Genomic DNA, 56,361 nt, shown 5'->3' on the forward strand with positions numbered 1-56,361 from the left:
CTTGATCAACTCCTTAACGGCGGGCGACGTGCCACAAGTGATCATCTATCGCCCCATCAGGGACGCTGGGTGACACGAGCGCGTACGACGCCCTCGGAGGAAGGAGCTCGCCGTGAGCGACGAAGACATCGTGACCGTGGTACGCGAGCGCTGCGCGAAGATCCTGAAGGTCGATCCTGGCCGGGTCACCGAGGACGCGCTGCTGCGCGAGGACCTGGAGGCCGACAGCCTGGACCTGGCCGAGCTCCACGTCGCCCTGGAGGACACGTGGGGCCCGCTGCCCCGCGAGACCCTCGCCGACGTGCGGACGGTCGGCGACGTGCTCACCAAGGCCCGCCTGCTGCTCAGCGAGCGCGCATGAAGGCATCCCGGGTCCGGGTCGCGGTGACCGGGCTGGGGGTCCGCACCCCGGCGGGCGCCCACCCCAAGGAGTTGTGGAACGCGCTGCTGGCCGGACGGTCCACCGCCCGCCCGATCACCTCGTTCGACACCGAGGGGCTGGGCGTCGGCTTCGCCTGCCAGATCACCGACCTGGACACCTCGGCGTACCTGACGCCCAAGCAGGCCTCCCGGCTCGACCGGATGGCCCAGCTCGCGCTGTGCGCCGCCACCGACGCCCTCGCCGACGCCGGCGCGCCGCGAACGCCGCCGCACCGGCGGGCGGTGGTGACCGGCTCCGGCTTCGGCGGCAGGACGACCGACGAGTTCGCCATGCTCACCGGCCGGCATCCCGGGCGCGGCAATCCCGGCCCGCTGCACGTGCCGATGATCATGCACAACTCCGCGGCCGCCGCCATCAGCATCCACCACCGCGTCCAGGGCCCCAGCCTGGGGGTGGAGACGGCCTGCGCGTCCGGCTCCCACGCGATCGGCGAGGCGGCCCGCCTCCTGCGCGACGGCTCCGCCGACCTGGTGATCGCCGGTGGGGCCGAAGCCGGCATCACCCCGAGCGTGCTGCTCGCCTTCCACCGCTGCCAGGCACTGTCGGAGTGCAACGACGCGCCCGAGCGGGCCAGCAGGCCCTTCGACCGGGATCGTGACGGGTTCGTGCTGGCCGAGGGCGCCGCCTTCCTCGTCCTGGAGAACCTCGACCACGCCCTGCGCCGCGACGCCCGCATCCACGCCGAGCTCATCGGCTACGCCTCCACCTCCGACGCCCACCACCTGACCGCGCCGCCGCCGCACGGCGAGGGAGCCGCGCGCTGCATGCGGGCCGCGCTCGCCGACGCGGGCCTGGCCCCGGAAGAGATCACGCACGTCAACGCGCACGGCACCGGTACGCCGCTCAACGACGTGGCCGAGGCCCAGGCGATCAAGGAGGCGTTCGGCGCCACCAGGGTCCCCGTCACCTCGATCAAGGGGGTCACCGGGCACGCCATCGCCGCCGCCGGCGCCATCGAGGCCGTGGCCGCCGTCCTGTCGCTCAACGAACGGGCCATCCCGCCCACCGCCAACCTCGACCACCTGGACCCTCGATGCGACGTCGACGTGGTCGGCCGGGTCCGGCCCATGCCGCCGGGGCCGGTGATGTCCAACTCGTTCGGCTTCGGCGGCCACAACGCCACGCTGATCTTCTCGCCATACTGACCAAGGATTCGTCATGCGTATCTCCGCTTCCGCCAGCCTGCTCGCCGCCGCCCTGATCGCCTGCGCACCGGCCGGTCCGGCCGCCGCCGACGTGCCGGGCACCGCTCCATCGGCCGCCGACCCGGACAGGGTGTGCGTCACCGTGCCCGTCCAGGCTCTCGCGCAGGCCTTCACGAACTTCTTCACGTCGGGCTCCACCGCCGGGGCGGCGCTCGCGAGCGCCGCCGCGTCACTCGTCTCACCGGTCCCGCCCGTCTCACCGGCGGCGACGGCGGGCGCCGTGACGCCGGGCAGCACGGCGTCCACGCCGGCTCAGGCCGCGGCGGCGGCGCCCCCATCGCAGCTCTTCGGCCTGGAGCTGCCCCGGCAGGTGCGCGTCCTGGAAGCGGCGTCCTGCTGAAACCCCGCCGCCGAGGCACTCCCGCAGCTGTGAGAGGTGATGCGGTGTGACCACCCCGCTCTTCGACGTCGTGGCCATGACCGAGCACTGGACGCGTGCCCACCCCGACACGGTCGCCTGCCGCGTCGACCGGCGCCGCCACGCCGAGACGCTGACCTACGGCCGGCTCGACGAGCTCATCACCCGGGCCGCGACCAGGCTGGCGCGCGCCGGCGTGACGGCGGGGACGCGGGCCGCCGTGATGGTCCCGCCGGGCCGGGAACTGGTCGCCGTGGTCCTGGCCCTGCTGCGGTTGCGGGCCGTGCCCGTGCTGATCGATCCGGGGCTCGGCGCGCGTGCCATCGGCGCCTGCCTCGCGCAGGCCGCTCCCGACGCGTTCATCGCGGTCCCGCGCGCGCACCTGGCGCGCCTCGTGCTGGGCTGGGCGCGCGACAGCGTGCACACCACCGTCACGCTCGCCACGAGCACCCTGTGGCTCGCCCGCACCCGCCACAGCGGCGAGGCCGGCACCCAGCACGTCCCGGCGCCGCACGTCCCGGCGGCAGGTCCGACGCCGCTGGGGACGCCGCGGGTCGCGGCATCGAGCCAGGTGGCTCCGGACGCCGGAGACCTGGCGCTGATCGCCTTCACCTCGGGCTCCACCGGCCCGCCCAAGGGCGTCCCCTACCGCCACCGGCACCTGGCCGGGCAGACCGGGTTGCTGGCGCACGTCGGCGCGCTCCAGCCGGGCAGCACCGTGTACTCGACCTTCCTGCCGTTCGCGGTGGCGGCGCCGTCGATGGGGTGCGCCGCCGTCATCCCGCGGCTCGACCTGCGCCATCCCGAACGCACCGACCCGGCCGCCATGGCCCGCTCCATCGCCGCCCACGGCGTGCGGGGCCTGTTCGCCGCGCCCGCCCTGCTGGACCGGCTCGCCCGTTACTGCCTGCGACGCGGCCAGGTGCTGGACAGCGTCGAGATCGTGCTCACGGCCGGCGCGCCCCTGCCGTTCGCGGTGCTGCGGCGCGCCCAGCGATGCCTGCCCGCGCACGCCGACGTGCGCTCGGTGTACGGGGCGACCGAATGCCTGCTGGTCAGCATGGCGGACGCGGCCGAGCTCGCCGCCACGGCCGGGGCCACCGCACGCGGCGCCGGCACCTGCCTGGGCGGCGTCCTGCCGGGCAACCGGGTCCGCGTCATCCGCATCACCGACGAGGCGATCCCGCGCTGGTCGGACGACCTGCTCGCGCCGCCCGGCACCGTGGGGGAGATCACCGTGGCGGGCCCGGCGGTCGGCGACCCCTACCTCGCCCGCCCGGACGAGAGCGCCCTGGCCCGCATCGACGACCACGGCGAGCCGGTGCACCGCATGGGCGACCTCGGCCGGCAGGACGAGCAGGGGCGGCTGTGGTTCGCGGGACGCAAGAGCGAGCGCGTGCGTACCGCCGACGGCGAGCTGTACACCGACCAGGTCGAGCCGATCGTCAACGCGGTACCGGGCGTGCGGCGCAGCGCGCTGGTGGGGGTGGGAGCGCCGGGAGGCCAGCACCCCGTCCTGTGCGTGGAGTGCGAGCCGGGCACCTCACGGCGCGAGCGCCGCGAGGTCGTCGAACGGGTGCGGGCGCACGCCGGCGCGCTCGGGGACGTCGCGCCGGTGCTGCTCCACCCGGGCTTCCCGATGGACGTCCGGCACGCCAGCAAGATCCGCCGCCCGCTGCTGGCCCGCTGGGCCGCCAGGAAGCTCGGCCGGGAGGAGCGGTGAAGGTCCTGGTCACCGGCGGCGGCGGGTTCCTCGGCCAGGCCGTGTGCCGGCTGCTGGCCGCGCGGGGCGAGCACGTCTCGGCGCTGAACCGCCGCCGCTACCCGGCGCTGGCCCGGCTCGGCGTCGTCCAGCACACCGCCGACGTCCGCGACCCGGACGGCGTGCGGGCCGCCGTGGCCGGCTGCGACGCCGTCGTGCACTGCGCCGCCCTGGCCGGCCTGTGGGGACCGGCCGCCGCCTACCGCTCGGTCAACGTGCGGGGCACGGCGAACGTGATCGACGCCTGCCTGCGCGCCGGCGTCCCGCGCCTGGTGCACACCTCCTCGCCGAGCGTCGTGCACGATGGGCGCGACCTGGAGGGCGTGGACGAGTCGGCCCCGCACGCCCGCCGCTTCCTGGCCTCCTACCCGGCGAGCAAGGCGATCGCCGAACGGCTCGTCCTGGCCGCCGACGGCGACCGGCTCGCCACGGTCGCGCTGCGCCCCCACCTCATCTGGGGGCCCGGCGACCCGCACTTCCTGCCGCGCTTCGCCGCGCGGGCGCGCCGCGGGCGGCTCGTCCTGCCCCACACCCCCGGCAAGCGCATCGACACGGTGTACGTCGACAACGCCGCCCGGGCCCACCTGCTGGCCCTGGACGCGCTCGCGCCGGGCTCGCCGGCCGCGGGCCGGGCCTACTTCATCACCCAGGACGAGCCCGTCACGCTCACCCGCTGGGTCAACGCCCTCCTGGACGCCGCGGGCCTGCCACCCGTGACCCGGCACGTGCCGGCCCGGCTGGCCCGCCTGGGCGCCGCGGCCGTCGAGCACGGCTACCGGCTCGCCCGCGTCCGGGCGCAACCGCCCCTCACCCGCCTGGCCGCCGTCCAGGCCACGACCTCCCACTGGTTCGACATCTCCGCCGCCCGCCGCGACCTCGGATACGAGCCGCGCATCAGCATGGCGGACGGCCTCGCCAGGCTCGCCGCCCACCTCTCGGAGAACCCCGTGACCGCGTGCCCCGAGGCGCCCTGATGTCCCAGCACACCCGCCCCGGCCGGCCGTACCTGCCCGGCTACCCGTTCCGCTCCCGCTGGTTCACCCACGACGGGCTGCGCCGGCACTACCTGGACGAGGGCGGCGCGGACGCGGCCCCCGTGCTGATGCTGCACGGCAACCCCTCGTGGAGCTACCTGTGGCGGCGGCTGATCCTGGCGCTGCGCGGCGAGCACCGCTGCATCGCGCCCGACCACATCGGCATGGGCCTGTCGGACAAGCCCGGCGACGACCGCTACCCCTACACCCTGGCCTCCCGCGTGGACGACCTTGACGCGCTCACCGGCCACCTCATCGCCGAACGCGCGGCCCCGGACCGAGGCTGGACGCTCGTGATGCACGACTGGGGCGGCCCCATCGGCATGGCCTGGGCCGCCCGCCACCCCGGCCGGGTGGCCCGCCTGGTCGTGCTCAACACCGCCGCCTTCCCCAACCCGCACGGCCCACGCGTGCGCCCGGCGCTGCGGCTGCCGCTGTGGCTGCTGCGCGAGACCCGCCTGGGGGAGCGCCTGTTCCTGCGCCACCACGCGTTCGCCCGGCTGGCCACGCTGCCGCCGTTCGGGGTCCGCAGCAGGCTGCCCCGGGACGTGCGGGCCGCCTTCCTGGCCCCGGACGACCGCGAGGGGCACCGGCTGGCCGTCCAGCGGTTCGTGCGCGACATCCCGCTCGGGCCCGGCGACCCGTCCTGGCCGCTGCTGCTGCGGGCGGGGGAGAGCCTGGCCGCCTTCGCCGACCGGCCCGCCCTGATCGGCTGGGGGCTGCGCGACCCGGTCTTCGACCCGCTCATGCTGCGCGAATGGCGGCGCCGCCTGCCGGGCGCCCAGGTGCGCGTCTTCCCCCGCGCCGGGCACTACGTGCTCGAGGACGCCCACGACACGCTCGTGCCGGCCATCGCCGCCTTCCTACGGCGCTGAGCCCCGCCTGCTCCGGAACCCGGGCAACCACCAGTTCCGGTGCCCCAGCAGCCGCATCAGGCACGGCACGAGCACCATCCGGATGATCGTCGCGTCCAGGATGATCGCCGCCGCCACCGCGAACCCGCCCTGCTGGAAGTCCAGCCGCCGGGTGAGCATCAGGCCGCCGAACGTGACGGCCATGATGGCGGCGGCCAGCGTGATGGGACGCGCCGTGTGCCGCAGCCCGTGGAGCACGGCGGCGGTGTTGTCGCCGGTCCGGCGGTAGTGCTCGGCGATGCGGTGGACGAGGAAGACCTCGTAGTCCAGGGACAGGCCGAAGACGATGGTGAAGACGACCAGCGGCAGCAACGCGTTGACGTCGGCGCCCTCGCGGCCCAGGTCCTGGAAGGCGACGGTGAGCAGCCCGAAGGCGGCGCAGACGCACAGCAGGTTCATGGCGACCGCCTTCACCGGGATGAGCAGGCTGCGGAAGGTCAGCAACAGCAGCACGAACGACGCCAGCAGCACCACCCCCAGCACCCGCCACAGCCCGCCGACCGCACCCGCCGCCAGGTCACCGAGCCGTGCCGCCGGCCCGACGGCCAGCATCGGCTGACCCGCGGGCAGCAGGCGCGCACCCAGCGCGTGCAGGTCCCGCTGGAAACCGGCCGCGGCGTCCCCGTCAGGCGCGCACCGGTCGGCGATCAGCATCACGGTCAGATCCCTGCCGTTGTCCATCACGGTGGCCATGGACACCCTCGGATCGGCCCGCAACGCCTGCTGGAAGGCGAACGTGTCCACGGGGGCGGCCCGGCCCGGGTGCGGCAACGCCACGGTGGTCACCCCGGCCACCCCGTCCCGCTCCAGCTCCGCCAGCCCGGCCCCGATGTCGGTCCCGGCGAGCGCCGGACGGTCGTAGTGCAGCCCCATCCGCAGGTGCAGCACCGGAACGGCGGCCAGGACCAGCACGGCAGCGGCCGCCACGGCATACCGGCCGGGCCGCCTCATCATGTGCTCGGCCCCCCGCACCCACGCGGGCCGCCCCGCACCCCCGCAGGATCGCCGCAGCCAGGCCGAACGCGCCGAGCCCCGGCCGGGCCGCCGCCACGGCAGCGTGCCCCACTCCAGCCGGCGATCCAGCCGGGACAGCAGCGCGGGGCCCAGCGTCAGCGCGGCCGCCAGGGTGACGAGGGCCGCCAGCATGCCCGCCAGCGCCAGGGAGTGCGCCCACGGCACGCCGACGACCAGCAGCGCGCAGGAGGTGACGACGATGGCGGCCCCGCACCAGGTCACCGTGCTGCCCGCGGTGGCCGTGGCGCGTCCGGCGGCCACCGGGGGCGGCAGACCCGCACGCCGGGCCTGGCGGTAGCGCAGCAGGATCAGCAGCGTGTAGTCCAGCCCCAGCCCCAGCGACATGGTGACGGTGTAGGTCAGCATGGTCGAATCGACGGGCGCGAGCGCGGACGCCGCCGCGAGCGCGCCCACGCCGGTCAGGATCGCCGCGCCCCCCACCACCAGCGGCACCGCCGCCGCGCCCACCGCGCCCAGCCCGAGCACCAGCAGTACCGCCGCCACCGGAACGGTCATGGCCTCCATCGACCGCAGGTCCGCCAGGTCGGCGTGGGCGAGCTGCGCGAAGGCGCGGCTCACGCCCAGGATCGTCACGGTGACCGCCCCGGCCGACGCCTCCCGGGCCGCCTGCCGGGCGCTCGCGAGCTGGGCGGGCAGGTTGCGCTGCCGGGCGAGCTCGTCGCCGTGCACCCCCACCAGCACGTAGGCGTGCCGGGGATGCCTGCCGGCGGTCTCCGGCAGCGGCAGCATCGCGCCCACGTCGGGCCGGGCGGCCAGCGCGCCCACCGTGGCGGCGATCGCCTGCTCGTAGCGCGGCTCGTCCGCGTCCAGTGCCGCCGAGCTGAAGGCCAGCATCATCTGCTCGCCGCCCAGCTCGGGGAACCCGCGCGCGATCAGCGCCGCGGCCGCCGCGGACGGGGAGCCCGGCACTTCCAGCGAGGGCGGGGCCAGCCGCTGCGTGAGCCCGGGCAGCGCCATCACCGCCCCGGCGGCCAGGAGCAGCCACACCGCGACGACGAGCCGCCCGGCCGGCCCAGCCGCCGCCCGGCCCAGCCGGTCGAGGACACCGGAGCCACCGGCGAGCACGTCCTGCCGCGCTCCGGGGCCGGCGGGCTGCAGGACGGCGTCGGGCAAGGCGGACGTCCCGGCGCCGCGGCGGAGCCGGCGGCCACGCAGATCGACCGGCATGGTCAAGCCTCCTTCCCACCCGATGGCGGGACGTCGTCGGCGCGGCGGCTGCGCGCCCCTTCACCAGCGCAGCAGCACCGTGCCCGAGCTGAGCCCGCTGGCCACGCCCACCAGGGCGACGAGGTCACCCCGCCTGAGCCGCCCCGCCCGCTCGGCCTGGTGCAGCTGCATCGGCAACGTGGCGGCGGCGAGGTTGCCGTGCTCGACGATCGTCACCTCGGCCTTGTCCCGGGGCAGCTCGATCAGCTCGCACAGCCAGTGCAGCGCCGCCAGCGACGGCTGGTGCGCGCACACCACGGCCATGTCCGCCCAGCCGAGCCCGCGCTCGGCCAGCGGCTGCCGCAGCAGGCCCAGATCCAGCTTCTGCACCCCGATGGCCAGCGCGACGGGATCGATGGTGAAGTCGCCGGCGCGGAAACCACTGGAGCCGTCCCGGACGAACGGCATGAGCGAGACCTCCCAGTACGCGGAGTTCGCCCCGAACCGGTGCCCCAGCACCCCGGGGGTGCCGCTGGACTCCAGCAGCAGCGCCGAGCCCGAGTCGGACACCGTGTAGGACGGGATCGCCGGCTCGAAGTCCTCCTGCGACTCCACCCGCCACCGGATGCTGGAGGTGGCGACCTCGCCGCAGACGACGAGAACCGTACGGTGGTGGCCGCCGGTGATGAGCGCGTCGGCCAGGTGGATCGCCCGCAGGACGCTGTTGCAGGCGTCCCGCACGTCGAAGACCGGGCAGCCGGCCCCCAGCTTGGCCGCGACCATGTGCCCCGTCGCGGGTTCGACGGCGTCGCCGGACACGCCCGCGTAGATGATCAGGTCGATGGACGGCGGCGTGTGCCCGGTCTTCCGCAGCAGCCGGCGGGCCGCCGCCACCGCCAGATCCGACGCCATCCACTCCGGCGGGGCGACGTGGCGCCGCCGCACGCCGCTGTGCCGCTCGATCAGGCCGCGCGGCACGCTGATGCCGGGGTTCCGCTCGGCCAGCAGGTCTTCCAGCTGCGGCGTCGTCAGGCCGCCGTCCGGCACGTGAACCGCCACCCCGGCCACCCGGGAGTACCGTGACCGGCTCATGCCGGCTCGCCCCCTGCCCGCACGGGCCGCGCAACTTGCCGATGGAGCATCCCGAGTCCGCCTTTCCTGGGCAACAGGCGCTCACGATAGGCAAGACCCGGCGGTCAGCCCAGCCGCACCGCCGGAGGCGCGACCTTGCTTGCCACGCCCTTGACCGGCCACCCAGCAGGCCGCCCGGGCAGCCCGGCAGGCAGTACGGCGGAACCGTGTCCGGCTTCCACGGCTCCTGGATCCTCGACACTCATCGTCGCCGGCAGGCCCGGCCATGCCTGGTGGCACTGTCGGAAAGGCCGCGGCCGGTGAACCGGCGCGCTGATCCCCCGTGCGGGGGAGGCGCATCCCTGCCCAGGCACGCGACCCTGGGGACATGGAGGGGCGCGTGACTGCTTCGCTACGGGTCAGGGTGACGGTGTATCTGCTGCTGGGCGGGCTGGTGCCGTGGGCGGGGGTGAAGACGGTGTGGACGCTCGGCGGTGACGCCCTCGGCGTGGACGGGGAGGCCTGGCGCCGGGGGATCGAGAGCGACGGCGACGCCGTCTACCGGGCGCTGGCGGCTGTGGGTGTCGATCTGACGGTGCTGGCGGCGCTGCTCGGCGTGTTCCTCGCGCTCGGGCTGGTGCAGCGGTGGGGGATGGTCTTCCCGCGGTGGACCCCGCTGCTCGCGGGGTGGCGGGTGCCTGCCCCGCTGCCGCTGATCCCGGCGTGGGCCGTGGGGCTCTGCCTCGGGACGTACGGGGTGGTGCTGCTGGTCATGGTGCCGCTCGGCCTGGCCGGGGTGATCGCCCGGTTCCCGCCGGTGCCGCCCTTCACCAGCAGCGGGGACGTGACCTGGATGATCCTGTTCGGCGGGCTGGCCTTCGGCGGCCTGGGAGCCGCGCTTGTCGTGGGGGCGTGTTCCTACGGGCGGCGCGGCGCCCGGCTCAGGACCAGAAGATCTCCCCGTGCCGGTCGACGAGACGTCCTGAGCCGGCGCCGGGATGCTCCGTGGCGAGGCCGACGATCGCGTCCGTCCCCTCGGTGACCGTCTGGGGGCCGGTGTGGCCGTTGAGGTCGGTCGCCGTGTAGCCGGGGTCGGCGGCGTTGACCCGGATGCCCGGCAGCGCCTTGGCGTACTGGGTGGTCAGCATCGTCAGCGCCGCCTTCGAGGCGGTGTAGAGCGGCGCGATGACCCTGGACTCGGGCCTGGACGGGTCGTGGGTGTGGGCGAGGGAGCCCATGCCGCTGCTGACGTTGATGATGACCGGGTCCGGCGATCGGCGCAGCAGCGGCAGGAACGCGGTGGTCGCCCGCACCACGCCGGCGAGGTTGACGTCGAGGACGGCCAGGGCGTCGGCGCCGGTGAGGGCGCTGGGATCGCCGGAAGGGCCGTGGACGCCGGCGTTGTTGATCAGCACGTCGATCGAGCCCTCGTGCCGGGCCACGTCCGCCGCCGCGGCGGCGACGGACGCGTCGTCGGTCACGTCGATCGGGACGAACCGCGCGCCGAGCGCGGCGGCGGCCTCCGCGCCCCGCTCGGGGTCGCGGGCTCCGAGCAGCACGGTGTGGCCGAGTCCGACGAGGCGGCGGGCGGTCTCCCGGCCGAGGCCCTTGTTCGCTCCGGTGATGAAAGTGATCGTCATGTGATGCATGCTCGTCCGGCCGCGGCGGCCCCGCCAGGGACGGCTCGACGGTAGGAGCAGCAGTACCACCGTCCACGTCGCCGCTGATGACCGGGCGTGCGCGAGGATGGAAGCCATGACGACGACACCACCCGGGGCCGGGCTGGGCGCGACGATCCGCGCGTGGCGCGACCGGCTGCCCCCGTCCGCCGCGGCGCTGCCCGTCCGCCCGGCGCGCCGCGCGAGCGGGCTGCGCCGCGAGGAGCTCGCCGAGCTCGCCGGCGTGTCGGTCGACTACGTCGTACGCCTGGAGCAGGGGCGCGCCACGACCCCCTCGGCGCAGGTGGTGGCGTCCCTGGCCCGCGCCCTGCAACTGTCCGCCGCCGAACGCGACCACCTCTACCGGCTGGCCCGCCTCGTCCCGCCGGCGGACGGCGCCGTCCGCGACCACATCCCGCCCGGCGTGCACCGCGTGCTCACCCGGCTCGGGGACGTCGCGGTCGCCGTGTTCGCGGCGGACTGGCAGCTCGTCTGGTGGAACCACGGCTGGGCCGCGCTGCTGGGCGACCCCTCCTCCGCGCCGCCGCACCTGCGCAACTTCGCGCGCGACAGGTTCCCGATCGACGGCGGTCCCGCCCGCCTCGCGCTCTGGCCCGTCGTCGAGGCCGACCGCGACGGCACGGACGCCGCCGTCGTGTCCGACCTGCGCCGCGCGACCGGCCGCTTCCCCCGCGACGCGCGCCTGGCCGAGCTGATCCGCGTGCTGAACGCGGGCAACCGGCGCTTCGCCGAGCTGTGGGCGACCGGCGCGGTGGCCGCCCACCGCGAGGACCACAAGACGGTCCGGCATCCCTCGGTGGGCCCGGTCACCGTGGACTGCGACGTGCTGACCGACGGCGACTCCGAACTCAAGATCGTGATCATGACGGCCGTGCCCGGCAGCGAGGACGAGACGAAGCTGCGGCTCGCCTCGGTCGCCGGCCTGCCCGCAGGTCGCTGACCTGCCCGCCGGCGGTCAGGAGCGCCTGGCGGAAATGGTGCTCAGCGGCCGGCGGTCACGCGGCGGCGGCCCAGCAGCAGGCCGAGGGCGATCATGCCGATGCCCAGCACCAGGTGCAGCCAGTTGTCGGCGGCATTGACCGGGACGAAGTTGGCCGGGCTGTCGTGGCCGACCAGCATGCCGTAGATCCAGAGCAGCAGGTAGATCGCCCCGCCGCCGACGAGGAAGTTGCGTGCGCCGCTCCAGGTGCGGGCGAGCAGCACGCCGGCGATGCCGAACAGCAGATGGACGATGTTGTGCAGGATCGAGACCTGGAAGACGCCGAGCAGGTGCGCGTCGGACTCGTGGCCCGCGAACCGCAGGTCGTCGTAGCCGGTGGTGATACCCGGGATGAAGCCGAGCACCCCGACGAGCAGGAAGACCACGCCGACGACGAGCGCGGCGAGCTGCACCGGGGAGCGGGTGGCGAGAGTACGCGGGGTGTCCATCGGGACCTCCCTAAATAGGCTAACCCTCCCCCTACCCCCAGACACGGGCTCAGTCGCCGCACCTGGGCGCGGGTTTGGGCGGAAGAAATCTACACTGTAAAGGCGGTGGGCCGGGTGGCTGATGTCGCCGCTCACCACGACATCACCGGCGTCCAGGACTGCCGGCGCCGTCGGGCAAGATGGCGGTCCATGGACGAGCGCCGACAGCCACCACAGCGGCGGTAGGCGAGGACGAGGAACCGCTCGGCCTCTGCCGGACGGCGCTCGCCGCCGTGGACGGCCACGCCGGAGACCGGCGGTGAGGCAGGAGCGCTTCCCGCCAGGGTCCGGCAGGACTCGACGGCCCTGGCCGGGAAGCGCCCACGGGTGCTCACCGGACGCGGCGCCCGTGACCGCGCGGGAGCCCGGCCGTGATGCGGCCGCCGGGTGGGCTCCCGCGCGGTGGCCGCATCACGGCCGTGCCTGCGCGGCCTGGCCGGTGTGCGCCGCCACGAACGCGAAGGAGCCGGAGGCGACCCGGTAGACGGCATGATCGCCGTCCATCCGCAGGAACGTGGCCCGGTGCGGTGCCGCCACCAGGCGCCGGTCCTCGGCCGGCACCCACACCTCGGCGGTGGTGTTCGGCGGGACCTCGATCGTCAGTTCGAAGCGGCGGCCGGTCCTGGTCCATTCCGATCGGGCGGTGCCTTGGGGGGTGTCGTAGCTGCCCTTGACGGAGGTGAGGTCGCCGACCGGGTCGGGCTGGATGACGAGCTCGCGGTAGGCGATCGAGTCGTCGGCGGCGCGGATGCCGGCCAGGCCGGTGTGGAACCACTCCTCGATCTGGGCGAGGATCATGTGGTTCTTGGAGTCGCCGCGGTTCCAGCGTTCGCCGATGGTGGTCATGCCGCCCGGGTTGGCGGGGGTGGACTGCATGAAGTAGCCGTAGCTCGGCTGGTCGTCCTCCTGGAGCAGCTCCCACAGGACGTCGTCGCGGCCGCCGTCGGCCAGGGCCCGGACGGTCGGGGCCATGCCGATGGTGCCGCCGCTGAAGTGCGGGCCGTCGCCGTTGGGGTGGAAGGCGTACACGAGCTCGACGAGGGCGTCGAGGACGGCCTGGCGTTCCCCGTCGGGGACGAGGCCGGCGTCCAGGGCGAGCGCCTGGGCCGTCTGGGTGGCGCCGGTCGTGCCGGCGTTGCCGTCGGTGGTGTAGCGGCGGAGCTGCTGGTTGTAGAAGCGGGCGTTGAAGGCGGTCTTGATGTCGGCGGCGAGTGCCTGGTAGCGGGTGGCGTCGGCGGTGTGGCCGGTCAGCTCGGCCATCCTGGCCAGTTCGGTGATCATGACGTGGTAGCCCCAGGTGCCGGTGATCCGGCCGGAGGTCTGGTCGGCGGCCACCCAGTCGGCGAGGGCGGCGTCCACGATGTGCGCGTCCGCGCCGGTCCCGGCCTTCTGGCGCTGGATGTATCCGGCGAAGGCGACCATCCGGTCGTAGTGCCGCGCCATCGTCTCGGTGTCGCCGTACAGCTCGTACAGCATCGCCGGGACGAGGATGATGGCGTTGCCCCAGTTGATCTCGTCGCCGAAGCGGCCGCTGTAGCCCCAGTCGTAGACGGGCGTCTTCAGCGCGACGTTGCCGCGCATCGGGGTGTCGGCGATCGACTGGCCCTCGGTGAGGTGCCGCATGGTGGTCTTGAGGTAGGCGGCGAGGTCGTGGTCGCGGTGGATGGCGCCCATGGGCATCGTGTAGTCGGCCGGGTAGGAGAGCTTCTCGCGGCCGGGGCAGTCGGTGAACACCGACATGATGTTGGACGCGAAGGAGTAGCGGGCCATCGTGTGGATGCGGTTGACCCGCGCGTTGGAAGTGGTCACCTGGCCTGCGACGGGCGTGTCCGCCTGCAGCCGGACGCCCTTGATCAGGTCCCTGTCCGGGGTGTGGCCCTCCGGCAGGCCGGTGACCTGGACCCACTGCATGCCGAAATAGTTGAAGTCCGGGTGCCAGCGCTCGCCGCCGCGCAGCCCGGCCGCGGTGTAGGTGTTGAACAGGTCACGGCCGCGCGAACCGCCACCGCCCATGAGGGACGCCTGGTCCACGGTGCCGTCGGCGGCCAGCGACTCGGCGGGGGACATGCGGATGACGGTTCCGGCGGGCACGGTGCCCTTGAGTTGCAGTTCCGGCCAGCCGACGATGTTCTGCCCGAAGTCGAACACCCAGGTGCCGGGCGCCGGGTTCGTCATCGACACCGGCGTGAAGGTCTCGACCACCTTGATCGGCTCGGCGGCGCGGGCGACCAGCCGGGTGGCCAGGTTCGGCGGTGGCGCGAGGCCGGCGTCGGTCCACTCCGTGGAAGAGCCGTCGCGCCGCTTGGCGGCGGGGGAGAGGTCGGCGCCGGGGGAGTCCCAGCCGGGCTGTTCGCGGCGGGCGTCGTGGTCGGAGCCGGAGTACCAGGCGTCGGTGACGAGGGGGCCCAGGGCGGTGCGCCAGCTCCGGTCGGAGACGATGACGTCCGGCGGGCCGTCGGTGTAGGTGATCTCCAGGCGGGCGATCAGGCGTGGCGTCACCGCCGCGCCGGCGCTCGGGTCGCTGGCGGCGATGTTGTTGCCCGAGCCGGTCACCGTCGCGCCCGTGAAGTGCGGCTTGCCGAGCGCGGGGGTGAAGGCGATCTCGGAGGCGCCGATCGCGGTGATCGTGCGGGACTCGAGGTTGTCGCCGCCGTCGCCGGTGTCGATGTTGACGGTGCCGCTAACGTGGTAGCCGGTCACGCTGTCGAGGGACACGGTGGTGGCGCCGGGGGCGGTGCTCGCGGTCAGGGTGCCGCTGCCCTTGAGCTGGCTCTGCCACCAGGAGTAGGGCGCGGTCCGGCCGACGGCCGGGTTGGTGACGCTGCGCCGTACGTAGGCGGGGCCGTTGCCGAGCCGGACGCCGAGGGTGTTGGCGCCGGCGCGCAGGGTGCGGGTGAGGTCGTAGGTGCGGTACTCGCTGGAGAGCTGGTAGTTGGAGTTGCCGGGGGCGAGCACCTCGTCGGTGAGCCCGCGGCCGTTGAGCGTGGGCAGGTGCAGGCCGACGCCGGACAGGTAGAGGCGGGCGCTCGCCACGCGCCTGCGCCGGTCGAGGTCGAACGCGCGGGCGAAGATGGGCATGGGCTGGGATTCGGTGCGGCCGGGGTGGTCGATCCAGCGTGCCTGCCCCCAGTCGCCCTGCCGGAGCAGGCCCATCTCCCAGGAGGACGGCCTGCTCCAGGCCGACGGCTGCCCGCCGGCGTCCCAGACGCGGACGTGCCAGCTGATCCGCTGCCGCGAGGCGAGCGGCCGCCCGCCGTAGCGGACGCCGGACTGGGTGGCGGAGCGCACCTTGCCGGAGTCCCACAGCAGCCGCCCGCGCCCGAGGTCGCTCTCGCTCGCGGCAGCCTGGATCTGGTACGCGGTCTGCGCGTCGGCCGGGCAGGCGGCCCGGGAACCGGGCCGGTGGCACGGATGGCCGGCGGCGCCCCTGGCCGGGGTCATCCGCCATCCCAGCAAGGGGGCGGGGTTGTCGATGCCGAGAGGCTGGTCGCGCCGGCCGTCCACGCGCAGGTCCACGACCTCGACGTGGGGCTGTCCGCCGGCGGCGGCCGGCGCGGGGTTGAGGGGCTGTCCCAGGACGAGGGTGAACGTCACTCCCAGTCCTGCCCATAAGCGGATCCGGCGGCGTAATGAGGACACGAAACCACTCCCTGCGGTCCTAAAACGATTTAAGAACCTTGCAGACGCCGTTAACGTAAGCGTTGCGAGGTGGGCCGTCAAGGGAGGTTCGAGTAACGGTTCACGTGATCGCAGCACGTCAGGTCGCTGAGAACATGGCGATTCGGGTATCGGTACGCGCCGGCCGCTCAAGCTTGAGTCGCGCTGCCGTCCGGACCTCCCTGACCTGCTCAGGTCGTGGACGGCGAGAGCGCACTGCGAGAGCCTCAGACGCGGGCCGCTCAAAGCCGCTCCCCGGTGGCGGCGGGGAGAAGGACGATGTCGAGGTCGCCGAGCCGGTCGGGATCGGTGTCGATGGCGATGCGGGTGATCCTGCCGCCGCTGACGGTGAACGCGAAGACGGCCCTGGGCCGGCCCCGGTGCAGCCAGACGGCCGACGGAACGCCGTCGACCAGGGCGAGCCGGGCCGCCTTGGCCCCGCCCGCGAAGAAGGTCGCCACCGCGTGGCCGCCGCGGATCTCGCCGACCACCACGTCCGGATCGAGGATCTCGATCAGGGCGGCGAAGTCGCCGTTCCTGGAGGCGGACAGGAAGGCCTCGACGATGTCCCGCTTCGCCGACCGCGCGGCCTCGGCCGCGCCGGCCGCGCCCTGCACCCGGCGCCGGGCCCGGCTGGCGAGCTGCCGGGCCGCGGCGGGGGAGCGGTCGATGATGGTGCCGATCTCGCCGAACGACACGGCGAAGACGTCGTGCAGGACGAACGCGAGCCGTTCCGCGGGCGTCAGCGTGTCCAGCACCACCATCAGCGCGACACCGACCGAATCGGCCAGCAGCGCCTCGTCCTCGGGGCCGGCCCGGCCGGGCGCCTGGACGCCCGCGTGCGGCGTGGCCGGCTCGGGAGGCAGTGCCCCGGCCGCGTCCTCACGCCGGTTGCGGCGTGCCTCCAGCATGTTCAGGCAGACGCGGGCGACGACCGTGGTCAGCCAGCCGGCCGGGTTCTCCACCTGTCCGGTGTCGGCGCGGCTGACCCGCAGCCACGCCTCCTGTACGGCGTCCTCGGCCTCGCCGGGTGAGCCGAGCATCCGGTAGGCCACCGCGCGCAGGCGGTCCTGGTGCTCGGTGAACCGCTCGCTGACCCAGTCCTGTTCGGCCATCTGTCACATTCCTCCGTCTCACCGGTCATTCAGATTGACCGACACAACGGAGAAACGTGACATCGGGGCCCGCCTCCGGTGTCGCGCCTGTCAGTACAGATAAGAGGAGACACAACGTGAAAGCGCACGTGAGCTCGATCCTGCTCGGCGTCCAGGACATGGAGCGGGCCAAGCGGTTCTACACCGACGGGCTCGGCTGGAAGGTCAAGAACGACTACGGCGTCTCGGTGTTCTTCGAATCGGACGGGGCCTCGCCCGTCGGCTTCTACGGCCGCGAGGGCCTGGCCGGCCAGGTGGGCACGAGCGCGGAGGGGAGCGGGTTCAGCGGGCTGGTGCTGACCTACGTCGTCCGTAGCCAGGAGCGGGTGGACGAGGTCATGGCGGAGGCCGAGAAGGCCGGTGCCACGGTCCTCAAGCCTGCCGGGGCGTTGCCGTGGGGCGGGTACGGCGGCACGTTCGCCGACCCGGACGGCTACATCTGGAGCCTCGGCTACAGCGCCCGGGGAGGGGACCAGCCGTACGCGGAGTAAGGGCCTGACGAAGCGGTCCGGCGCCGGCGCGGGTCAGGGCCGGCGCCGGACCCGGTACAGGTCCTTCGTCCCGGCGGGCCGGGGACTTTCGGCCCTGCCTCCCCCCGGCCCGTACAGGGATCATGGAAGCAGACACCCGCCGGGGCAGGAGATCCCCATCCCCGAGGCGGCCCCCGGCCCGGCAGCGGATCGGTGGCAGTGACCGGCAGTCACAGTGGCGAGCCCGGCCGGCCGGGCAGGGGCCGCGTCCATCCCGCCCGGCGGGTGTCTTCGAACGCGCGGCTCCTCAGCGGACGCAACCCCGGTGACCTGCTGCGGGCCCGACGCGGACGGTCACGTGGCGCTCGCCGCGTGAGGCATGTGCCGTCCCTCCCAGAGCCGTTGGACCCTCACGCCGGGGCCACCCGGCCCTGCCGCGGCGGGCCCGCGCGTGGTGCGATGAGAGGTGACGAAGGAGGAAATCGTGATCATCGTAGGAGTGGACGGATCCGTGGCCTCGCGAGCCGCCGTGGAGTGGGCGGCCGGCGACGCCGCCCGCAGGCACCTGCCGCTGCGGATCGTGCACGTGGTGGACACCTCGTGGTACCTGGTCGGCAAGCGCCCCGACGCGGCCCTGCCCGACACGCTGCTGCGCGGCGGGCGGCAGGTGCTGCGGGAGGCGGAGGCCCTGGCCCGCGAGCGGCAGCCGGCCGTCGAGGCCACCACGGAGCTGGTGACGGGCAGGCCCGCCGAGGTGCTGCGCGAGAGGGCCGGGGACGCCGTCGAGCTGGTGGCCGGCAGCCGCGGGCTGGGCGGGTTCGCCGGCGCGCTGGTGGGCTCGGTGAGCATGCACCTGGCCGGGCACGTGCACTGCCCCGTCGTGGTGGTGCACGCCGCGCACCTGCCCGCGCAGGGGGAGGTCGTGGTGGGGGTGGACGACTCGCCGGAGTGCGAGCCCGCCCTGGCCTACGCCTTCGAGCAGGCGGAGCTGCGCGGCGCGGCGCTCAGGGCCGTGCACGCCTGGCAGCTCCCGGTGCACGCCTACGCCCCGGACATCGTGTACGACATGGACGAGGTCCGCGCCGCGCGGCTCCAGGTCGTCCGCGACCGGTTGAAGACGCTCGGCCGCGACCACCCGCGGGTGGAGGTGATCGAGGACGTGCGGAGCGCGCACCCAGTGGACGCGCTCACCGCGGCGGCCGAACGGGCCGACCTGCTGGTCGTCGGCTCGCACGGGCGCGGCGTCCTCGGATCGGCGCTGCTCGGCTCGGTCAGCCGGAACGTGCTGCACCACACCCGCTGCCCGGTGGCCGTGGTTCGCGCCTGACGGCGCGGGGTCTTCGTCATGGTCGCCGGGGACGTCCGCCGCCGGCCGGCCGCGGAGCCGGAGGCCCGGGCGGTACCCCCGTTCACGGTCCAGGCCGAGGCTGGGGGTGGTGAGGGCGTCTGGCCGGGTGCGGTGGCGGCGTCAGTGGAAGTCCGTGAGGCGGAAGACCGCCAGCATGTCCCCCGCCCGCGACGAGCCGGTCGAGAAGGAGGCTTCTGCGCCGACCCAGCCGCGGAAGGCCCCGCTGTCGTCGATGACCTGCATGAGCGGCTTGACGTGCGAGTTGCCGGTGTAGCAGAACTCGCGGCGCTCCATCGCCAGGCAGGTGCACCAGTGCCACATCGTGTCGCGGCGGTCGGAGTTGGAGATCTTCGTGAGGTAGTACTGGATGGAGCTGACGCCGGCCTTGGTGCCGCCGCCGTAGCGGGGGCAGCCGCCCGACTTCTGGCAGGCGCCGCGCGAGGACGGCTGCAGGTAGGTCAGGCACGAGGTCGTGGTCGTGCAGGCGCGGAAGGACGCATGGCTGAACGGCTGGTCGTTCGAGGTGACGAGCTTGCCGCCCGCCCAGCTCGTCAGGTCCTGCCGCAGCGAGCCGGGGAACGCCTTCACCGAGCTCATCTCGCGCCGGGTGCCGATCGTGGCGTTGCTGCCGTAGCCGTACCCGTGCGTGGCCAGGGTGCTCCGCTTGAGGTCGAGGCGGGCCAGCTTGCGGTCGGGTGAGCGGCGCACGTACCACTGCTCCGTCCAGGCCTGGGCGATCTTCCACCGGATGGTGAGCACGTCGCCCGCCATGCTGTACGTCCCGGTGCGGCTCTCGTCGGGGGCGCCGGTGAAACCGCCGGCGGTGAGCACCCGGCAGGTGCGGGGACGTGAGGCGGAACCGCCCGCCTTGGTGGTGCAGCCCTGGTCGGGGACCATGCCGGTGCGCTGCCGGGCCTCGGGATGACGCTGCCACCACAGGTACAGGGAGGCGCTGACCGTGCCGTTCGCGGCGAAGCGGTAGCTGCCCAGGCGGAGCCAGTTCTGCCGGGAGGCGGCCTTCAGGTGACCCTGCGAGACGACGTAGGTGGTCTTGCCGCCGGGGAGTGGCGCGGCGGAGGCGGGTTGGACGGGCAGGAGGGTGATGGCGAGGACGAAGGAGAGGATCGTCGCTGCGGTTCGCATGAAACAGGCTCCGGGTGGCTTACGGGCTTGACCGGTCATCAACCGGTCACCGTACGCGATCTCCACCGGGCCTGTCCCGGGAACGGCCACAGCGCGCAGCTCAGGGTGTGGCGGGAGTGCTCAGGGCGCCGGCGCGTGCGGCGGCCAGCGCGACGTGCGCCGCCCGGTCGGCGACGGCCTCGTCCACCGGGTCGGCGGTGATGAGCAGGCGCAGGTAGATCGGCGCGGCCAGGGTTCTCAGCAGCTCGGCGGGGTCCGTGCCGGCGGGGAGCTCGCCGCGGCCGACGGCGCGCAGCACCACCGGCTCGGCCCTGGCGAGCCGGTCGTCGAACACCTGCCGCCGGGCCGCGGCGATCTCGGACAGGTGGGCCGCCCCGGTGAACATGGCGGCGAGGATGGCCTGCCCGGTGGGGCTGGTGAACGCCTGGACGAGCGAGCGGGCCAGCGCCCGCAGATCGCTGTCGATGGCGCCGGTGTCGGGAACGGGGATGTCGGCGGCCATGTGCTCGGCCAGCGCGTCGGTGAGCAGGCTCTCGCGATCCTTCCACCGCCGGTACACCGTCGTCTTGTGGACTCCGGCGCGCTGGGCGACGTTGTCGACGGTCAGCGCGGCGTAGCCCTTGTCGACGAGCTCGGCGAGCGCGGCGGCGTGGACGGCGGCGCGTACCTTGGCGCCGCGGCCGACCGGCCTGGCGGGGGACTGATCAGACTGCATTGCAACTCCGAGTTGCGATACTTCGGGGGTGACTGGCAGGATCAGCGTATCGCAACTTCGAGTTGCGATGCGTTCCCCATTGCGTTCTTTCCCCTGAGGTGGCACATCATGCGCAAGCCCGCCGCCTGGACTCTCCAGGCCGTCCCCGACCAGACCGGCCGCGTCGCGGTGGTGACCGGCGCCAACAGCGGCATCGGCTACGTCACCGCCCGCGAGCTGGCCCGCCGCGGCGCGCACGTCGTGCTGGCCTGCCGCGACCCCGGACGCGGCCGCGCCGCCCTCACCCGCATGGGTGACGAGGTGCCCGGCGCGCACCTCGAGCTACGCCAGGTGGACCTCGGCAGCCTGGCCTCCATCAGGGAGTTCGCCGCCGGCTGGCGGCGCGGCCGGCTCGATCTGCTGGTCAACAACGCCGGGGTGGCGATGGTGCCCTACGCCCGGACCGCCGACGGGTTCGAGTCGCAGTTCGGCATCGACCATCTGGGCACCTTCGCCCTGACCGGCCTGCTCCTGCCCCACCTGCTCGCCGCGCCCGATCCACGGGTGGTCACCGTCAGCAGCGAGGGGCAGCGGTTCGCCCGCTTCGACCTGGACAACCTCAACGCCGAGCGCGGTTACCGCGCGGCGTTCGCGTACGTGCAGGCCAAGCGGGCCAACCTCTACTTCGCCGTCGAGCTGCAGCGCCGGGCCGACGCCGCGGGGCTGAGGCTGCGCAGCATGGCCGTCGCGCCCGGGCTCACCCGCACCAACGTGCTCACCGGCGGCGCCAACAGCAGCAGGGGACGGCTGTACGCGGCCCTGACCCGCCTGCTGGTGCGAGTGGCGTTCCGCCCGCCTCTGGAGGGGGCCAAGACCTCCCTGTACGCGGCGACCGAGCCGGGCCTGCCCGGCGGCAGCTACATCGTCCCCGACGGCCTGCTGCAACTGCGGGGCGAGCCGGTCCGCCGTACTCGCGAGCGGGCCATCCGCGACGCCGCCACGGCCGCCGACCTGTGGCGGTTGTCCGAACGCCTCACCGGCGTCGGCTACGCCCTGTCCGCGGCACCCTGCTGATCGAGCTCGCCGTGCGCCTGCGCCGACAGGTCCTGCCAGTCGTCCCAGGTCTTGAGCCGGTCGGCGTAGGCCTGCTGGATCATCGGGTAGAAGCCCTGGCCGAAGAGCACCCGCAGGGGCGGGTTGTCCAGGTCGGCGAGCTTGAGGAGCGCCTGGGCGGCGGCGGCGGGGTCGCCCGCGGGCTGCTTACCCGCGGCCGCGCCCAGGCGCAGCCGGAGGTCGTCGTAGGCAGGGTCGGGCAGGGCCACGTGGCCGTTGTCGAGCGGGTCGGGGTTCTTGCCGTCCCTGGTGGCGAAGCCGCCGGGCTCGATGATGGTCACCTTGACGCCGAAGCCGGCGACCTCGCCGGCGAGGGCCTCGTTCAGGCCTTCCAGGGCCCACTTGGAGGCGTGGTAGGCGCCGCCGAGCGGCATGGCGATGAGCCCGGCCGCCGAGGACAGCTGGACGATGTGCCCCGAGCGCTGCTCGCGCAGGTACGGCAGCGCGGCCTGGATCACCCACACCGCGCCGAACAGGTTGGTCTCCATCTGGTCGCGCAGCTGCTGCTCGGTCAGCTCCTCGACCGCGCCGATCTGGGCGAAGCCGGCGTTGTTCACGACGACGTCGAGGCGCCCGAAGTGCTCCTTGGCCGCCTTGACGCTCTCGAGGACGGCGGCCTTGTCGGTCACGTCCATCGCGAGCGGGAGCACCGCGTCGCCGTAGGCGGTCACCAGGTCGTCGAGGCTCGCGGTGGCGCGGGCGGTCGCGGCCACCTGGTCGCCGCGCGACAGGGCCGCCTCGACGAACTGGCGGCCCAGGCCGCGCGACGAACCGGTGATGAACCAGACCTTGCTCATGATGTCTTTCCGTTCTCCATGCCCGTGGCGGATGCGCCTTGACGACCATGAGACGCCGGCGGCCCCGGCGCCTGTGACACCGCGGGCATGTGGCGTACGCCACCCGTCACGGGTGTCACACCGCGGTGGCGGGCGGCGACTCGTTGATGGAGCACACTTGACAGCGAACAGGTAGGAGCAGGACATGAACGAGCGCAGCGAGCCGACGGCGGCCACGGGCGAGCCACCGGCCGGCGGCGGGCCGGTGGACGCCGCCACCGAGGCGTTCGTCGCCCACCGCAACCTGCTGTTCACCGTCGCCTACGAGATGCTCGGGTCGGTGGCCGACGCCGAGGACGTCCTGCAGGAGACCTGGCTGGGGTGGGTGAAGGTCGATCTGGAGCAGGTGCTCGACCGGCGCGCCTACCTGGTCAGGATCGCGACCAGGCGGTCGCTGGACCGGCTGCGCTCGATGAAGCGCCGCAGGGAGGAGTACATCGGCCCCTGGCTTCCTGAGCCGCTGCTCACCACGCCGGACGTGGCCGAGAACGCCGAGCTCGCGGAGAGCGTGTCGATGGCGCTCATGCTCGTCCTGGAGACGCTGTCGCCGACCGAGCGGGCCGTGTTCGTGCTGCGCGAGGTGTTCGACGTCGGCTACGACGAGATCGCCGCCGCCGTGGGCAAGAGCCCGGCGGCCGTCCGGCAGATCGCGCACCGCGCCCGCCGGCACGTCGATGCCCGCCGCCCCCGCGAGGTGGTCCCCCCGGGCGTGGCCAGGGCGGCGCTGGCCTCGTTCCAGCGCGCGTTCGAGACCGGGGACCTGCAGGGGCTGCTGGACGTGCTCGCCCCCGACGTCGTGCTGATCAGCGACGGCGGCGGCGTCAAGCAGGCCTCGCCGCGGCCGATCGTCGGCGCCGGCAAGGTGGCCCGCTTCATCGTCGGCGGGATCGGCAAGGCCCAGTTCACGCCCACCGGCGAGCCCACCGTGGTCAACGGCAACCCGGCACTCGTGCTCCGCGTGAACGGCGAGATCGACGGCGTCATCGCCGTCAGGGTCGAGGACGCCCGCATCACCGGCCTCTACTACGTCCGCAACCCGCAGAAGCTGACCGGCATCGGGTCGGAGGTGCCGCTCGCCCTGCGCTGAACGCGGGCCGCGAGGAGGCGACGATCAGCAGGTAGAGTCCAGACTTGTGGATGTCTACCTGCTGATCCTCGGGGATCACCTGCCGGATCCACGTACCGGGCGAGCGCCTTCCGAGCCGGATCGCGTGCGCGCCATCGTCGACCAGGCCGTCGCGGCCGAACAGGCCGGATTCACCGGCGTCGCCATCGGCGAGCACCACTTCACCCGCTACATCGTCTCCGCGCCGGAGCTCCTGCTCGCCGCCATCGCGGCCCGCACCACCACCCTGCGGCTGTCCACCGGCGTCACCCTGCTGGCCCACCACGACCCCGTGCGCGTCGCGGAGGAGCTCGCCACCCTCGACGTGCTGTCCGCCGGGCGCGCCGAGCTCATCGTGGCCCGCGGCGTGTCGAAGGAGACCGACGTCGCCTTCGGCATCGCCCCCTCGGACCTGCGGCCGCGCTTCCACGAATACCTGCGCCTGCTGCTGAAACTGCTGCAGGAGGAGAACGTCACCTGGCGCGGCACGTTCCGCAGCCCGCTGGAGGGCGTGACCACCACCCCGCGCCCGGTCCAGCGGCCGCACCCGACGTTATGGGTCGGCAGCGGCTCGGCGGCCTCCGCCGACTTCGCCGCCGAGCTGGGCATGCCGCTCATGCTGCCCAGCACCCTGCGCGACCCCGGCGTCTACGTGGACGTCGTGGCCGGCTACCGGCGCGACGACCCCGGCCGGGTCGCGCTGCCCAGCCACGTGTTCGTCGCCGAGCGCGGCGCGCGCGAACGGTGGCGGCCCTACCTGGAGGCGTACGCCGCGTTCGCCAGCCCGTGGCGGGGCGACGGCAACGCGATCGACATCGACATGTTGATGGAGGGCGCGGCGATCTGCGGCGATCCCGGCGAGGTCGCCGACCGGCTCAACGCGCAGCAGAAGCTGCTCGGGCTCGACGCGCACCTGGTGCTGATCGACATCGGCGGCCTGCCCAGGGAAGAGGTGCTGACCGCGATCCGGCTGTTCGGCGAGCAGGTCATCCCCCGGCTCACCGCCTGACGGCGGGCGGACACCGGGCTGACGGGGGCTGGCGAGGCCGGGCTGACGCCGGGCTGACCGGGGCGGACGCCGGCCACCGATGAGTTCCACGGCCGGGCCGGGTCTACCTCTGCGTACCGCAAGACGCGCACCCGATGAGTGAGGGACCCATGAGTACGAACGCACTACCGCCCGTCGTCGACGCCGCCACCTGGCAGCGTCAGCTCGACGAGCTGCGCGCCCGGGAGAAGGCCGCCACCCGGGAACTCGACGCCATCGCCGCCCAGCGCCGCCGCCTGCCCATGGTGCGGATGCCGGACTACACCCTCGAGGGCGAGCACGGGCCGGTCCGGCTGGCCGACGTCTTCGAAGGCAGGAGGCAGCTGATCGTCTACAACCACATGTGGTTCGCGGGCAAGGAGTGGCAGTGCCCCGGCTGCACGGGGTTCACCTCGCAGTACACCCGGCTGGAGTTCCTGGACGGCTACGACGCCCGGTTCGTCGTCGTCACCCAGGGCCCGATCGACGAGGCGCTCGCCTACAAGCGGCGGGTCGGGAACAAGATGACCTGGTACTCCACCGCGAACAGCCCGTTCGGGACCGACGTCGGCGCACCGCCCGGCGGCGGTTTCGCCGTCAACGTGTTCCTGCGCGACGGCGACATCGTCTACCGCACCTGGCACACCAACGGCCGGGGCACCGAGCAGCTCAGCCACAGCTTCGCGCTGATCGACCTGCTGCCGTACGGGCGGCAGGAGGAGTGGCAGGACTCGCCCGACGGCTGGCCGCAGTCGCCCACCTACAGCCGGTGGCTCGACTCCAAGGAGATCGCCGCGATGTACGGCCCGGGCGCGGTCTAGGGACGCGGTCTCTGGGGACGCCCAGGGACGCTGTCCAGGGACGCTGTCCAGGGACGCTGTCCAGGGACACGGTGGCCGGCAGAGCCGCCGGCCACCGTCTCCGGTACCCCCTGCGCGCCGTCGGGCGGGCACGGCCGCTCTAATATGTAAACGCATCCGTATGCGTTTACAAAATGAGGTGGCCGCGTGCTGAAGACCCTGAGCAAGATCGCGTTACTCGTCCCCGCCCTCGCGGCAGCCGCCGTCTGGCTGATCGTCCTGAGACTGAAGAGCGTGCCGATGCCGCTGCTGGTCCCCTACGGACTGCTGCTCGCCGCGCTGCCGGCCGGCCTGCTGTGGCCCGGCGTGCTCGGCCGGCGGTCCACGCGGCGCCGGGTGCGGGCGTTCCTCGGGATCCCGGCCGCCCTCGGCACCCTGGCGCTCTACCTCGCGGTCGTCTACCACGTCACGGACCTGCCGGTGCTGCTCGCCCTGGCCACCGTGGCGGCCCTGACCTGGGCGGCGCCCGCGTTCCTGCGCGCCCGGCGGGCGGCGGGCGGCCGGGCCGCCGCGCAGACCAGGCGGGCCTTCCTGGCGGGCGGCGCCGGGCTGGTGCTGGGCGTGCTGAGCGGGCTGTCGCCCGGCTGGGTGGAACGCCGGCGCGGCCAGGCGCTGGCCCGGGGCGAGCGGCAGCGGCAACAGGCCGTACGCGCCCCGGGCGCGCGGCGGCGGATCGCCGACGGGGGCGTGCGGGTGTTCCCGATTCACACCGGCGACACCATCGTCACCTACGGCCAGTTCTACGGCGGCCTGGACGGCTGGGAAGGGCTGAACGGCTACCTGCGCACCCTGGTGGACAAGGCGCAGATCGCGGTGCCCGTCCGCGCCTACCTCATCGACCACCCCCGGCACGGGCTCCTGATGGTCGACACCGGCGTCAACTGGGAGCAGGCGCACGACCACGACGGGTACTACGACCTGACCTCGCGCCTGCTGACCGAGCGCGAGGAGTACCGGCTGAGCCCCGGCCAGGACCTGCGGGTCCGCCTGGCCAGGCTCGGCTACGACGCCGGGCGGATCGGCACCGTCTTCCTCACCCACGTCCACGACGACCACGCCGGAGGGCTGCGCAGCGTGCCCCAGGCCGAGGTGGTGCTGGACCGCCGCGACTGGGACCACGGCGTGCTCTACCCGCACTCCTTCGACCTGGTCAAGGAGAACCTCTCCTTCCCGGCCTTCGATTCAGGCCCCTTCGGCGCGTTCCCGGCCGGTCAGGACCACTTCGGCGACGGCAGCGTCATCCTGCTGCCCACCCCCGGCCACTCGCCCGGCCACATGTGCGTGCTGCTGCGCATGGACGGCGGCAGCGTGCTGTTCGTCGGCGACACCCTCTACACGCTGCCCCACCTGGCCGTCGACCAGGTCCGCCAGATGACCATCGGCGGGGCCGACACCGCCCGCCAGCTCGAGGCGGCCCGGCGCATCCAGGCCCTGCTGGCCGCCGAGCCCGCCACCGTGCCGCTGTTCGCCCACGACAACACCCGCTACCATGCCGACCGGGTCGTTCCCGCGTTCGCCCACGGGAGGCCCGGCAAGGAGGGGTTGCGGGAGTTGCGTACGCACATGGAGGCCGTCCTCACCCCCGGCTGGCGGCTGCGGGCCGGGCACGCGCCCCGCTTCGTCCCGCCGGAGTCCGGGACGGGACCGGGACGGGTGGAGTTCCGATGACCTCGACGCGGCGCACCCGGGGCAGGCCGCGCGACCCCGAGGCCGACGAGGCGATCATGAAGGCGGCGCTGGAGCTGTTCGTGGAGCGCGGCCTGGAGGGCGCCAACGTCGAGCAGATCGCCAAGCGCGCCGGCGTGGCCAAGGTGACCGTCTACCGGCGCTGGTCCTCCAAGGAGGAGCTGCTGATCCAGGCGATCGAGCAGGCGCGCACCCTCGTCCCCGAGGCCGAGATCTGGGAGGCGGCCGACGCCGGGGCGCAGCCGGTCGACGAGCGGCTCGCCGGCTCCTGGGCGGGCACCCTCGGCGACGCCCGCTTCCGTGCGATCCTCGCCCAGCTCATCGGCTCCAGCGTCACCCAGCCGTCACTGCTGGCCACCTACCGCGAGCAGTACATCCAGCCCCGCCGCCGGCTGATCCGCGCCGCGCTGGAACGCGCCCATCCGGAGGCCGCCGCCGACCTCGGCACCGACCTCGACACCGTGATCGACATGGTCGTCGGCGCGGCCATGTACCGCATGCTCATCGACCCCGACGCACCCGCCGGCGGCCGCCGGTACCTGGAGGGCGTGCTCCGCCAGGCCGACCGGCTGCTGCGCCCGTCCAGCGTGTCCGATCCGTCCGGCGCGCCCGACCCGAGCGGTGGGCCCGACCCGAGCGGTGGGCCTGACCCGAGCGGTCCGCCCGACCCGAGCGGCGAGCCCGCGACCTGACACACGCGTTTCCGGCCGCCTCTGGAGGGCAACGGCCCCGCATGATACGCGATCTCATCAAGGGCGCCGCGGGCGGCGCACTCGCCACCGCGGCGATGAGCGGGGTCATGGTGGCGGGCAGCCGGATGGGCCTCATGCCCGACCAGCCGCCCAAGCGGATCGTCCGCGCACTGCTCCCAGGTCACCGGCACCGGCCGAAGCCCGGCGAGGGTGTCGCGGGCGCGCTGGCGCACGCCGGTTTCGGCATCACCCTGGGCTCCCTGTACGGCGTCCTGGCCAGGGGCCGCCGCGTCCCGGCCGCCGCCGGCGTCGGCTATGCCCTGACCATCTGGGCCTCCAGCTATCAGGGCTGGATCCCCGGGCTGGGCATCCTGCCCCGGGCCTCCCGGGACCGGCGCGGCCGGCAGGCGGTCATGGTCGCCGGCCACGTGGTGTACGGCACCGTGCTGGCGCTGGCGATGAACCGGCTCAACGCACCGGACTCGCCCTGACCGCCGTCAGGCGGAGTCCGGGGTCTCGGTGAGGAGCCGCTGTTCGAGCACCGCGTCGAGTTGCAGCTCGTGGTAACCGGCCGTGTCGAACAGGACGGTCAGCCGGTCCTCGCCGCGCTGCACGACCTCGCCCGGTCCCCACGTGCGATGCACCACCCTGGCGTGCGTGGGGAACGGCCCGCTCTCCTCCCGCTGCCGCCCGGCGGTGCCGGCCCGGCAGTTGTCGCAGTCGCCGCACGGGTCGAGGAGGTCCTCGCCGAAGTAACCGAGCAGGAAACGCCGCCGGCAGTCGCCGGTCTCGGCGTAGCGGCGCATCATCTCCAGCCGGGTGCGTTCGACGTCGCGCCGGCGCTCGGCCAGCCGCCGGGCCAGGTCCGCCGCCGTCCGCGGGTCGGGCCCGCCGGGCGCCGGGCCGACCCGGCGCGTGCCCAGCCGTACCGCACCCGTCCTCTCCAGCAGGTCGAGCAGCATCGTCAGGCGGCGCGGCGACAGCCCCGTACGCTCGCGCAGCTTCTTGCGGTCGCTGCCCGGCCCGGCCTCGGCGACCGCCGCCGCGACCCGGGCCAGCGTCTCCGAATCCGGTACGGCCGCGGTGAAGTAGCGCTGCAGGCCCAGGTCCTCGGGACGGTAGAACAGCACCGCCCTGGCCGCCTCGCCGTCCCGGCCGGCCCGGCCGATCTCCTGGTAGTAGGCGTCCGGCGACCCCGGCACCTCGGCGTGCAGGACGAACCGCACGTCCGGCTTGTCGATCCCCATCCCGAACGCGCTGGTGGCGACCACCACGTCCAGCTCGCCGCCCATGAACCGGCCGTGCACGTCGTCGCGCTCTGCCCGCCGCAGCCCGGCGTGGTACGCCGCCGCCCGCACGCCCGCCTCGTCCAGCAGCCCGCTCAGGCGGCCGGTCTGCCTGCGCACCGCCGTGTACACGATGCCCGGCCCCGCTTCCTCGCGCACCGCGGCGACGATCTCGGGGGCGGGATCGTCCAGCATGCGGCGTACCGCGAGCGAGATGTTGGGCCGGTCGAACCCCTGCACGATCTCCAAGGGGTCGCGCAGGCCCAGCCGTTCGGCGATCTCCGCCCGCACCGGCGGGGCCGCGGTGGCGGTCAGGGCGGCGATCACGGGGCGGCCCAGCGCCTCGGCCACCTGACCGAGCCGCAGGTAGTCGGGGCGGAAGTCATGCCCCCACGAGGAGATCAGGTGGGCCTCGTCCACCACCAGGAGGGAGGGCTGGACGGCGGCCAGGTCGCGCACCACGTCGGGCCGGGCCAGCTGCTCGGGCGCGCAGAACAGGAACTCCGTCTCGCCCGCCCGCAGCGACTCGAAGGTCGCCCGCCGCCGGCCGGCCGGGGTGCCGGCGTCCAGGCTCGCCGCCGCCTCGTCGTGCTCGCGCAGCGCTTCGACCTGGTCGCGCTGCAGGGCGATCAGGGGTGAGACCACCACGGTGGGGCCTGGCAGGAGCAGCGCGGGCACCTGGTAGATCGCGGACTTGCCGCCGCCGGTCGGCATCACCACCAGCACGTCGCGGCCCCGCGCCAGCGCGGTCATCGCGGCCAGCTGGCCCGGCCGCAGGTCGGCCAGGCCGAGCGCCTGCCGCGCCACCCGCTCGCACTCCGCGCCCGCGTCCTTCATCGGCTCTCCCCTCGCACCCTGCCTCGCCGGGATGTCGTTCCTGCCCCGGCAGGCGGCCGGCATGTCATCGCAGCCGAGCCCGGCTACGAGCCCGGCTCGGCCCGCGGCCCAGCCGTGCCGGCGGCGCATCCACCCACCTGCCCTCCAGGCGGCACGTCAACGGGGGCGCGACGGGACCCGCAGGTGGTGCGCCAGCCAGTCCGCCACCCTGGTCACGAAGCTGATCCTGTTGCCGATCCGCCGGATCTCGTGGCCCTCGTCCTGGAAGAAGAGATGATCGCAGGGCACGCCCAGGGCGGTGGCCGCCTCGACCACCTGCTCGGCCTCGTACAGCGGGACGTTGGTGTCCTGGGCTCCGTGGACCACCAGGAGGGGCGCGGCCAGCCGGTCGAGGGAGTGCAGCGGTGACAGGGCGCGCAGCAGGTCCCGGTCGGCGTCCGGGTGGCCGTACTCGCCGACCGCGGCGGCGGCGATCCAGGGCTCGGTGCGGGCGTAGAAGGTGGCGAAGTCGGCGATGCCGCTGACGGTCACGCCGGCGCGGAAGAGGCGCGGGTGCGTGACGAGCGTGGCGAGGGTGAGGTAGCCGCCGTACGACCAGCCCATGCAGGCCAGCCGGGACGGGTCGCCGGCGCCGAGGCGCACCAGCTCCGCCACGCAGTCGGCCACGTCGTTCACCGCGTCGAAGCGCAGCTCGCGGTCGTCGGCCTGGCGGAAGGCGCGCCCGTACCCGCCTGAGCCGCGCACGTTCGGGGCGAACACGCCGATCCCGGCGGCCAGCAGGTTCTGGTAGAGGGGGTTGAAGGTGGGCCGCTCCTGGTCCTCGGGACCGCCGTGCAGGAACACCGCGAACGGCGCCGGGCCGCGCGCGTGCGGCGGCCGGTGGAGCCAGGCCGCCAGCTCCAGGCCGTCCCTGGCCCGGAAGCGCACCAGCTCGGCGCCTGCCGCCGTGGGCAGCGGGCCCGCGCCGGCGGCGTGCCGGTAGCCGCCCCAGTGGTCGCCCGTGTCCAGGTCGCACAGCAGGACGTGCGAGGGCTCCTGCGGGCTCTCGGCGGCCAGCGCGGCCAGCGTGCCGTCCCAGCCGATCCGGGCCGAGGTGACCACGGCGGCGGGCGGCGGCGGGAGGTGGTGGAGCTCGCCGCTCTCCAGCTCCATGACGTCCAGCTCGGAGCGGCCGTGCGCGTTCCACACCAGCAGCGCGCGGCGCCCGTCCGCGCTGAGCGCGAGCCGGTCCAGCTCCGCGTCCCGCCGTTCGGCCAGCACGACGGCCTCGGCGCCCTGCCGTACGGCCAGCAGCGCGGCCCGGTCGCGGCCGGCGTCCGACACCAGGTAGGCGATGCGGCCGTCGGGGGAGAGGGCCCCGTCGTCGGTGGATCCGGGCAGGCCGGGCAGCAGGGGCCGTTCGCCGCTCGGCGCGTGCGCGCCGAGCGCCTCGGCGGCCAGGTCGGCCAGGAACATGCGCCGGCGGCCACGCGCGCCCCGCCGCAGCAGCATGGTCACGTGGTCCCGGCTGATGGCCACCGGCCTCAGCAGCGCGCCGGCCGCGATGACCTGGCGGCCGCCGGTGACCGCGTCGATGAGCACGGCCCGCGTCAGGCCGGTGGACGAGGTCTCGGCGACCAGGAGCGTCTCGCCCCGGCCCGTCCAGCGGACCACCCCGGCGGAGCCGCCGTCGGGGGCGGCCAGCAGGCGCAGGTCGCCGCCGTGCGGCTGGACGGTCCACACCTGGGTGTGCTCGCCGCCGCCGGGCGCCACCAGCACGGCCAGGTGCGTCCCCGTCGGCGCCCAGCTCACGTCGACCGCCGGCTGCGGCCCGGTGTCGACGGCCCAGGCCTCGGCATCGCCCTGGAGGGACTGGATCCACACCCGGGGCGAACCGTCGTGGTCGCTGATGAAGGCGACGGCGCTGTTGCCGGGCGCCAGGGCGGGGGCGCGGCAGCTCCACGCGGTCAGGCTCTCGGCCGCGGGCAGGTGCGGCCGGCCACCGACGAGACTCGCGACCGCAGGCACGCGCGGCGGCCCGCCGGTCGAGCCTGTGGGCGGGCGTAGCGGGCCGCCGGCCGGTCGCGCAGGCACAGACGGAGGCCCCTCGGCCGGGTTTGCGGGCGTGGGCGGCGGCCCGCCGGCCGGGCCGGCGGTCGCGGGCAGGTGCGGCGGGGCGGCGGCGGGCCGCGGCGTCACACGCCGTGGGTCTGCAGCCACAGCTCCAGCAGCCCGAGCTGCCACAGCGTGTTCACGCCGGTCGTCGCCCTGTCCTGCTCGGGGTCGGCGAGCAGCCGATCCACGTAGTCCTGCCGGAACAGGCCCCGTTCGCGGGCGGCCCGGCTGGTCAGCGCGTCGCGGACGAGGTCGAGCAGGGCCCCGTCGACGTGCCGGACGGCGGGGACGGGGAAGTAGCCCTTGGGCCGGTCGACGACCTCGGCCGGCAGCAGCCGCCGGGCGGCGTCCTTGAGCACGCCCTTGCCGCCGTGGGCCAGCTTGAGCTCGGCGGGGCAGGCGGCGGCCAGCTCGACCAGCTCGTGGTCGAGGAACGGCGTGCGCGCCTCCAGCCCGTGGGCCATCGTCATGTTGTCGACCCGCTTGACCGGGTCGTCCACCAGCATGGCGGTGGTCTCCAGGCGCAGCACGGCGTCCAGCGCGGTCTCGGCGCCCGGCCTGGCCAGGTGGGCGCGGACGAAGTCGCCACTGGCGTCGCGATCCAGCAGGCGGTCCGGCGACAGGATCGCGGCCAGCCCGTCGTGGGGCCGGTCGAAGAACGCGCGGGCGTAGACGCCGGCGGCCTCCTGGCGGGGCACGCCGGCCAGCGGCGGGAACCAGCTGTAGCCGGCGAACACCTCGTCGGCCCCCTGCCCCGACTGCACGACCTTGACGTGCCGGGCGACCTCCTGCGACAGCAGGTAGAAGGCGACGCAGTCGTGGCTGACCATCGGCTCGCTCATCGCCCGCACCGCGTCCTGCAGCCCCTCCATCAGGCGCGCGTCCGGGATGCGGATGCGGTGGTGGTCGGTGCCGAACCGCCTGGCGACCAGGTCCGAGTAGGCGAACTCCTCGCCCGGCTCGCCGCCGGCCGGTTCGAAGCCGATGCTGAACGTGGCCAGGTCCTGCTGCCCCTGCTCCGCCAGCAGCGCCACGATGAGGCTGGAGTCCAGGCCGCCGGACAGCAGGACGCCGACCGGCACGTCGGCGACCATCCGGCGGCGCACCGCCACGCGCAGCGCGTCCAGCACGGCCCGGCGCCACTCCGCGTCGCTCAGCCCGGCATGCTCCGGCAGGGCGCCCCGGGTGTGGGACGGCTCCCAGTACCGGTGCTCGGTGCCGCCGCCGTCCGGCTCGATCACCCGTACCGTGGCGGGCGGCAGCTTGCGCACCCCGGACAGGATCGTGCGCTCGCCGGGCACCAGCGAGTGGAAGGTCATGTAGTGGTGCAGCGCCACCGGGTCTATGCCGGTGTCCACCTCGCCGGCCGCAAGCAGGGCGGGCAGCGAGGAGGCGAAGCGCAGCCGCCGGGCGTTCTCGGCCACGTACATCGGCTTGATGCCGAGGCGGTCCCTGCCCAGCGTCAGCCGCCCCGTGTCGCGCTCGTGGACGGCGAAGGCGAACATGCCCTTGAACCGGTCGACGCAGGCGGGCCCCCACCGGTGGAAGGCCTTCATCAGCACCTCGGTGTCGGAGGTGGAGTAGAACCGGTAACCCGCGCCGCGCAGCTCGTCCCGCAGCTCGCCGTAGTTGTAGAGGCAGCCGTTGAATACCACCGCCAGCCCCAGCTCGCCGTCCACCATCGGCTGGGCCGCCTTGTCCGACAGGTCGATGATCTTCAGCCGGCGGTGGCCCAGCGCGACCGGCCCCTGCGACCACAGCCCGGAGCCGTCCGGGCCGCGCTCGTGCATCGCCTCCGCCATCCGGCCGACGGCCCCGACGTCCGCCTCGGCGCCGTCGAAGCGCAACTCTCCGCTCAGCCCGCACATCCCAGGCCTCCTCAGGACGCCGCGGACCGGTACGCCGGGGGATCGCCCGCCGGCCGGTCCCACCGGCAGTCCCTGGTCTCGGTCAGCAGCAGGTCCACCACGTCGGCCAGCCGCCCCCGCCGGGCGAACGCCTGCCGCTGGCGCTGCGCGGAGCTGCCCCTGGCCAGCGCCTTCTCGATCAGTTCCGAGACCAGCCCCGCGTCACCCGAGTCCTCCAGCTGCGGCCGCAGCCCCTCGACCAGGCGCCGGATCACCACGGGCGCCGGCCGCGGCACCCCGCCCACCGGGTCGATCAGCTCACCCTCCAGCCCCGAGCGCGCCGCCTGCCAGGTCGCCGCCCGGGCGGCCTCCAGGTGTACCTCCCGTTCCACTCCCTGGCGCACCGCCTCCAGTTCCCTGGCCACCAGCGCCCGGAACAGGCCGACGATCAGCACGACGTCCTGGACCCGCGGGCAGGAGTCGCAGATGCGCAGCTCGACCGTGGGCACGTGCTGCGACGGCCGGATGTCGGAGTAGATCATCCCGGGATCGGTGATCACCCCCGAGCGGATCAACTCCTTGATCATCTCCTCGTACTCGGCGGCGGAGTCGTACTTGGCGATCGGGCCCGCCGTGGGCCAGCGCTGCCACACCAGGCTGCGGTAGCTGGCGTATCCGGTGTCGCCGCCGTCCCAGTACGGCGAGCTGGCCGACAGCGCCAGCAGCGGCGGCAGCCACGGCGTCAACCGGTGCGCCACCGCGACGGCCAGGTCGGGGTCGCTCACCTCCGCGTGCACGTGCATGCCGCAGATCAGCTGCTCCCGCGTGAGCTGCTGGTAGTCGCTCAGCATCTGCTCGTAGCGTGGCTCCGCGGAGACCTTCACCTCGTCCATCTCGACCAGCGGAGCGCTGCCCGCCGCGCTGATCCCGAGCCCCACCTCGTCGGCCTGCCGGATCAGCCGCCCTCGCAACCCGCACAGGTCACGCGCCAGATCCTCCAGCCGCCGGAAGGGCGCGCTGTTGGACTCCACCGTCGAACGCTGCAGCTCCCGCGCGAAGCTGTCCTCGGGCAACGCCTCCAGCAACAGCTCGGCCCGTGCCGCCAGGCGGCGAGTGCGGACGTCCACGACATGGAACTCCTCCTCCACTCCCACCCGGATCGCTTCCTCTTCTCCCTCCACGATCAATCACCCCCGGCTCGTCCAACTCGTGGCAGGCTTGTCTACTCCCCCGAGAACGGCCTTATGCACGTGACGATTTTTTGCACTGAACATGTTTGACGCGGGGTTTTGCCAAGGTTGAGGCGGAAAGCGGCGGGTAGTCGGGCACCTCGCGAGGGAGATCGACCGTGACGAGGAGGACACCGATGCCGGCACGAGGGGAGCCGTCGGTCGCCGCCTCGGGGCAGTGGCGCGACGAGCAGGGGGTACGGCGCCCGGCGGGCGAAGCGCACGCCTGGTTCCCCGGGACGAACCAGACGCTGTGCGGGCTGCCGCTCAGCCGGTCCGGGCTGCTCCGCTTCCACCACGTGGCCTGGCCGGAGGTGTTCCCGGAGTCCGGCGGCTCGGCCGAGCAGGTCGGGGACGTGTGCCGCAGATGCGTCGCTGCCTCGGGCCGTCGCTCGCACCGCGGCTGGAGCCCGCGCTGGACGAGGAACTCGCCGCGCCCCTGAGCCCCCTGACAGCCTGGGCGGCGGTGTCAGCGGAAGGAGCGGCGGTAGGCGGCAGGCGTGGTGCGCAGGGCGGTGTGGAAGCGGCGGCGGAGGTTGACCGCCGAGGACAGGCCGACGCGGGTGGCGATGGTCTCGACGGGCAGGTCGGTCTCCTCCAGCAGCGCGCGGGTGGCGGCCAGGCGGCGTTCCAGCAGCCAGCGGGCGGGCGGGACGCCGAGCTGGGTGGCGAACTGGCGGGTGAGGGTGCGGGCGGAGACGCCCGAGAAGGCGGCCATGTCCTCGACCGTGATCTGGTCGGACAGGCGGGAGAGGAGCCATTCGAGCAGCGGGGCCAGCGAGTCCGGCATGGGGCCGGTGGTGGGGAGGGGAGGGTACTGGCGCTGGCAGCCCTCCCGGTGCGGACCGGCGGCGAGCTGGCGGCCGATGCGCATGGCGTGGGCCGCGCCGTGCTCCTGAAGGACCTGGTGCAGGCAGAGGTCGCTGGTGGCGGCCGAGGCCCCGGCGGTGGCGACGTCGCCGTGATCGACGTAGATGACGGTGTCGTCGAGGATGACGCGGGGGTGGCGGGCGGCGAGCTCGGCGGAGAGCTCCCAGTGGACGGAGGCGCGGCGGCCGTCCAGGAGGCCCAGGGCGGCGGGGATGAAGATCCCGGCGCAGACGGCGATGACGCGGGCACCCCGGGCGTGGGCGCGTGAGACGGCGTGGAGCACGGCGGGGGAGGGGGCGATGGTCCAGCCCGCGACGAGCACGGTGTCGGCGTCGCCGAGGGCTTCGAGGCCGTCGTCCACCTGGATGGGGACGCCGAGGGTGGTGGGGAGCGAGCCGGGGCGCTCGGCGCACAGCCGGAAGCTGTAGTGCTGGGGGATGCCGGGCCCGTGGTAGCCGAAGACGGCGGAGGCGGCGGTGACCGGGTAGAGCTCCTGGTTCGGGGCGACCAAGGCGACCACGCGATGCGGGCCGGGAGGTGTCGGAGGCATTTCCGGGCATTCCGCAGGCATGGCGCGAATGTACCTCATGATGTCATCTGGGACACCGGCGCTCTGATCTGGAAATATCCAGAATTGGGGCTCATGTGGACGAGGAACTTCACCCTCTACTTCGGTGCCCGCACGATCTCGCTGCTCGGCGACGCGATGATGCCCGTCGCCTCGGCGCTGGCGATCGGGAAGGTTTACGGGATCGCGGGCGTCGGCTACGTGCTCGCGCTCTGGACCGCGTCGGCCGTGCTGGTCATGTTGTTCGGCGGGGTCGTCGCCGACCGGATCGGCGCCCGGCGCGTGATGATCGGCGCGGACGTGGTCAGGGTCGTCACCCAGGGGGTCGTGGCCGTCGCCTTCCTGGACGGCGCCCCGCCGTATCCCCTGCTGCTGGTGATGGCGTTCCTGTCGGGTACGGCCGCCGGGATGTTCGAACCGGGCGTCAACGGCATGGTCCCCCTGGTCGCCACGGACCCGCAGCGGGCCAACGCGACCCTCAAACTCGCCGAGGCGGTCACCCAGCTCGCGGGTCCCGCGCTGGCGGGAGTCCTCGTCGTCGTCGGCGGGCCGGTCTTCGTCTACACGGTGGACGCCGCGACGTTCCTGGTCAGCGGGGTGGGCCTGCTGCTGGTCCGGGTCGCCGTGCCCAGGCCGGGGCCCTCCGACGTGCTGAGCGACCTGCGCAGGGGCTGGGAGGAGTTCAGGGCCAGGAGCTGGATGTGGTCGGTCATCCTGGTCTGGGTGTTCTGGGGCGTGCTGGTGATCGGACCGTCCGTGCCGCTGGCGTCGCAGGTCATCGGGGCCGACTACGGCTGGGTGATGGCGGCGCTCGGCCTCGGCACCGTGCTGGGCGGGTTGGTGGCGATCAGGTTCAGGCCGCGCAGGCCGCTTGCGGCCGGGGCGGTGGCGCTGAGCGGGTACGTGGCGGTTCCGCTGACGGTCGCGCTCGGGCTGCCGTTGCCGGTGCTGATGACCGGGCACCTGCTCGGCGGGTGCGCGTGGGCGTTCTGGTCGGTGATGTGGTCGACCAGCGTGCAGACGCAGATCGCTCCGGACGTGCTCAACCGGGTCAACGCCTACCAGGTGGCCGGGTCGGTCGCGGGCATGGCGGCCGGGCAGGCGCTGGCCGGTCCGGTCACCACGCTGGTCGAGCCGCGCGCCTTCATGCTGGGGTCGGCCGTGGTGGCGGTCGGCGTGGTGGCGGCCCTGCTGCTGATCAAGCCGGTCAGGCGGCTCGGCCGGGAGCCTCAGGGGGCCGCAGGCCGGTCGGTCCCGGCCCGGGCCGGCTCGCCGGCGTAGCCGCTCACCCCGCATCGGAGCTGCGGGATGATCACAGGAGGCGTACCGTGGGTTCACCACAAGATCGAAAGGTGTGCCGTGTCCATCCCCCTCACCGCGTTATTGCTGGCCTCGTCACTCATTTCGCCGTCCGCCGCGCTGCCCGCGTGCCCGCAGATCTTCGGGCACGGCGGCTACCCCACCGGCGCCAACGCCTGGGAACGGGACCAGATCCGCCAGCCCAACAACCCCACGGCCATCCGCCAGTACAAGGCGTGGGGCTCGTCAGGCGTCGAGGCCGACCTGCAGCTCACCAGGAACGGCACCAAGGCCGTCATGTGGCACAACACCTCCACCTGGGGGTTGACGGGCACGAAGAAGAACATCACCGAGATCTGGTGGGCGACCGGCGACACCAAGCTCGACGGCCGGACCATCACCCGCGGTCCCTTCCAGGGCGAGACCGTCCACACCTTCCGCGAATGGCTGGCCGCGATGAGGTCGGCCGGCATGGTCGGGCTGGTGGAGATCAAGCCCGAGGCCCGGCAGTCGCTGTTCAGCACCGACGCCGCGATCAAGGCGCGGGCGTGGGCGGAGGTTCTCGACCCCGTCAGGGAGAACCACCGGTCGCAGGAGATCATCCTGTACTCCCACGACAGCGGCATCGCCGCCGAGCTCAGGGCCCGGGTGACGGCCGCGGGCATGACGCAGGTGCTCAGCGGCGGCCCGATCTGGCCCGACGTCACCAGGTGGGAGGAGCCGCCGCCCCCGTGGCAGCTGAACGAGAACGCGTGGAAGGCCGCGCTCCAGAGCGGCGCCAGGCGCATCGCCACCGACTACCCGTCCCAGCTGCGGGCCTGGCTGGTGGGCAAGTGCCAGTGAGGGCGAGGCGGGCCCCGGACGACGTGCGGCCGGGCGGACGTCGCCCGGATGCCCGGACGAGCCGACGGCCTATTTCCCCGTATTTCCGTATCATTGGGGCATGAACGCTGGGCTTCCGGAACCCGTCCGCCGTGATGAGTGGCGCGTCTCGCATGACGAGCGCGAAGCGGTGGTAGAACGACTGAACACGGCGGCGGCCGAGGGCCGGATCGACCTGGGCGAGCTGGACACGCGGCTGGAGCTGGCGTTGAACGCCAAGACGTACGCCGATCTGGCGCCCCTGACCGCCGATCTGCCGCCGGACGTCCCGGTGGACCAGGAGCCGCTGGTCGTCAAGGGCGGCATGAACGGCGCGACGCGTTCCGGGCGCTGGGACGTGCCCGGGCACATCACCGTGTACGGCGGGATCGGCGCGGTCAAGCTCGACTTCACCCAGGCCGAGTGCCGGCTGCCCGAGGTCCGGATCGAGGCGCAGGGCCAGATGGGCGGCATCACGATCATCATCCCCGACGGGTGGGCCGCGGAGACCTCCCGGATGGACGGGGGCATGGGCGGCTTCACGGACAAGACCACGCCGCAGCGGCTCCCCAGGACGCCGCTGATCCGCCTCACCGGCAGCGGCGGCGCGGGAGGCGTGGTCATCCGGCACCCCAACACCTGGGAACGCCGCAAGCAGCGGCGCCTGCAGGGGCATTGAGGGCGGGGCTCGCGGCCCGAACCTGCTGACCGGTAAAACTCGCAGATCATGACATCGGCGGTCACAACCCGACATTGGAGGCGGCGGAGGGCCGTGCCGTGAGAAGATCGAGATCATGATTGCACTGCCTGGCTCAGGCCGTCGCGGCGTTCTCGCCTGCTCGCCGGCCGCCGACACGTCCGTGACGTCCCTGGCGCGGCCGGCGCTGCCCGGCCTTACGGGCCCGGCCGGTCACGCGAGGCTGCGAGGCCGTGCGGCGCTGCCCGGCCATGCCGGGCGTGCGGCCGTGACCGCGAGGGCGGGGACGGCCGAGTGCTGAGCCTGCCCCGAACAGACGCCGCCGCCCCGACGATCCCGCCCGCCGCCCTCCCGGCGACCGGCGAGGAGCAGGGCACGGGGCGTCCCGAGAGCGCGGTGCCCGACGGGCCGCGTACGACACCGGTTGCGGACGAGTGGCGCCTGGCGGCGATGGTGGAGGAGCGAGGTGAGACCGGGGTGGCGCAGGCCGTTCCGGAAGAGGCCGTGACGGATCCGGCGGTGCTCAGCGTGGGGCGGATCGGCGGGTTGCGGCCGCGCCGCCGTCCCGGCGACGGAGGCGAGGCGTCGGGCGCCGACGTCGACCTGGTCGACTCCCTGGCACCGGCCACCCGGCGCACCGTGGCCGCCTGGCTGCTGGACAAGCAGTCCGCGGCCACCCGGCAGACCCGGCTGCAGGTGCTGGCCGCGTTCGTGCGCTGGCTGCGCAGCATGGACCCGGCGATCGAGCTGCTCGCGGTCACCGGCGCCCACCTCGACGCCTACTGCGACGCCGCCCGCGCCGGGACGCTGACCATCGGCGTGCGCAACCCGGGCAGGCCGCTGTCGAGTGCGACCGTGTCCAGGAAACGGGCCGTGCTGTCGTCGTTCTACACCTTCGCCTGGCGCAGCGGCGTCGTGCGGCACGACCGCACCGCCACCGTGCCGCGCCCGGCGCCTGCCCGCGACCGCGACGTGCTGAGCCGCGAGGAGCGGCGGCTGCTGCGCGAGGGCGCCGCCCGGCTGGCCGCCGAGGGCAGGTCCGCCGAGGCCGCGGCCGTGGCGCTGCTGGACGCGACGGGCGCGCCCGTGTCCGCCCTGGCCGGGCTGACCGTGCAGGACCTGCGGGCGGTGACGGCCGGCGAGCCCGCCGTCGTGACCGTGCACGACGGGCGCGGCGACCTGGTGGCCTTCCCGGTCCCGCCGCTGGCCCGCTCGCTGCTGCGCGCCCTGGCAGCCGCCCGTACGGCCGGGGAGCCGCTGCTCAGGCAGCCCGACGGCCATCCGGTGGACGTGCAGTGGCTCAGGAAGGCGCTCACGGACGCGGCTCTCGCGGGCGGCGTCCCGCGCGAGCGGGCGAAGCTGCTGGACCCGCACCTGATGCGCGCCACCACCGTGACGGAGCTGCTGCGCGACCAGGCGAGCTGACCGCGAACCCTGGCAGCGACGGCACCACGAGGTCGGACGCGAGCGCCGGGTTCGGCCATGGCCACGGCGGTTCAGCCGGGCGATCGGGGCCGGTTGGCGGGTGAGCGTGGGGCGATCAGCCCGGTCTCGTAGGCGAGGACGACCGCCTGCACCCGGTCCCTGAGGCCGAGCTTGGACAGGATGCGCGCGACATGAGTCTTCACTGTCGTCGGGCTGAGGACCAGCCGGTCAGCGAGTTCGGCGTTGCTCAGCCCGGTGGCGAGCAGGCGCAGCACCTCCAGTTCCCGGGGTGTCAGCTCCGACAGGTCCCCATGGACGGCTGGGCCGGCCTCGTCGCGGCGGGCGAACCGCTCGACCAGGCGGCGGGTGATGGTGGGCGCGAGCAGGGCGTCGCCGGAGCGCACCAGGCGCACCGCGGCCACCAGGTGCTCGGGCGTGACGTCCTTGAGCAGGAAGCCACTGGCCCCTGCGGTGAGCGCGGCGTAGACGTAGTGGTCGAGGTCGTACGTGGTCAGGATGAGGACGCGGGTCTCGCCCGCGCCTGCTGCCATGATCTGCCGGGTGGCCTCGAGGCCGTCCATCTGCGGCATCCGGATGTCCATGAGCACGACGTCGGGCCGAGTACGCCGGACGGCGGCGACGGCTTCTGCTCCGTCGGCAGCCTCGGCCGCCACGTCGATGCCGTCGGCGGTGAGGATCATCCCGAACCCGCTGCGGACCAGCGCTTGGTCGTCGGCGATGACCACGCGCAGAGGCCGGTTCACCTGGTCGTCCACGGAATCCCCGCCGTGATCCGATAACCCCCGCCGCTCTGCGGCCCGGCCCGCAGGGTGCCGCCGTAGAGGGCGAGGCGCTCCCGCAGCCCGATCAGGCCCCGGCCCTGGCCGTCTCCGGCGCGCGTCGTCCGGCTGCCGCCGGTGTCGGTGACCTCGATCTCCAGCCAGTCGCCGCGGTGGCCGATGCTGACGGACGCCTGCGCGCCGGCCGCGTGCTTGATCGTGTTGGTCAGCGCCTCCTGGACGACGCGGTAGACGGTCAGCTCCACCCCGGGCGGCAGCGGGCCCGGCGGTGGAGAGATCTCGACGCTGACCGGCACCCCGGCTGCTCGTACCCGTTCGATCAACGAGTCGAGCTGGTCGAGCCCCGGCTGCGGTTCGAGCCCGTCGGCGCTGCTGCCGGCCCGCTCGCTCTCCGGACCGGCGAGCAGGCCCATGACATGGCGTAGTTCGGCCATGGCGGCCCGGCCGCCGGCCTCGACCGCCAGCATGGCCTGCTTCGACCGGGAAGGGGCCGTGTCCATCACCTTGCGTGCCGCTCCGGCCTGGATCACCATCACGTTCACATTGTGGGTGACGACGTCGTGGAGCTCCGCGGCGATCCGGGAGCGCTCTTCCTGGACGGCCTTGCGCATGGCCTCCTCCTGCGCCCGCTCCAGGTCGGCGAATCGACGGCGGCCCGCCTCGAGCCGCTGCCGCCAGGAGCGGACGAAACTCGCGGCGACTCCGGCGCTCATCACCACCACGAACGGCCCCAGCCAGCTCGGCAACGCCGGGACGGAGTCCCGGAAGGCGACGCCCGCCAGCACGGTGGCGAGGACGAGCCCGCCGACGGCCGGCACCCGGTGAGGACTGTGGGCCACGGCGCCATAGGCGGCGATGGCGAACGCCACCACGGTGATCCACGTCGCGTCGTCGTGGGTGGCCAACGCCGCGGCCAGCACCGTCCAGAAAGTGATCAGCGGGTACAGCCGCCGCACTGCCAGCGGCAGAGCCGTCAGGACCACCAGGAGCGGGAGCGGACCTGGATCCTCCTGGCGACCGGCGGGGACGACGGGCCGTTCCCCGCGGTCAGGCGGGGCGTCGCTGCTTCGTGGCGGTGGAGAGGGCCGCAGGTGCAAGGGCTCCAAGAAAGAGGGCTGCCGGCCGTCGAGGCGATGGGTGCCGTCCGCGGCGCCCGCTGTCGCGGCCACGGCGACGACGGTCAGGGCGATCGCGAGCAGCAGGTCGGCGAGGAGCGACCGGCGCGAGGGCACAGCGGGTTCCCGTACGGGCCGTAGCACATCCAGCCGCGATCGCCACCATGCACGTCTTCTGCTCACTGTCGCCACTGATGCATTGTCCCGGCCGCATGGCACGTCCCGCGTCAGCCCCGGTGACCGGATCCGACCTCCGCCAGAAGTACATCGCAAGGATGACGCCGCCGAGCGATCCTCCCCGGGAAGGGCTCGATATCGGCAAGACAGCCGACGCGGACGAATCTCGTCGGCCCCTAGCGTCGTTGTCGCCACCGGCCGCCGGCACAGGTCCCGTCGAGGCGGCCCCATCAGGAAGGACAGTCCGTTGGCTCATGCGATGGAGAGAAAAGGCATGCGCGATCCAGCCTCAGGGCACGGCACCGGCGCGGGGACACCGACGCCGCCCCGCCGGATCCGCCGAGGCGCCACCGTCGTCGCGGCCCTGCTCGCCTTCGCTGCCGCCACCTCCTGCGCCTCCGCATCAGGTCCGCTCGTCTCCAGCTCCCCCTCGCGCGAACCGTCACTCGTCTCCACCGCATCTGTCGCCGCCGATCCGTCGCCCACCCGGACCGGCACGCCACACCTGCCCGAACCGACCGGATCCCAGCCGGTCGGCACCACGTCCCTGCACCTCAAGGACACCTCCCGCGCCGACCCCTGGGTTCCCGCCGCGAAGGCGAGGGAACTCATGATCTCCCTGTGGTACCCGGCGAAATCCCGCGGCGGGAAGCGGGCCCCGTACATGACGGCGAAGGAATCAGAGCTCATCCTGCAAGGCGAGGACATCCCCGGCGTGCCGTACGACGCCTTGAGCACAACGCGGACCAACGCCTTCAGCGACACCAGACCGGCAGGACGCAGACACAGCCTGCCCCTGGTGGTGCTCTCCCCAGGCTTCACCGAACCCCGCGCCTCGCTCACCGCCCTGGCCGAGGAACTGGCCAGCAGGGGCTACGTGGTGGCCGGCATCGACCACACCTACGAGAGCCTGGCCACGACCTTCCCTGACGGCCGGGTCACCACGTGTGTCGCCTGTGAGGCCCGCAAGGACCAGGACTTCTGGAACAAGGTAGGCCGGAGCAGAGCGGCCGACGTCACCTTCGTCCTCGACGAGCTGACCGGCGCGCACCCCGTCTGGAAGGGCGCCTCACTGATCGCCCCGTCCCGGATCGCGATGGCCGGGCACTCCGCAGGAGGCGCGAGCGCCATCGCCGCCATGCTGAACGACACCCGCGTGCGTGCCGGGCTCAACATGGACGGCACCACCTTCTCCCCGATCCCGGACAGCGGGCTGTCGCGGCCGTTCCTCTTCCTGGGCACGCAGGCCATGCACAGCCCGGCAGGCAAGGACACCACGTGGGACCGTGACTGGGCGCGGCTGACCGGATGGAAGCGCTGGCTCGTGGTGACAGGGGCAGAACATGCCTCCTTCACCGACACCGCCCTGCTGGTGGAGCAGCTCGGTATCCACCGCAATCCCGGCCTGCCCGCGGAACGCGCGGTCGAGATCACCCGCAGCACCGTTCGAGCCTTCCTCGACCTGCACCTGCGCCACAAGCCCCAGCCCCTGCTGGACAAGCCCTCAACGCGGTACCCCGAGGTCAAACGGTGTGACGTCAAGCGGCAGAGCTGCGCCTAGACAACCGCCGAGCGCCCCCGGCCGGCTGCGCATGTCCCACCGTGGGCACGGCATGCGGCGGTACAGCGGCCGATGTCCACGGCGCGAGAACGTTGACAGCGGAGCCGGCCACCCCGCGGCGGTGGAGGTCAGGGGAGGACGCCCGCCGCCTCCCCCGGGAGGGTCAGGCTCGCGACCTCGCCGTACTTCTTCAGCAGCCGGGCCTTCCCCGTCCCGACGTCCACGGCGTAGAGCGCCCAGCCGCCCTTGCCGGAGTACCTGACCTCGACCTCCGTCGCGTTGTGCCAGCGGGTGGGGTGGACCATGCCGCGGTTCGAGGGCAGCCCGCTGACCGCGACCTGCCGGCCGGTCCGCCCGGTCTTGACGTCGAGCACGGTGAACACCGGCCTCGCGGCACGGACGTCCTCGCTGTCGATCGCGACCACCGTGCGCCCGTCCGGGGCGAGCTCGCTGGGCGCGATGAACCTGCCGTCGAACCGCACCGGCTTGCCGCCCCCGGCGACCGGCATGAACCACAGGTCCGTCTTGATGTAGCGGATCCACTGGACCACGCCGTCCTTGATGGTGACCGGCTCGTACTTGCCGTTGATCGTGGTGCGCCTCCCGGTCCGCGTGTCGATGAGCCGGCCCGGGTACCTGGTGCCCTCCCGCGGGTCGAAGACCAGGTAACGGCCGCCGTCGGACACCGCCAGCATGGAGCCGACCTCGATCTCCTCCTCCGGCAGCGGCACGGTCACCTCTGCCCCGGTCACCATGTCGCGCACCACGTGCGCCTGGGCCTGCCTGCTGTAGTACGCGAACGTGCGCCCGTCCCGGCTGAGCGCGACGGGAGCGTCGTGGTCGCCGGCGGTGTGGACGAGCGCCTGCGGCACCCGGTACGCCTTCCCGGCTGCCGTGACCACCCGCCACTCCACGTCGTCGCAGTCGATGCCGCGCGGCTCGGTGAGCCTCTTGCACGGCGTGCGGTACGCGTGGCTCAGCACCCCCACGTTCCCTCCGGGCAGGTCGGGCACCACGGCCGTCTGCTGCGGCACGGGAGGGGCGGCGCCCCACCGCCACGGCAACGCCACGGCGGCGCTGGTCAGCCCCACCACGGCCGCCGTCACGGCGGCGGCCAGCGCGATCGTGGTCCGCCGCCGGCGCCGGTGCCCGGCGATGGCCGCGTCCAGCAGGTTCACCTGGGGTGCCTCGGCGGCGATGCCGTCGAGAGCCGAGCGCAGCCGCGTCATCGGGTCACCTCCGCGATCTCGGGGTCGTTCAGCAGGTGCGCCAGCTCGGGAGCGATCGTGCGCAGCCGGGCCAGCGCGTGATGCGTCTGGCTCTTGACGTTGCCGATGGAGCAGCCCAGCACCTCCGCCGTCTGCGCCTCGGTCAGGTCCTCCCAGAACCGCAGCACGATCACGGCGCGCTGCTTGGGGCCCAGCTTGGCCAGCGCCTGGCGCAGCACGATGCGGTCGAGCGCGGCCTCGTCGGAGGAGGCGGCCCGCTCGGGCACGTCGGCGCTCGGCAGCTCGGGGCGCGGCCTGCGCCGCCAGGAGATGTACTGGTTGACCAGCGCCTTGCGGGTGTAGGCCTCGGGACTGCCGTCCCTGGCCAGTTTGGCCCACTGCCCCACGACCTTGATCAGGACGCTCTGCAGCAGGTCCTCGGCGAGATGGGCGTCTCCCGTGAGCAGGTACGCCGTCCGCATCAGCGCTTGCTGGCGGGCGAGCACGAACTCGCGGAAGCCGTCATGACGGTCCAATGTGATCTCCTCTCGCCCGTTGCCAACGCCACCCGCGGGACGAAAGGTTGTACCCGGCAGCCGGAAGGGGACCGGCGGATGCCGGCAGGCACGGCCGCCCGGGCCGGTGTCCCCGGCCCGGGCGGCGATGACCGGCGGGCCGTCAGCCGAGGCGGGCGAGTTCCTCCGGGCTCAGCTCCAGGGACGCGGCGGCGGCCGAGTCGACGATGGTCTCCGGGCGGCTGGCGCCGGGGATCGGGATGACGACCGGGCTGCGGGCCAGCTCCCAGGCCAGGCAGACCTGCTGCGGGGTGACGCCGTGGGCGTCGGCGATCTCGGTGAAGGCGGCGTTGAGCTCGCGCAGCTCGCCGGTGCGGCCGATGCCGCCGAGCGGCGACCACGGCAGGAAGGCCAGCCCGAGCTCGGCGCACACGTCGATCTCCGGCTCGCTGGAGCGGAACCGCGGCGAGTACTCGTTCTGCACGCTCACCAGGCGCTCGCCCAGGATGTCGTGGGCGAGCCTGATCTGCTCAGGGTTGGCGTTCGAGATGCCCGCGAACTGGATCTTGCCCGCGTCGTGCAGCTCCTTCAGCGCCCCGATCGTCTCCTCGTACGGCACCTTCGGGTCGGGCCGGTGGTGCTGGTAGAGGCCGATGCTGTCCACCCCGAGCGCCTTCAGCGAGCGGTCACAGGCCGCCCGCAGGTACGCCGGGCTGCCGTCCACGTCCCAGCCGCCGGGCGTGCGGGTGTGCCCGCCCTTGGTCGCGACCAGCACCGCGCCGGTGTCGCCGCCCCACAGGGACAGGGCCCGGGCCACCAGCCGCTCGTTGTGGCCGACGTCCTCGTGGGACGGGGTGTAGGCGTCGGCCGTGTCGATCAGGGTGATGCCGGCGTCGAGGGCGGCGTGGATCGTCCTGATCGACTGTTCCTCGTCCGGCATGTGACCGGCCACCGACATGGGCATGGCCCCGAGCCCGATGGCCCCGACCGGCCGGTCGCCGATGGTGCGCGTTGTCATGGTGTTGTGCATGGGACCCAGCCTGGCTCCTGGAGCGCACTCCAGGTCAACCGGAATCCCGCTGATCTGTCAAACGGTTGACATCTTGGCCCTGGCCAGCGCGGGTGCCGGGCTCACCCGCCGCCCGAGATGTGCTCGTCGGCGCCGCGGTAGGTGTAGAGGTCGTCGACGAACTTGCGCTTGAGTGCCGGGACCCGGCCGGTCACCCCGAAGTAGGCGCGCGTCATCGCCAGCACCGCGCGGCCGATGACCGGCTTGTGGATGGCGGCGTCGCCGTCCATGCGGGCCAGCGAGTCCCGCACGCGGGCGAAGCCGTACGGGATCATCTCCCGCTCGTTGCCGCCCATGCCGTGCTTGAGCCCGCCGTCCCGGTCCCACTTGAACTCCATGACGTGCCAGATGCACAACAGGCCGCCGGGGGCGAACACCGAGGAGATCCCGTGGAGCATCTCGGGCGTGAGCAGGGCCCGGGTCTCCTCGGTGACCGGCACCTTGGCGGAGACGGCCACGATGACGGAGTCCTCGATCCTGGCGTGCGGCAGGTACTGGCGGCGCACGCGGGAGCCGGTGCCGTCGGCGGCCACCAGCAGGTCGCCCGTCGCGCTGGTGCCGTCGGCGAAGTGGGCGGTGACGGTGCCGTCGCCGTGGCGCTCGTAGCGGGTGAACTCCTTGCCGAAGTGGACCACGTCCTCCATCCCCGTCAGCAGGATCTGGCGCAGCGTCATCCGGGAGACCGAGCGCTCGCTGTTGACGGGGTCGTCGTCGGGCCGCAGCGGGAACGAGGCGGTGACGCCGCGCTTCTCGGTCAGGACGTTGAAGTGGCGGGGAGCGCGGGCGCAGGTGGCGACGAAGGTGTCGAACGGCTCGGGCGGCAGGCACGCGCGCAGGGCCCGGTCACGCCCAGCGTCCTCGGCCCCGCGCTCGGCCTGACCACGGGCAGCGTCACCGCGATGCTCGACCGGCTGGAGAAGCTGGGCTACCTCACCCGCTCGCCGGACCCGTCCGACCGGCGCAAGGTCGTCGTGCGGATCACCGAGGGGGCGGCCGCGAGGACGTGGGAGCTGTACGGGCCCATCGCCACCGAGGGGGAGGCGGTGATGGCGGAGTTCGGCGCCGCCGAGCTGGAGCGGGTGCGGCTCTTCCTGCGCCGTTCCCGGGAGCTGTACGAGCGGCACCTCGAACGCGTCCGCGCCGAGCCGGCGAAACAGGGGCGGCGGCGGCCGCGCGGCTGAGGGCTGGTCGTCCCGCGATCGGCCCGCCCTTTCGTTTTCCGGCCGGACGGCGGCTGAACGGTTCGTCGCCTGACCTGACCGGCGCGGCGTCGGCGGGCGATGGTGGAGGTGGCTCCAGCGAGTCCCCGGGCGAGGGAAGGGCGTGGCGCGATGCAGGCCATGGGTCGTGATCCGGCTGCCCGGCACGCCGAAGGTCCCAGTCTCGTGGAGCGGGTGACGGAGGTGCGCGCCGCCACGGAGAGGCTCCTGCTCCAGGCGCGCGACATCCGGGCCGACTCCAGGCGCATCGAGGCCGCGGGGCGGAGGATCCGCCACGACCTCGCCGCGCAGCGCGAACGCCTCAGAGCCGGCTACTTCGCGATCCGCCTGCGACGCGCCGAGCGAGGGTGGGACGAGTCCGCGTGGCCGTGAGGCGCCCCTGATCGGCGGACCCGGACGGTGAGCGGCCCTGGCCAGCATGGCGGCGGCCGGAAACGTGCCCTTGACAATCGTGTCACCGGGCAAGCACAGTACTAGCCACCGCTGACTACGTAGTCAGACGCGAGGAGCTGCGCATGTCCGAGACCAGACGCAGGCCTCCTGGCAGCACGGACGTCGCCAGGCTGGCCGGGGTGTCGCAGAAGACGGTCTCGCGCGTGATGAACGGCGAGCCGTACGTGAGCGACGAGATCCGCGAGCGGGTCCTCGCGGCGGCGCGCGAGCTCGGCTACCGCCGCAACACGGCGGCCCGCGCGCTCAACCTGGGCCGCTTCCACCGCATCGGCGTGGTCTCGCTCGGCAGCGCCCTGTACGGCCCCGCCTCGCAGCTCATCGAGCTGGAGCGGCGGGCCAGGGCGATCGGTTACGCCTTCAGCGTGGTGAACACCCTCGAAGGCGACGACAGCGGCGTGGCCAGGGCCGTGGAGTCGCTGCTGGAGCAGGGCGTGGACGGCATCGTGCTGTCCGAGCCGATCGACGTCGGCGAGCAGTTGCGCATCGAGCCCGGCGTGCCGGTGCTCAGCCTGGGGCCGCTGCCCGGGCTCGCGGGCCCCGACGTGATCATCAACAGCCCGTCCAACGTGGACGCGGGCCGCGAGGCCACCGAGCACCTGCTCGGCCTCGGCCACGCCACCGTGTGGCACGTCGCGGGCCCCGGGCGGTGGTGGGCCTCGCGGGAGCGCGTGCGCGGCTGGCGCGCGGCCCTGGCCGCGGCCGGCGCCCCCGAGCCGCCGATGCTCGAAGGCGACTGGACACCTGCCTCCGGCTACGCGGCCGGCCGGGTCCTCGCGGCGGATCCGGAGGTCACGGCGGTGTTCGTGGCCAACGACGACATGGCGATCGGCGTGCTGCGCGCCCTGGCCGAGGCCGGCCGCGCGGTGCCCGAGCAGGTGAGCGTCATCGGGATGGACGACATCCCGGCCGCCGCGTACCTGTCGCCGCCCCTGACCACCATCCGGCAGGACTTCGCGGCGTCCGTGGCCCAGGGCCTCGCGCTGCTCGTCGAGCGCATCGAGGGCCGCCCCGGCGCGTCCGCGCCCGATCTCCCGACCACGCACCTGGTCAAGCGTCAGTCCACCCGACCCCCCAAGGAGAAGACATGACCATGACACGCACCCGGTGGCTCGCCGCGGCGGCCGCGGCGACCCTGTTCCTGGCCGGCTGCGGCGGTGGCGGTGGCGGCGGCGCCCAGCCGGCAGCCGACCAGCCGCCCGCCGCCGCCGTCAGCCAGGCCGACATCGACAAGGCCATGCAGACGCCCACGGAGCTGACGTTCTGGACCTGGGTGCCGGACATCGGCAAGGAGGTGGCGCTGTTCGAGAAGAAGTACCCGGCGATCAAGGTCAAGGTGGTCAACGCCGGGCAGGGCGAGCCCCAGTACACCAAGCTGCGCACCGCGCTGAAGGCCGGCAGCGGCGCCCCCGACGTCGTGCAGATCGAGTTCCAGTACATCCCGACCTTCACCATCATCGACAGCCTGCTCGACCTGCGGCCCTACGGCGCCGAGGCGCTGAAGGACAAGTTCGTGGACTGGACGTGGGACCAGGTCGCGGGCAAGAACGGCGAGGTGTGGGCGATCCCGCAGGACACCGGCCCGATGGGCATGCTGTATCGCAAGGACATCTTCGACAAGCACGGCATCCAACCGCCCAAGACGTGGGACGAGTTCGCCGCCGCCGCCCGCAAGCTGCACGCCGCCGACCCCGGCGTCTACCTGACCAACCTGGCCTCCAACCAGAACGGCGCCTGGATGGGCCTGCTGTGGCAGGCGGGCGGCAAACCGTTCCGGATGGCGAGCGCGCAGGACATCGATGTTAGCGTTAACGACGAGGTCTCCAAGAAGCTCGGCACGTACTGGGGCGGGCTCGTCAAGGAAGGCGTGGTCTCCACCGACCCCGACTTCACCGACCAGTGGTACCAGGCGCTCAACAAGGGCAAGTACGCCACCTGGCTGACCGCGGCCTGGGGCCCGGTGTTCCTGGCCGGCAACGCCAAGGACACCAGCGGCAAGTGGCGGGCGGCGCCCCTGCCGCAGTGGACGGCGGGCGAGAACAAGTCCGGCAACTGGGGCGGCTCCACCAGCGCCGTCATCAAGACCACGAAGAACCCGATCGCCGCGGCCAAGTTCGCCGAGTTCCTCAACACCGACCCCGAGTCGACCAAGATGATGGCGACCGAGCAGTTCCTGTTCCCGCCGACGAAGGCGCTGCTGAACGACGCGTCGTTCGCCGAGCAGAAGCCCGAGTTCTACGGCGGCCAGACCGTCAACCAGGTCTTCGCCGGGATCAGCGACACCGTGGACAAGGGCTTCGGCTGGCCGCCGTTCCTGGACCAGACGGTCAACGACTGGGACGAGACCGTCGGCAAGTCCCTGGCCGACAAGAGCGACACCCCGGCCGCGCTCGACCAGTGGCAGCAGCGGATCACCACGTACGCCGAGAGCCAGGGCTTCAAGGTCGCCCAGTGACGAGCACCCGGACCGCCCCGCGGAGGTCGGCCGCGGGATACCTGTTCATCGCGCCCTTCATGATCGTGTTCGTGGCCATGCTGGTGGTGCCGCTGGCCTACGCCGGATACCTGAGCCTGTTCAGGGAGCAGCTCATCGGCGGCACCACGTTCGTCGGCCTCGACAACTACGTGCGCGCGCTGACCGACGAGCGGCTGCTCGGCGGCGTGCTGCGGGTGGCCGAGTTCTTCCTCGTCCAGGTGCCGCTCATGCTGCTGCTCGGGCTGCTGTTCGCGCTCGCGCTGGACAGCGGCATGCTCTGGCTGTCGCGCTTCATCCGGCTGGGCATCTTCGTGCCGTACGCGGTGCCCAGCGTGGTCGCCGCGCTCATGTGGGGCTACCTGTACGGCCCCGAGTTCGGCCCGATCGCCCAGCTCGCCGGCACGCTCGGCCTGCCCGCCCCCAACCTGCTCGGCGGCGACCTCATGCTCGGCTCCCTGGCCAACATCGTGACCTGGGAGTTCGCCGGCTACAACATGATCATCCTGTACGCGGCGCTGCGTGCCATCCCCTCCGAGCTGTACGAGGCGGCGGCCGTGGACGGCGCCGGCGCCTGGCGCACCGCGTGGAGCGTGAAGATCCCGGCGCTGCGGCCCGCCCTGATGATGGCGCTGATCTTCTCGGTCATCGGCAGCTTCCAGCTCTTCAACGAGCCGCAGCTCATGCAGCGCCTGGCCCCGAGCGTCATCGACAGCGCCTACACCCCCAACCTGTACGCCTACTCGCTGGCCTTCACCAGCCAGGACCTCAACTACGCGGCGGCGGTGTCGTTCCTGCTCGGCCTGGTCATCGTCGCGGTCTCCTACACCGTCCAGCTCGCCCTCACCCGGAGGCGGACATGACCACCCCCGTGACCACGTCCGCGTCCGCGGCCGGGCCCGCGACGCGGGCCACGAGCACCGCGAGCACGCCGCCCGGCAGGCGGCGCAGCCCGCTGCTGACCCTCGGCATGCTGGCGTTCCTCGTCTACTTCCTGCTGCCGCTGTTCTGGCTGCTGGTGGCGGCCACGAAGACCACCGGGGACCTGTTCTCCAGCTTCGGGCTCTGGTTCGCCGACGACTTCGCGCTCGCCGGCAACATCGGCGACGTGTTCGCCGCCGAGGACGGCGTGTACGGCCGGTGGCTGCTCAACACCGCGCTCTACGCGGTCGTCAGCGCGGGCGGCGCGGCGCTGCTGTGCGCGCTGGGCGGCTACGGGTTCGCCAAGTTCGGCTTCCGCGGCAACAAGGCGCTGTTCGGCCTCGTGCTCGGTGCGATCATGGTGCCGAGCACGGCGCTGGCCATCCCCACGTACCTGATCTTCGCGCAGATCGGGCTGGTCAACACGCCGTGGGCGATCATCCTGCCGTCGCTGGTGAACCCGTTCGGCCTGTACCTCATGCGCGTCTACGCCGAGGACGCCGTGCCCGACAGCCTCCTGGAGGCCGCCCGCATCGACGGCGCGGGCGAGCTGCGGATCTTCTGGCAGGTGGTCATGCGGCTGCTGGCGCCCGGGTTCGTCACCGTGCTGCTGTTCACGCTCGTGGCCACCTGGAACAACTACTTCCTGCCGCTGATCATGCTCAGCAACCCGTCGCTGTACCCGGTCACCGTGGGCCTGGCCAACTGGGCCGGGCAGGCCACGGTCGCCGGTGGCAGCGGCGACGTCATCCCCCTCGTCGTCACCGGCTCGCTCCTGTCGATCATCCCGCTGGTCGTGGCGTTCCTGCTGCTGCAGCGGTACTGGCAGAGCGGGCTGGCCGCAGGCGGGGTCAAACAATGAAAGGATCATCCGTGTCGCGAGTGCTCTTCGGCGCCGCCTACTACCCCGAGTACCATCCCAGCGAGCTGCTGAAGACAGATCTGGACCTGATGGCCGAGGCCCGCTTCTCCGTGATCCGGGTGGGCGAGTCGGTCTGGTCCACCTGGGAGCCCGAGAACGGCCGGTTCAACCTGGACTGGCTGCAGCCCACGCTCGACGGCGCGCACGAGCGTGGCATCGGCGTCATCCTGGGCACGCCGACGTACGCGGCGCCGCCGTGGCTGACCCGCCTCTACCCGGAGATCGCGGGGGAGCGCGAGACCGGGCGGCGCATCGGCTGGGGCGCCCGCCAGGAGATGGACTTCACCCACCCGGCGTTCCTGTTCCACGCCGAGCGGGTCATCCGCAAGGTCGTCGAGCGGTACGCCGGGCACCCGTCGATCATCGGCTACCAGGTGGACAACGAGCCGGGCCTGCACCTGCTGCACAACCACGGCATCTTCCAGCGCTTCACCGACTGGCTGCGGCGGCAGTACGGCGACGTGGAGAGGCTGAACGAGGAGTGGGGCCTGGTCTACTGGTCGCACCGGCTGTCCACCTGGGCCGACCTGTGGACCCCCGACGGCAACGCCCAGCCCCAGTACGAGCAGGCGTGGCGCCGCTTCCAGGCCGACCAGGTGACGGAGTTCATCGGCTGGCAGGCCGGCATCGTGCGCGAGTACGCCCGCCCCGAGCAGTTCGTCACCACCTGCATCGCCTACGACCGGCCCGCGGTCGCCGACGACGAGCTGACCGCCGGCCTCGACGTGGCCGCCGGGAACCCGTACTACGCGATGCAGGACGGGCTCGCCCTGCCCGCCAGGCCGCACGCCACGCAGGACTGGCGCACCCGCGACACGTGGGCGTTCTACCGGGTGGCCGACCGGATGTACTCCTCCCGGCAGGAGCCGTTCCTCGTCACCGAGACCAACGCCCAGGCCATCGGCGCGCCCTGGGTCAACCAGCCCGCCTACGACGGGCAGTGGCGGCAGGCCGCCTGGGCGCTCGTCTCCCGCGGCGCCTCCATGATCGAGTACTGGCAGTGGCGGACGCTGGTGTTCGGCGCCGAGACGTACTGGGGCGGCGTGCTGCCGCACAGCGGCCGGCCCGGGCGCACCTACCGGGAGATCGCCCGCATCGGCGCCGAGCTGGAGCAGGCCGGCGACCTGGTCGAGGGCCTGACCCCGGACGGGGACGTCGCCCTGCTGTACTCCCACCCCAGCAAGTGGGCGCTGGCCGCGCAGCCGCCGCTCCAGGCGCCGGACGGCGGGCCCGACCGGCGCTCGTACGAGGCCGTCTTCGACACCTTCTACCGCGGCGCGTTCGACGCCGGCCTGCAGGCGCGCGTGGTGCACGCCGGGCAGGCCGTCGCCGAGGACCCCTCGACGGTGGCGCGCCGGCACCCGGTGCTGGTGGCCGCCGGTCTCTACGTGGCCGACGACGCCACCCTCGACTGGCTCCAGGCGTACGCGGCCGCGGGCGGTCACCTCGTGCTCGGGCCGCGCACCGCGTACGCCGACCACGAGGCGCGGGCCCGGCGCGACGTGCAGCCCGCGCGGCTCGCGGAGGCGGCGGGGGCCTGGTACGACGAGTTCAGCAACCTCGACGCCGACCTGCCGGTGCGGGCGTTGGACGGCTCACCGCTCACGCCGCCGCAGGGCGCCGCCGCCTGGGCCGGCACCCGCTGGGCCGACGGCCTGCAGGCCGACGGCGCCGACGTGCTGGCCTCCTACGAGCACCCGCACTTCGGCCGCTTCGCCGCCGTCACCACCCGGGCGCACGGCGCGGGCCGCGTCACCTGCGTCGGCACCCTCCCGAACCCCTCGTTCGGGGAGGCCCTGTTCCGGTGGCTGGCTCCCGACCCCGGCCCGTGGCACCGGGTCCCGGCCGGCGTCACCTCCACCGGCGCGACCGCGCGGGACGGGCGGCGGCTGCGCTTCCTGCACAACTGGAGCTGGCAGGAGGCGGCCGTGCCCGTCCCCGTCGCCGCCCGCGACGTCCTCGGCGGCGGCGAACACGCCGCCGGGACGGAGCTGCGGCTCGGCCCGTGGGACGTGCGCGTGCTGGTAGAGGTGTAGGCGCACCCGTGCCGGCGCTCGCCGCGCAGAGCGTGGCGGCCTGCCCGAGCGCCGCGCCACGTGGTCGGGCCTCGCCCGCCGGCACCCGGACCTGACCGGACCCTCCTCGATCACCATGGACAACGCTGGTCAACGTGCCGTTCTGGCTGGTCAATGCCTCGCGCCGTACAAACGACGGCATACACCTCATCGAGGAGGCAATCATGACCAGCTTGAACGGCCCCGCCGAGCGGGGCGCGCCATGACCCGGCGCTCAGGCCCGCGCCGGCTCGTGGCCGCCGCCGCGACCGCCGTCGCGGTGGTCTCCGCGGGCACGCTCCAGCTCGGCGGATCGGCCGCCTGGGCCGCCACGCCGGCGAGCCCCGAGTCGCCCGGCGAGCTCCTGGTACCCGAGGTGGAGGAGGGCTCCGAGAAGGTCCGGGATCCCGATTTCGGCGAGGACGTCGTGGTCCCCGACGCCGGCGAGGACTGCGACGTCTCGGATGCCGCGTCCGACGAGTCGGCCTTCGAGGTCACCGCGATCAGCCGGGACCGGGTGCCGCGCCACGCCAGGCCCGGCCTGGCGAAGTCCGCCAGGGACGACAGGGTCAGCATCCCGCGGCCGGACGAGGCCAACACCCGGCAGCGGTACTTCGGCGTCGACTACACGCTGCCGACCGGCGTCGAGCTCACCTGCGTCCGGGTGGACCTGCTCGACACCAGCCCGAAGGCCCGCGGCGCGGTGCTGCAGACGGTGACCAAGGCGGCGCCCACCGCCGACGGCGGCGAAGGCGTCAGGAGCGTCGGCCGGGGCAGGCTCAAGGTGCGGGTGACCTTCGACGAGCAGCACCCCTCCAAGGTGCGCGGCAAGCCGTCGGAGGTGACCAGGATCGGCTACCGGATCAGCCTGTACGGCAGGGGCCAGGACGGCGCCGTGGTGACCACGAGCCAGGTCTCCGCGAACCTGTTCCCGCTGTGGCGGCTGCCCGCCGGGATCGGCAGGT

The 56,361-nt window shown here is 73.5% G+C and carries 51 protein-coding genes (1 of these 51 cut by a window edge); 31 read left to right on the forward strand and 20 right to left on the reverse strand.

Going from position 1 to position 56,361, the window contains the following annotated elements; translation table 11 throughout:
* Positions 1-112 precede the first annotated feature (112 nt).
* Genes ACBJ32_RS39740 through ACBJ32_RS39765 form a run of 6 tightly spaced genes read left to right on the forward strand, consistent with a single transcriptional unit; the run spans position 113 to position 5,676 of the window.
* A complete protein-coding gene (locus ACBJ32_RS39740) occupies positions 113-361 on the forward strand; it encodes a phosphopantetheine-binding protein (protein WP_357893310.1) in 249 nt (82 codons plus the stop codon).
* Entirely contained in the window at positions 358-1,587 is a 1,230-nt protein-coding gene (locus tag ACBJ32_RS39745; RefSeq protein WP_375131153.1) for a beta-ketoacyl-[acyl-carrier-protein] synthase family protein, read from the forward strand. Before ACBJ32_RS39740 ends, ACBJ32_RS39745 begins: the two co-directional genes overlap by 4 nt.
* Positions 1,588-1,600: 13 nt before the next feature.
* Positions 1,601-1,987, forward strand: a complete 387-nt coding sequence (locus tag ACBJ32_RS39750; RefSeq protein WP_375131154.1) for a hypothetical protein — start codon at positions 1,601-1,603, stop codon at positions 1,985-1,987.
* A gap of 46 nt (positions 1,988-2,033) precedes the next feature.
* The gene (locus tag ACBJ32_RS39755) at positions 2,034-3,728 is read left to right on the forward strand and encodes a fatty acid CoA ligase family protein (protein WP_375131155.1); all 1,695 of its coding nucleotides are present in this window, start codon (positions 2,034-2,036) and stop codon (positions 3,726-3,728) included.
* Positions 3,725-4,741 carry an NAD-dependent epimerase/dehydratase family protein gene (locus tag ACBJ32_RS39760; protein WP_375131156.1) on the forward strand — a complete coding sequence of 339 codons (1,017 nt, stop codon included), beginning with the start codon at positions 3,725-3,727 and terminating at the stop codon, positions 4,739-4,741. The genes ACBJ32_RS39755 and ACBJ32_RS39760 overlap by 4 nt, the downstream gene beginning before the upstream one ends.
* Complete coding sequence (locus ACBJ32_RS39765) at positions 4,741-5,676, forward strand: alpha/beta fold hydrolase (RefSeq protein WP_375131157.1); 936 nt, start codon at positions 4,741-4,743, stop codon at positions 5,674-5,676. Before ACBJ32_RS39760 ends, ACBJ32_RS39765 begins: the two co-directional genes overlap by 1 nt.
* Here ACBJ32_RS39765 and ACBJ32_RS39770 read toward each other — a convergent pair.
* Positions 5,665-7,917: an MMPL family transporter gene (locus tag ACBJ32_RS39770; protein WP_375131158.1), complete on the reverse strand. Its 2,253-nt coding sequence runs from the start codon at positions 7,915-7,917 to the stop codon at positions 5,665-5,667. The genes ACBJ32_RS39765 and ACBJ32_RS39770 overlap by 12 nt on opposite strands.
* Positions 7,918-7,977: 60 nt before the next feature.
* Positions 7,978-8,988, reverse strand: a complete 1,011-nt coding sequence (locus ACBJ32_RS39775) for a 3-oxoacyl-ACP synthase III family protein (protein ID WP_375131159.1) — start codon at positions 8,986-8,988, stop codon at positions 7,978-7,980.
* 379 nt (positions 8,989-9,367) lie between these two features.
* On the opposite strand from ACBJ32_RS39775, the gene ACBJ32_RS39780 reads away from it, so the two are divergent.
* Positions 9,368-10,009, forward strand: coding sequence for a hypothetical protein (locus ACBJ32_RS39780; protein ID WP_375131160.1), 642 nt, complete (start codon positions 9,368-9,370; stop codon positions 10,007-10,009).
* Here the strand turns inward: ACBJ32_RS39780 and ACBJ32_RS39785 are convergent.
* A complete protein-coding gene (locus ACBJ32_RS39785; protein ID WP_375131161.1) occupies positions 9,909-10,607 on the reverse strand; it encodes an SDR family NAD(P)-dependent oxidoreductase in 699 nt (232 codons plus the stop codon). The two genes, ACBJ32_RS39780 and ACBJ32_RS39785, sit on opposite strands and share 101 nt — an antisense overlap.
* A gap of 115 nt (positions 10,608-10,722) precedes the next feature.
* On the opposite strand from ACBJ32_RS39785, the gene ACBJ32_RS39790 reads away from it, so the two are divergent.
* Complete coding sequence (locus tag ACBJ32_RS39790; protein ID WP_375131162.1) at positions 10,723-11,586, forward strand: helix-turn-helix transcriptional regulator; 864 nt, start codon at positions 10,723-10,725, stop codon at positions 11,584-11,586.
* 41 nt (positions 11,587-11,627) lie between these two features.
* Here the strand turns inward: ACBJ32_RS39790 and ACBJ32_RS39795 are convergent, their stop codons facing one another.
* The 3 genes from ACBJ32_RS39795 to ACBJ32_RS39805 form a co-directional block, all read right to left on the reverse strand.
* Positions 11,628-12,074 carry a DUF4383 domain-containing protein gene (locus ACBJ32_RS39795; RefSeq protein WP_375131163.1) on the reverse strand — a complete coding sequence of 149 codons (447 nt, stop codon included), beginning with the start codon at positions 12,072-12,074 and terminating at the stop codon, positions 11,628-11,630.
* 450 nt (positions 12,075-12,524) lie between these two features.
* Positions 12,525-15,707, reverse strand: a complete 3,183-nt coding sequence (locus ACBJ32_RS39800) for a family 78 glycoside hydrolase catalytic domain (RefSeq protein WP_375131164.1) — start codon at positions 15,705-15,707, stop codon at positions 12,525-12,527.
* A gap of 305 nt (positions 15,708-16,012) precedes the next feature.
* Positions 16,013-16,885 (reverse strand): sigma-70 family RNA polymerase sigma factor, encoded by an 873-nt coding sequence (locus ACBJ32_RS39805; protein ID WP_375131165.1) that lies wholly within the window; start codon positions 16,883-16,885, stop codon positions 16,013-16,015.
* Positions 16,886-17,001: 116 nt separating this feature from the next.
* Here ACBJ32_RS39805 and ACBJ32_RS39810 point away from each other — a divergent pair, with 116 nt between their 5' ends.
* Both ACBJ32_RS39810 and ACBJ32_RS39815 read left to right on the forward strand, forming a co-directional pair.
* Positions 17,002-17,415: a VOC family protein gene (locus ACBJ32_RS39810; protein WP_375131166.1), complete on the forward strand. Its 414-nt coding sequence runs from the start codon at positions 17,002-17,004 to the stop codon at positions 17,413-17,415.
* 463 nt (positions 17,416-17,878) lie between these two features.
* Positions 17,879-18,721, forward strand: coding sequence for a universal stress protein (locus ACBJ32_RS39815; RefSeq protein WP_375131167.1), 843 nt, complete (start codon positions 17,879-17,881; stop codon positions 18,719-18,721).
* Between the two features lie 141 nt (positions 18,722-18,862).
* On the opposite strand, the gene ACBJ32_RS39820 is transcribed toward ACBJ32_RS39815, so the two are convergent.
* Positions 18,863-19,885 carry a hypothetical protein gene (locus ACBJ32_RS39820; RefSeq protein ID WP_375131168.1) on the reverse strand — a complete coding sequence of 341 codons (1,023 nt, stop codon included), beginning with the start codon at positions 19,883-19,885 and terminating at the stop codon, positions 18,863-18,865.
* A gap of 100 nt (positions 19,886-19,985) precedes the next feature.
* Positions 19,986-20,600, reverse strand: a complete 615-nt coding sequence (locus ACBJ32_RS39825) for a TetR/AcrR family transcriptional regulator (protein WP_375131169.1) — start codon at positions 20,598-20,600, stop codon at positions 19,986-19,988.
* Between the two features lie 108 nt (positions 20,601-20,708).
* Here ACBJ32_RS39825 and ACBJ32_RS39830 point away from each other — a divergent pair, with 108 nt between their 5' ends.
* A complete protein-coding gene (locus ACBJ32_RS39830) occupies positions 20,709-21,653 on the forward strand; it encodes an oxidoreductase (RefSeq protein WP_375131170.1) in 945 nt (314 codons plus the stop codon).
* On the opposite strand, the gene ACBJ32_RS39835 is transcribed toward ACBJ32_RS39830, so the two are convergent.
* Positions 21,626-22,489 carry an SDR family NAD(P)-dependent oxidoreductase gene (locus ACBJ32_RS39835; RefSeq protein WP_375131171.1) on the reverse strand — a complete coding sequence of 288 codons (864 nt, stop codon included), beginning with the start codon at positions 22,487-22,489 and terminating at the stop codon, positions 21,626-21,628. The genes ACBJ32_RS39830 and ACBJ32_RS39835 overlap by 28 nt on opposite strands.
* A 184-nt stretch (positions 22,490-22,673) precedes the next feature.
* Between ACBJ32_RS39835 and ACBJ32_RS39840 the strand changes: the two genes are divergently transcribed.
* From ACBJ32_RS39840 to ACBJ32_RS39865, 6 genes are all read left to right on the forward strand, one after another.
* Entirely contained in the window at positions 22,674-23,615 is a 942-nt protein-coding gene (locus ACBJ32_RS39840; RefSeq protein ID WP_375131172.1) for an RNA polymerase sigma-70 factor, read from the forward strand.
* A 46-nt stretch (positions 23,616-23,661) separates the two neighbouring features.
* Positions 23,662-24,642, forward strand: coding sequence for an LLM class flavin-dependent oxidoreductase (locus ACBJ32_RS39845; protein WP_357885238.1), 981 nt, complete (start codon positions 23,662-23,664; stop codon positions 24,640-24,642).
* Positions 24,643-24,791: 149 nt separating this feature from the next.
* The gene (locus ACBJ32_RS39850; protein WP_375131173.1) at positions 24,792-25,481 is read left to right on the forward strand and encodes a DUF899 domain-containing protein; all 690 of its coding nucleotides are present in this window, start codon (positions 24,792-24,794) and stop codon (positions 25,479-25,481) included.
* A 186-nt stretch (positions 25,482-25,667) separates the two neighbouring features.
* Positions 25,668-27,188, forward strand: a complete 1,521-nt coding sequence (locus ACBJ32_RS39855; protein ID WP_375131174.1) for an N-acyl homoserine lactonase family protein — start codon at positions 25,668-25,670, stop codon at positions 27,186-27,188.
* Positions 27,185-27,898, forward strand: coding sequence for a TetR/AcrR family transcriptional regulator (locus ACBJ32_RS39860; RefSeq protein ID WP_375131175.1), 714 nt, complete (start codon positions 27,185-27,187; stop codon positions 27,896-27,898). Before ACBJ32_RS39855 ends, ACBJ32_RS39860 begins: the two co-directional genes overlap by 4 nt.
* 41 nt (positions 27,899-27,939) lie before the next feature.
* Positions 27,940-28,389, forward strand: coding sequence for a DUF6789 family protein (locus tag ACBJ32_RS39865; RefSeq protein ID WP_375131176.1), 450 nt, complete (start codon positions 27,940-27,942; stop codon positions 28,387-28,389).
* 6 nt (positions 28,390-28,395) lie between these two features.
* Here ACBJ32_RS39865 and ACBJ32_RS39870 read toward each other — a convergent pair whose 3' ends face one another.
* From ACBJ32_RS39870 to ACBJ32_RS39885, 4 genes are all read right to left on the reverse strand, one after another.
* The gene (locus tag ACBJ32_RS39870) at positions 28,396-30,021 is read right to left on the reverse strand and encodes a RecQ family ATP-dependent DNA helicase (protein WP_375131177.1); all 1,626 of its coding nucleotides are present in this window, start codon (positions 30,019-30,021) and stop codon (positions 28,396-28,398) included.
* 156 nt (positions 30,022-30,177) lie between these two features.
* A complete protein-coding gene (locus tag ACBJ32_RS39875) occupies positions 30,178-32,094 on the reverse strand; it encodes an alpha/beta fold hydrolase (RefSeq protein ID WP_375131178.1) in 1,917 nt (638 codons plus the stop codon).
* A gap of 101 nt (positions 32,095-32,195) precedes the next feature.
* Positions 32,196-33,983 (reverse strand): N-acetylglutaminylglutamine amidotransferase, encoded by a 1,788-nt coding sequence (locus ACBJ32_RS39880; RefSeq protein WP_375131179.1) that lies wholly within the window; start codon positions 33,981-33,983, stop codon positions 32,196-32,198.
* 11 nt (positions 33,984-33,994) lie between these two features.
* Positions 33,995-35,143, reverse strand: a complete 1,149-nt coding sequence (locus ACBJ32_RS39885; protein WP_375131180.1) for a glutamate--cysteine ligase — start codon at positions 35,141-35,143, stop codon at positions 33,995-33,997.
* A gap of 185 nt (positions 35,144-35,328) precedes the next feature.
* On the opposite strand from ACBJ32_RS39885, the gene ACBJ32_RS39890 reads away from it, so the two are divergent.
* On the forward strand, positions 35,329-35,634 hold the full coding sequence (locus ACBJ32_RS39890; protein ID WP_375131181.1) for a hypothetical protein: 306 nt from the start codon (positions 35,329-35,331) through the stop codon (positions 35,632-35,634).
* Positions 35,635-35,660: 26 nt separating this feature from the next.
* On the opposite strand, the gene ACBJ32_RS39895 is transcribed toward ACBJ32_RS39890, so the two are convergent.
* Positions 35,661-36,611 (reverse strand): GlxA family transcriptional regulator, encoded by a 951-nt coding sequence (locus tag ACBJ32_RS39895; protein WP_375131182.1) that lies wholly within the window; start codon positions 36,609-36,611, stop codon positions 35,661-35,663.
* A 93-nt stretch (positions 36,612-36,704) separates the two neighbouring features.
* Here ACBJ32_RS39895 and ACBJ32_RS39900 point away from each other — a divergent pair, with 93 nt between their 5' ends.
* From ACBJ32_RS39900 to ACBJ32_RS39915, 4 genes are all read left to right on the forward strand, one after another.
* Complete coding sequence (locus ACBJ32_RS39900) at positions 36,705-37,910, forward strand: MFS transporter (protein WP_375131183.1); 1,206 nt, start codon at positions 36,705-36,707, stop codon at positions 37,908-37,910.
* Between the two features lie 78 nt (positions 37,911-37,988).
* The gene (locus tag ACBJ32_RS39905) at positions 37,989-38,771 is read left to right on the forward strand and encodes a glycerophosphodiester phosphodiesterase (protein WP_375131184.1); all 783 of its coding nucleotides are present in this window, start codon (positions 37,989-37,991) and stop codon (positions 38,769-38,771) included.
* A gap of 100 nt (positions 38,772-38,871) precedes the next feature.
* Positions 38,872-39,468, forward strand: coding sequence for a DUF1707 domain-containing protein (locus tag ACBJ32_RS39910; RefSeq protein WP_375131185.1), 597 nt, complete (start codon positions 38,872-38,874; stop codon positions 39,466-39,468).
* Between the two features lie 312 nt (positions 39,469-39,780).
* A complete protein-coding gene (locus ACBJ32_RS39915) occupies positions 39,781-40,911 on the forward strand; it encodes a tyrosine-type recombinase/integrase (RefSeq protein ID WP_375131186.1) in 1,131 nt (376 codons plus the stop codon).
* Between the two features lie 71 nt (positions 40,912-40,982).
* Here the strand turns inward: ACBJ32_RS39915 and ACBJ32_RS39920 are convergent, their stop codons facing one another.
* Positions 40,983-41,675 (reverse strand): response regulator, encoded by a 693-nt coding sequence (locus tag ACBJ32_RS39920; protein WP_375131187.1) that lies wholly within the window; start codon positions 41,673-41,675, stop codon positions 40,983-40,985.
* The gene (locus ACBJ32_RS39925) at positions 41,672-42,943 is read right to left on the reverse strand and encodes a sensor histidine kinase (RefSeq protein ID WP_375131188.1); all 1,272 of its coding nucleotides are present in this window, start codon (positions 42,941-42,943) and stop codon (positions 41,672-41,674) included. The genes ACBJ32_RS39920 and ACBJ32_RS39925 overlap by 4 nt, the downstream gene beginning before the upstream one ends.
* Before the next feature lie 334 nt (positions 42,944-43,277).
* Here ACBJ32_RS39925 and ACBJ32_RS39930 point away from each other — a divergent pair, with 334 nt between their 5' ends.
* Positions 43,278-44,564 (forward strand): alpha/beta hydrolase family protein, encoded by a 1,287-nt coding sequence (locus ACBJ32_RS39930; RefSeq protein ID WP_375131190.1) that lies wholly within the window; start codon positions 43,278-43,280, stop codon positions 44,562-44,564.
* A gap of 128 nt (positions 44,565-44,692) precedes the next feature.
* Here ACBJ32_RS39930 and ACBJ32_RS39935 read toward each other — a convergent pair whose 3' ends face one another.
* The 4 genes from ACBJ32_RS39935 to ACBJ32_RS39950 form a co-directional block, all read right to left on the reverse strand.
* Positions 44,693-45,793 (reverse strand): hypothetical protein, encoded by a 1,101-nt coding sequence (locus ACBJ32_RS39935; protein ID WP_375131191.1) that lies wholly within the window; start codon positions 45,791-45,793, stop codon positions 44,693-44,695.
* The gene (locus ACBJ32_RS39940; RefSeq protein ID WP_357885278.1) at positions 45,790-46,308 is read right to left on the reverse strand and encodes a SigE family RNA polymerase sigma factor; all 519 of its coding nucleotides are present in this window, start codon (positions 46,306-46,308) and stop codon (positions 45,790-45,792) included. The genes ACBJ32_RS39935 and ACBJ32_RS39940 overlap by 4 nt, the downstream gene beginning before the upstream one ends.
* A gap of 142 nt (positions 46,309-46,450) precedes the next feature.
* Complete coding sequence (locus ACBJ32_RS39945; RefSeq protein ID WP_375131192.1) at positions 46,451-47,305, reverse strand: aldo/keto reductase; 855 nt, start codon at positions 47,303-47,305, stop codon at positions 46,451-46,453.
* A gap of 113 nt (positions 47,306-47,418) precedes the next feature.
* A complete protein-coding gene (locus ACBJ32_RS39950; protein ID WP_375131193.1) occupies positions 47,419-48,030 on the reverse strand; it encodes a hypothetical protein in 612 nt (203 codons plus the stop codon).
* 93 nt (positions 48,031-48,123) lie between these two features.
* On the opposite strand from ACBJ32_RS39950, the gene ACBJ32_RS39955 reads away from it, so the two are divergent.
* From ACBJ32_RS39955 to ACBJ32_RS39990, 8 genes are all read left to right on the forward strand, one after another.
* Positions 48,124-48,537 (forward strand): MarR family transcriptional regulator, encoded by a 414-nt coding sequence (locus tag ACBJ32_RS39955; RefSeq protein ID WP_375131194.1) that lies wholly within the window; start codon positions 48,124-48,126, stop codon positions 48,535-48,537.
* 204 nt (positions 48,538-48,741) lie between these two features.
* Positions 48,742-48,948, forward strand: coding sequence for a hypothetical protein (locus ACBJ32_RS39960; protein WP_375131195.1), 207 nt, complete (start codon positions 48,742-48,744; stop codon positions 48,946-48,948).
* 143 nt (positions 48,949-49,091) lie between these two features.
* Positions 49,092-50,117 carry a LacI family DNA-binding transcriptional regulator gene (locus ACBJ32_RS39965; RefSeq protein WP_375131196.1) on the forward strand — a complete coding sequence of 342 codons (1,026 nt, stop codon included), beginning with the start codon at positions 49,092-49,094 and terminating at the stop codon, positions 50,115-50,117.
* Positions 50,114-51,481: an ABC transporter substrate-binding protein gene (locus tag ACBJ32_RS39970; RefSeq protein WP_375131197.1), complete on the forward strand. Its 1,368-nt coding sequence runs from the start codon at positions 50,114-50,116 to the stop codon at positions 51,479-51,481. The genes ACBJ32_RS39965 and ACBJ32_RS39970 overlap by 4 nt, the downstream gene beginning before the upstream one ends.
* Positions 51,478-52,362 (forward strand): sugar ABC transporter permease, encoded by an 885-nt coding sequence (locus ACBJ32_RS39975; RefSeq protein ID WP_357885292.1) that lies wholly within the window; start codon positions 51,478-51,480, stop codon positions 52,360-52,362. The genes ACBJ32_RS39970 and ACBJ32_RS39975 overlap by 4 nt, the downstream gene beginning before the upstream one ends.
* Positions 52,359-53,282, forward strand: a complete 924-nt coding sequence (locus ACBJ32_RS39980; RefSeq protein WP_375131198.1) for a carbohydrate ABC transporter permease — start codon at positions 52,359-52,361, stop codon at positions 53,280-53,282. Before ACBJ32_RS39975 ends, ACBJ32_RS39980 begins: the two co-directional genes overlap by 4 nt.
* Positions 53,283-53,293: 11 nt before the next feature.
* On the forward strand, positions 53,294-55,378 hold the full coding sequence (locus tag ACBJ32_RS39985; protein WP_375131199.1) for a beta-galactosidase: 2,085 nt from the start codon (positions 53,294-53,296) through the stop codon (positions 55,376-55,378).
* Positions 55,379-55,619: 241 nt separating this feature from the next.
* On the forward strand, positions 55,620-56,361 hold the 5' portion of the coding sequence (locus ACBJ32_RS39990; protein ID WP_375131200.1) for a hypothetical protein. The gene runs 605 nt beyond the window's last position; the window shows 742 of its 1,347 coding nt (coding positions 1-742); its start codon is at positions 55,620-55,622; its stop codon lies beyond the right edge, outside the window.

Origin of the sequence: Nonomuraea sp. GTA35 (assembly GCF_041950525.1) — a bacterium.
GTDB lineage: Bacteria > Actinomycetota > Actinomycetes > Streptosporangiales > Streptosporangiaceae > Nonomuraea.

Excerpts from the sequence above, each read along its gene's own strand:
- ACBJ32_RS39745 (WP_375131153.1), top strand. The coding sequence starts at position 358 with ATGAAGGCATCCCGGGTCCGGGTCGCGGTGACCGGGCTGGGGGTCCGC.
- ACBJ32_RS39750 (WP_375131154.1), top strand. The coding sequence starts at position 1,601 with ATGCGTATCTCCGCTTCCGCCAGCCTGCTCGCCGCCGCCCTGATCGCC.
- ACBJ32_RS39765 (WP_375131157.1), top strand. The coding sequence starts at position 4,741 with ATGTCCCAGCACACCCGCCCCGGCCGGCCGTACCTGCCCGGCTACCCG.
- ACBJ32_RS39770 (WP_375131158.1), bottom strand. The coding sequence starts at position 7,917 with ATGCCGGTCGATCTGCGTGGCCGCCGGCTCCGCCGCGGCGCCGGGACG.
- ACBJ32_RS39775 (WP_375131159.1), bottom strand. The coding sequence starts at position 8,988 with ATGAGCCGGTCACGGTACTCCCGGGTGGCCGGGGTGGCGGTTCACGTG.
- ACBJ32_RS39785 (WP_375131161.1), bottom strand. The coding sequence starts at position 10,607 with ATGACGATCACTTTCATCACCGGAGCGAACAAGGGCCTCGGCCGGGAG.
- ACBJ32_RS39790 (WP_375131162.1), top strand. The coding sequence starts at position 10,723 with ATGACGACGACACCACCCGGGGCCGGGCTGGGCGCGACGATCCGCGCG.
- ACBJ32_RS39795 (WP_375131163.1), bottom strand. The coding sequence starts at position 12,074 with ATGGACACCCCGCGTACTCTCGCCACCCGCTCCCCGGTGCAGCTCGCC.
- ACBJ32_RS39805 (WP_375131165.1), bottom strand. The coding sequence starts at position 16,885 with ATGGCCGAACAGGACTGGGTCAGCGAGCGGTTCACCGAGCACCAGGAC.
- ACBJ32_RS39820 (WP_375131168.1), bottom strand. The coding sequence starts at position 19,885 with ATGCGAACCGCAGCGACGATCCTCTCCTTCGTCCTCGCCATCACCCTC.
- ACBJ32_RS39825 (WP_375131169.1), bottom strand. The coding sequence starts at position 20,600 with ATGCAGTCTGATCAGTCCCCCGCCAGGCCGGTCGGCCGCGGCGCCAAG.
- ACBJ32_RS39830 (WP_375131170.1), top strand. The coding sequence starts at position 20,709 with ATGCGCAAGCCCGCCGCCTGGACTCTCCAGGCCGTCCCCGACCAGACC.
- ACBJ32_RS39835 (WP_375131171.1), bottom strand. The coding sequence starts at position 22,489 with ATGAGCAAGGTCTGGTTCATCACCGGTTCGTCGCGCGGCCTGGGCCGC.
- ACBJ32_RS39840 (WP_375131172.1), top strand. The coding sequence starts at position 22,674 with ATGAACGAGCGCAGCGAGCCGACGGCGGCCACGGGCGAGCCACCGGCC.
- ACBJ32_RS39850 (WP_375131173.1), top strand. The coding sequence starts at position 24,792 with ATGAGTACGAACGCACTACCGCCCGTCGTCGACGCCGCCACCTGGCAG.
- ACBJ32_RS39860 (WP_375131175.1), top strand. The coding sequence starts at position 27,185 with ATGACCTCGACGCGGCGCACCCGGGGCAGGCCGCGCGACCCCGAGGCC.
- ACBJ32_RS39865 (WP_375131176.1), top strand. The coding sequence starts at position 27,940 with ATGATACGCGATCTCATCAAGGGCGCCGCGGGCGGCGCACTCGCCACC.
- ACBJ32_RS39870 (WP_375131177.1), bottom strand. The coding sequence starts at position 30,021 with ATGAAGGACGCGGGCGCGGAGTGCGAGCGGGTGGCGCGGCAGGCGCTC.
- ACBJ32_RS39880 (WP_375131179.1), bottom strand. The coding sequence starts at position 33,983 with ATGTGCGGGCTGAGCGGAGAGTTGCGCTTCGACGGCGCCGAGGCGGAC.
- ACBJ32_RS39890 (WP_375131181.1), top strand. The coding sequence starts at position 35,329 with ATGCCGGCACGAGGGGAGCCGTCGGTCGCCGCCTCGGGGCAGTGGCGC.
- ACBJ32_RS39895 (WP_375131182.1), bottom strand. The coding sequence starts at position 36,611 with ATGCCTCCGACACCTCCCGGCCCGCATCGCGTGGTCGCCTTGGTCGCC.
- ACBJ32_RS39900 (WP_375131183.1), top strand. The coding sequence starts at position 36,705 with ATGTGGACGAGGAACTTCACCCTCTACTTCGGTGCCCGCACGATCTCG.
- ACBJ32_RS39910 (WP_375131185.1), top strand. The coding sequence starts at position 38,872 with ATGAACGCTGGGCTTCCGGAACCCGTCCGCCGTGATGAGTGGCGCGTC.
- ACBJ32_RS39930 (WP_375131190.1), top strand. The coding sequence starts at position 43,278 with ATGCGCGATCCAGCCTCAGGGCACGGCACCGGCGCGGGGACACCGACG.
- ACBJ32_RS39935 (WP_375131191.1), bottom strand. The coding sequence starts at position 45,793 with ATGACGCGGCTGCGCTCGGCTCTCGACGGCATCGCCGCCGAGGCACCC.
- ACBJ32_RS39945 (WP_375131192.1), bottom strand. The coding sequence starts at position 47,305 with ATGACAACGCGCACCATCGGCGACCGGCCGGTCGGGGCCATCGGGCTC.
- ACBJ32_RS39950 (WP_375131193.1), bottom strand. The coding sequence starts at position 48,030 with ATGACGCTGCGCCAGATCCTGCTGACGGGGATGGAGGACGTGGTCCAC.
- ACBJ32_RS39965 (WP_375131196.1), top strand. The coding sequence starts at position 49,092 with ATGTCCGAGACCAGACGCAGGCCTCCTGGCAGCACGGACGTCGCCAGG.
- ACBJ32_RS39970 (WP_375131197.1), top strand. The coding sequence starts at position 50,114 with ATGACCATGACACGCACCCGGTGGCTCGCCGCGGCGGCCGCGGCGACC.
- ACBJ32_RS39980 (WP_375131198.1), top strand. The coding sequence starts at position 52,359 with ATGACCACCCCCGTGACCACGTCCGCGTCCGCGGCCGGGCCCGCGACG.